The sequence below is a fragment of the Amycolatopsis orientalis genome, from assembly GCF_000943515.2.
In the GTDB taxonomy this organism is placed as follows: domain Bacteria; phylum Actinomycetota; class Actinomycetes; order Mycobacteriales; family Pseudonocardiaceae; genus Amycolatopsis; species Amycolatopsis orientalis.
In genome coordinates this window covers 7808198-7865868 of the sequence record NZ_CP016174.1, presented here as the reverse complement: position 1 = coordinate 7865868, position 57671 = coordinate 7808198, and the positions used below count along the sequence as shown (strand labels likewise).

General features: G+C 68.8%; 46 protein-coding genes and 3 pseudogenes (2 of these 49 running past the window's edge). 27 read left to right on the top strand and 22 right to left on the bottom strand.

Annotation, left to right across the window (positions count from 1 at the left end; translation table 11 throughout):
• The 8 genes from SD37_RS34060 to SD37_RS34025 form a co-directional block, all read left to right on the top strand.
• Nucleotides 1-431: the 3' end of a sugar phosphate isomerase/epimerase family protein gene (locus tag SD37_RS34060; protein ID WP_044851339.1), read on the top strand. It extends 574 nt beyond the left edge of the window; only the last 431 of its 1005 coding nucleotides appear in the window; its start codon lies off the left edge, out of view; it ends in the stop codon at nt 429-431.
• Between the two features lie 10 nt (nt 432-441).
• Nucleotides 442-1341 (top strand): sugar phosphate isomerase/epimerase family protein, encoded by a 900-nt coding sequence (locus SD37_RS34055; RefSeq protein WP_044851338.1) that lies wholly within the window; start codon nt 442-444, stop codon nt 1339-1341.
• Between the two features lie 14 nt (nt 1342-1355).
• On the top strand, nt 1356-2372 hold the full coding sequence (locus SD37_RS34050) for a multicopper oxidase domain-containing protein (RefSeq protein ID WP_037310885.1): 1017 nt from the start codon (nt 1356-1358) through the stop codon (nt 2370-2372).
• 20 nt (nt 2373-2392) lie between these two features.
• The gene (locus tag SD37_RS34045; RefSeq protein ID WP_044851337.1) at nt 2393-6358 is read left to right on the top strand and encodes a ThuA domain-containing protein; all 3966 of its coding nucleotides are present in this window, start codon (nt 2393-2395) and stop codon (nt 6356-6358) included.
• Between the two features lie 70 nt (nt 6359-6428).
• On the top strand, nt 6429-8312 hold the full coding sequence (locus SD37_RS34040; protein WP_044851336.1) for an OmpL47-type beta-barrel domain-containing protein: 1884 nt from the start codon (nt 6429-6431) through the stop codon (nt 8310-8312).
• 139 nt (nt 8313-8451) lie between these two features.
• Nucleotides 8452-9315, top strand: a complete 864-nt coding sequence (locus SD37_RS34035; RefSeq protein ID WP_044851335.1) for a sigma-70 family RNA polymerase sigma factor — start codon at nt 8452-8454, stop codon at nt 9313-9315.
• Between the two features lie 28 nt (nt 9316-9343).
• Complete coding sequence (locus SD37_RS34030) at nt 9344-9820, top strand: carboxymuconolactone decarboxylase family protein (RefSeq protein WP_044851334.1); 477 nt, start codon at nt 9344-9346, stop codon at nt 9818-9820.
• Complete coding sequence (locus tag SD37_RS34025; RefSeq protein WP_044851333.1) at nt 9820-10185, top strand: DoxX family protein; 366 nt, start codon at nt 9820-9822, stop codon at nt 10183-10185. The genes SD37_RS34030 and SD37_RS34025 overlap by 1 nt, the downstream gene beginning before the upstream one ends.
• A 63-nt stretch (nt 10186-10248) precedes the next feature.
• On the opposite strand, the gene SD37_RS34020 is transcribed toward SD37_RS34025, so the two are convergent.
• From SD37_RS34020 to SD37_RS43300, 3 genes are all read right to left on the bottom strand, one after another.
• Entirely contained in the window at nt 10249-11994 is a 1746-nt protein-coding gene (locus tag SD37_RS34020) for a BCCT family transporter (protein ID WP_174567876.1), read from the bottom strand.
• 200 nt (nt 11995-12194) lie between these two features.
• Nucleotides 12195-12419: a hypothetical protein gene (locus tag SD37_RS34015; protein ID WP_044851332.1), complete on the bottom strand. Its 225-nt coding sequence runs from the start codon at nt 12417-12419 to the stop codon at nt 12195-12197.
• 240 nt (nt 12420-12659) lie between these two features.
• On the bottom strand, nt 12660-12803 hold the full coding sequence (locus tag SD37_RS43300; RefSeq protein ID WP_167369680.1) for a hypothetical protein: 144 nt from the start codon (nt 12801-12803) through the stop codon (nt 12660-12662).
• Nucleotides 12804-12889: 86 nt separating this feature from the next.
• Between SD37_RS43300 and SD37_RS34010 the strand changes: the two genes are divergently transcribed.
• Nucleotides 12890-13846, top strand: coding sequence for a GlxA family transcriptional regulator (locus tag SD37_RS34010; protein WP_044851331.1), 957 nt, complete (start codon nt 12890-12892; stop codon nt 13844-13846).
• Between the two features lie 90 nt (nt 13847-13936).
• Here the strand turns inward: SD37_RS34010 and SD37_RS34005 are convergent, their stop codons facing one another.
• From SD37_RS34005 to SD37_RS33990, 4 genes are all read right to left on the bottom strand, one after another.
• On the bottom strand, nt 13937-14125 hold the full coding sequence (locus tag SD37_RS34005; RefSeq protein ID WP_044851330.1) for a hypothetical protein: 189 nt from the start codon (nt 14123-14125) through the stop codon (nt 13937-13939).
• A gap of 75 nt (nt 14126-14200) precedes the next feature.
• Nucleotides 14201-14569 (bottom strand): hypothetical protein, encoded by a 369-nt coding sequence (locus tag SD37_RS34000; RefSeq protein WP_044851329.1) that lies wholly within the window; start codon nt 14567-14569, stop codon nt 14201-14203.
• Between the two features lie 177 nt (nt 14570-14746).
• Nucleotides 14747-16213 carry a hypothetical protein gene (locus tag SD37_RS33995; protein WP_052674919.1) on the bottom strand — a complete coding sequence of 489 codons (1467 nt, stop codon included), beginning with the start codon at nt 16211-16213 and terminating at the stop codon, nt 14747-14749.
• 10 nt (nt 16214-16223) lie between these two features.
• Nucleotides 16224-17732: a hypothetical protein gene (locus SD37_RS33990; RefSeq protein WP_052674918.1), complete on the bottom strand. Its 1509-nt coding sequence runs from the start codon at nt 17730-17732 to the stop codon at nt 16224-16226.
• A 167-nt stretch (nt 17733-17899) separates the two neighbouring features.
• Here SD37_RS33990 and SD37_RS33985 point away from each other — a divergent pair, with 167 nt between their 5' ends.
• From SD37_RS33985 to SD37_RS33970, 4 genes are read left to right on the top strand one after another with little or no spacing between them, the layout of a single operon-like run.
• Entirely contained in the window at nt 17900-18532 is a 633-nt protein-coding gene (locus tag SD37_RS33985) for a class I SAM-dependent methyltransferase (RefSeq protein ID WP_145926800.1), read from the top strand.
• Between the two features lie 2 nt (nt 18533-18534).
• Complete coding sequence (locus SD37_RS33980) at nt 18535-19740, top strand: cytochrome P450 family protein (RefSeq protein ID WP_044851328.1); 1206 nt, start codon at nt 18535-18537, stop codon at nt 19738-19740.
• Entirely contained in the window at nt 19740-20390 is a 651-nt protein-coding gene (locus tag SD37_RS33975; RefSeq protein WP_052674916.1) for a DUF6875 domain-containing protein, read from the top strand. The genes SD37_RS33980 and SD37_RS33975 overlap by 1 nt, the downstream gene beginning before the upstream one ends.
• Nucleotides 20387-21391: a methyltransferase gene (locus SD37_RS33970; protein WP_044851327.1), complete on the top strand. Its 1005-nt coding sequence runs from the start codon at nt 20387-20389 to the stop codon at nt 21389-21391. Before SD37_RS33975 ends, SD37_RS33970 begins: the two co-directional genes overlap by 4 nt.
• 9 nt (nt 21392-21400) lie before the next feature.
• Here SD37_RS33970 and SD37_RS33965 read toward each other — a convergent pair whose 3' ends face one another.
• The 3 genes from SD37_RS33965 to SD37_RS33960 all read right to left on the bottom strand — a co-directional run bounded on the left by SD37_RS33965 (nt 21401) and on the right by SD37_RS33960 (nt 23946).
• On the bottom strand, nt 21401-22150 hold the full coding sequence (locus SD37_RS33965) for an SDR family NAD(P)-dependent oxidoreductase (protein ID WP_044851326.1): 750 nt from the start codon (nt 22148-22150) through the stop codon (nt 21401-21403).
• 190 nt (nt 22151-22340) lie between these two features.
• On the bottom strand, nt 22341-22502 hold the full coding sequence (locus SD37_RS42275) for an AraC family transcriptional regulator (RefSeq protein WP_083255165.1): 162 nt from the start codon (nt 22500-22502) through the stop codon (nt 22341-22343).
• Between the two features lie 262 nt (nt 22503-22764).
• Entirely contained in the window at nt 22765-23946 is a 1182-nt protein-coding gene (locus tag SD37_RS33960; RefSeq protein ID WP_044851325.1) for a glycosyltransferase 87 family protein, read from the bottom strand.
• Nucleotides 23947-24239: 293 nt separating this feature from the next.
• On the opposite strand from SD37_RS33960, the gene SD37_RS33955 reads away from it, so the two are divergent.
• The 4 genes from SD37_RS33955 to SD37_RS33940 all read left to right on the top strand — a co-directional run bounded on the left by SD37_RS33955 (nt 24240) and on the right by SD37_RS33940 (nt 28686).
• On the top strand, nt 24240-25145 hold the full coding sequence (locus SD37_RS33955) for a helix-turn-helix transcriptional regulator (protein WP_044851324.1): 906 nt from the start codon (nt 24240-24242) through the stop codon (nt 25143-25145).
• A 78-nt stretch (nt 25146-25223) separates the two neighbouring features.
• Complete coding sequence (locus tag SD37_RS33950) at nt 25224-26066, top strand: dioxygenase family protein (protein ID WP_065913037.1); 843 nt, start codon at nt 25224-25226, stop codon at nt 26064-26066.
• Between the two features lie 232 nt (nt 26067-26298).
• Nucleotides 26299-27606 carry an erythromycin esterase family protein gene (locus SD37_RS33945; protein ID WP_236725182.1) on the top strand — a complete coding sequence of 436 codons (1308 nt, stop codon included), beginning with the start codon at nt 26299-26301 and terminating at the stop codon, nt 27604-27606.
• A gap of 120 nt (nt 27607-27726) precedes the next feature.
• On the top strand, nt 27727-28686 hold the full coding sequence (locus SD37_RS33940; RefSeq protein ID WP_044851321.1) for a sporulation protein: 960 nt from the start codon (nt 27727-27729) through the stop codon (nt 28684-28686).
• Nucleotides 28687-28751: 65 nt separating this feature from the next.
• Here SD37_RS33940 and SD37_RS33935 read toward each other — a convergent pair whose 3' ends face one another.
• From SD37_RS33935 to SD37_RS33920, 4 genes are all read right to left on the bottom strand, one after another.
• The gene (locus tag SD37_RS33935) at nt 28752-29939 is read right to left on the bottom strand and encodes a GNAT family N-acetyltransferase (RefSeq protein WP_044851320.1); all 1188 of its coding nucleotides are present in this window, start codon (nt 29937-29939) and stop codon (nt 28752-28754) included.
• Nucleotides 29940-29970: 31 nt separating this feature from the next.
• Nucleotides 29971-31671: an ABC transporter ATP-binding protein gene (locus tag SD37_RS33930; RefSeq protein WP_044851319.1), complete on the bottom strand. Its 1701-nt coding sequence runs from the start codon at nt 31669-31671 to the stop codon at nt 29971-29973.
• The gene (locus SD37_RS33925; protein WP_236725181.1) at nt 31668-33104 is read right to left on the bottom strand and encodes an ABC transporter ATP-binding protein; all 1437 of its coding nucleotides are present in this window, start codon (nt 33102-33104) and stop codon (nt 31668-31670) included. Before SD37_RS33925 ends, SD37_RS33930 begins: the two co-directional genes overlap by 4 nt.
• Before the next feature lie 316 nt (nt 33105-33420).
• Nucleotides 33421-34320 carry an alpha/beta hydrolase gene (locus tag SD37_RS33920; protein ID WP_065913036.1) on the bottom strand — a complete coding sequence of 300 codons (900 nt, stop codon included), beginning with the start codon at nt 34318-34320 and terminating at the stop codon, nt 33421-33423.
• A 96-nt stretch (nt 34321-34416) separates the two neighbouring features.
• Between SD37_RS33920 and SD37_RS33915 the strand changes: the two genes are divergently transcribed.
• Both SD37_RS33915 and SD37_RS33910 read left to right on the top strand, forming a co-directional pair.
• Nucleotides 34417-35451, top strand: coding sequence for a PucR family transcriptional regulator (locus tag SD37_RS33915; RefSeq protein ID WP_044851317.1), 1035 nt, complete (start codon nt 34417-34419; stop codon nt 35449-35451).
• Between the two features lie 438 nt (nt 35452-35889).
• A complete protein-coding gene (locus tag SD37_RS33910) occupies nt 35890-36606 on the top strand; it encodes a S1 family peptidase (protein WP_044851316.1) in 717 nt (238 codons plus the stop codon).
• A gap of 387 nt (nt 36607-36993) precedes the next feature.
• Here the strand turns inward: SD37_RS33910 and SD37_RS44000 are convergent.
• The 3 genes and pseudogenes from SD37_RS44000 to SD37_RS42270 all read right to left on the bottom strand — a co-directional run.
• A pseudogene (locus tag SD37_RS44000) lies at nt 36994-37348 on the bottom strand (transposase); the annotation flags it as partial.
• A 153-nt stretch (nt 37349-37501) separates the two neighbouring features.
• On the bottom strand, nt 37502-38626 hold the full coding sequence (locus tag SD37_RS33900; protein ID WP_044851315.1) for a nucleotide disphospho-sugar-binding domain-containing protein: 1125 nt from the start codon (nt 38624-38626) through the stop codon (nt 37502-37504).
• 53 nt (nt 38627-38679) lie between these two features.
• Nucleotides 38680-39386, bottom strand: a pseudogene (locus tag SD37_RS42270) (FAD-dependent oxidoreductase); the annotation flags it as partial.
• Nucleotides 39387-40191: 805 nt separating this feature from the next.
• Here SD37_RS42270 and SD37_RS33890 point away from each other — a divergent pair.
• From SD37_RS33890 to fxsT, 3 genes are read left to right on the top strand one after another with little or no spacing between them, the layout of a single operon-like run.
• Nucleotides 40192-42003: a VMAP-C domain-containing protein gene (locus SD37_RS33890; RefSeq protein ID WP_044851314.1), complete on the top strand. Its 1812-nt coding sequence runs from the start codon at nt 40192-40194 to the stop codon at nt 42001-42003.
• A 13-nt stretch (nt 42004-42016) separates the two neighbouring features.
• Nucleotides 42017-43099, top strand: a complete 1083-nt coding sequence (locus SD37_RS33885) for an AAA family ATPase (RefSeq protein ID WP_044851367.1) — start codon at nt 42017-42019, stop codon at nt 43097-43099.
• Between the two features lies 1 nt (nt 43100).
• Nucleotides 43101-47513: an FxSxx-COOH system tetratricopeptide repeat protein gene (fxsT, locus tag SD37_RS33880; protein WP_083255164.1), complete on the top strand. Its 4413-nt coding sequence runs from the start codon at nt 43101-43103 to the stop codon at nt 47511-47513.
• A 4-nt stretch (nt 47514-47517) separates the two neighbouring features.
• Here fxsT and SD37_RS33875 read toward each other — a convergent pair whose 3' ends face one another.
• The 3 genes from SD37_RS33875 to SD37_RS33865 form a co-directional block, all read right to left on the bottom strand.
• Nucleotides 47518-49341 carry an HEXXH motif domain-containing protein gene (locus SD37_RS33875; protein WP_044851313.1) on the bottom strand — a complete coding sequence of 608 codons (1824 nt, stop codon included), beginning with the start codon at nt 49339-49341 and terminating at the stop codon, nt 47518-47520.
• Nucleotides 49341-49538, bottom strand: a complete 198-nt coding sequence (locus tag SD37_RS33870) for a hypothetical protein (protein ID WP_174567875.1) — start codon at nt 49536-49538, stop codon at nt 49341-49343. The genes SD37_RS33875 and SD37_RS33870 overlap by 1 nt, the downstream gene beginning before the upstream one ends.
• A 77-nt stretch (nt 49539-49615) precedes the next feature.
• On the bottom strand, nt 49616-50329 hold the full coding sequence (locus SD37_RS33865; protein ID WP_044851311.1) for a Crp/Fnr family transcriptional regulator: 714 nt from the start codon (nt 50327-50329) through the stop codon (nt 49616-49618).
• A gap of 186 nt (nt 50330-50515) precedes the next feature.
• Between SD37_RS33865 and SD37_RS33860 the strand changes: the two genes are divergently transcribed.
• The 3 genes and pseudogenes from SD37_RS33860 (at nt 50516) to SD37_RS33855 (ending at nt 54187) form a co-directional block, all read left to right on the top strand.
• Entirely contained in the window at nt 50516-50926 is a 411-nt protein-coding gene (locus SD37_RS33860) for a hypothetical protein (RefSeq protein ID WP_044851310.1), read from the top strand.
• Nucleotides 50927-51202: 276 nt separating this feature from the next.
• Nucleotides 51203-51310 (top strand): annotated as a pseudogene (locus tag SD37_RS44390) (SAM-dependent methyltransferase); the annotation flags it as partial.
• 342 nt (nt 51311-51652) lie between these two features.
• Entirely contained in the window at nt 51653-54187 is a 2535-nt protein-coding gene (locus SD37_RS33855; RefSeq protein WP_044851309.1) for a phosphocholine-specific phospholipase C, read from the top strand.
• Between the two features lie 59 nt (nt 54188-54246).
• Here SD37_RS33855 and SD37_RS33850 read toward each other — a convergent pair whose 3' ends face one another.
• A complete protein-coding gene (locus SD37_RS33850; RefSeq protein WP_044851308.1) occupies nt 54247-55461 on the bottom strand; it encodes a cytochrome P450 in 1215 nt (404 codons plus the stop codon).
• A 156-nt stretch (nt 55462-55617) separates the two neighbouring features.
• Here SD37_RS33850 and SD37_RS33845 point away from each other — a divergent pair, with 156 nt between their 5' ends.
• Together SD37_RS33845 and SD37_RS33840 are read left to right on the top strand one after the other, a co-directional pair.
• Nucleotides 55618-56553, top strand: coding sequence for a daunorubicin resistance protein DrrA family ABC transporter ATP-binding protein (locus SD37_RS33845; protein ID WP_044851307.1), 936 nt, complete (start codon nt 55618-55620; stop codon nt 56551-56553).
• Between the two features lie 68 nt (nt 56554-56621).
• A complete protein-coding gene (locus tag SD37_RS33840) occupies nt 56622-57344 on the top strand; it encodes an ABC transporter permease (RefSeq protein WP_201788930.1) in 723 nt (240 codons plus the stop codon).
• On the opposite strand, the gene SD37_RS33835 is transcribed toward SD37_RS33840, so the two are convergent.
• Nucleotides 57328-57671, bottom strand: the 3' portion of a protein-coding gene (locus SD37_RS33835) for an AfsR/SARP family transcriptional regulator (protein ID WP_044851306.1). It continues 2836 nt past the right edge of the window; only the last 344 of its 3180 coding nucleotides appear in the window; its start codon lies off the right edge, out of view; it ends in the stop codon at nt 57328-57330. The genes SD37_RS33840 and SD37_RS33835 overlap by 17 nt on opposite strands.

The window sequence follows — 57671 nt, the reverse complement described above, 5'->3', positions numbered from 1 at the left end:
CGAAACGTGCGCTCGAAGCTGTCGGCGACCGTCCGGCATTCGGGCTGAATTGGGATCCTTCGCATTTCATCTGGCAGGACCTCGACCCGGTCGGTTTCATCCTCGATTTCGCCGACCGGATCTACCACGTGGACTGCAAGGACACCAGGAAGCGGTTCGACGGGCGCAACGGCAGGCTCGGCTCGCATCTCCCCTGGGGAGACCCCCGACGCGGCTGGGACTTCGTTTCGACCGGGCACGGCGACGTGCCGTGGGAGGACTGTTTCCGGGCACTGAATTCGATCGGCTATTCCGGTCCGATCTCGGTGGAGTGGGAAGACGCCGGGATGGACCGGCTCCGGGGCGCGGCGGAGGCCGTGACCTTTCTGCGGGGGCTCCTGTTCGACAAGCCGTCGGCGGCCTTCGACGCGGCTTTCAGCAACCAGAAGTGAGGGCGGTTTCATGTGCGGTGAAGAAGCTGAGCAGTTCCACTCTCGACGGGCGCTCCTCCGCGGCGCGGCGACGGCGGCGGTCGCGGTGGGGGCGGCGGTAGCCCTGCCGGGCCTTGCCAATGCCACCACCTCCACCTCGGACGAGGCGGAGCCCCAGGGACACGGCCACCACGGTCGGGGCCGGGTCCCGGTGGACAAGATCAGCATCCAGCTCTACTCCCTGCGCACCGCGCTGCAGGCCGACCTGCCGGGAACCCTGTCCGCGCTGGCGGACATCGGCTACCGGAAGGTCGAACTCGCCGGGACCTACGGCCGCACGGCCGAGGAATTCCGTGCTCTGCTGGACAAGAACCACATCAAGGCGACGTCGACCCACGTCGGCATCGACGGCGATCTCGACAAGACCATCGCGGACGCGAAGGTCCTCGGGAACATCCGCGCCAACGTGCCGTGGGCGAACTTCGACACCATCGACGGCTGGAAGCAGTTCGCCGGACGACTCGACACGGCCGCGCGGAAATTCCGCCAGGCGGGTATTCCGCTCGGCTACCACAACCACGCGCACGAGTTCGCGCCCATCGGCGGCGTGCGCCCGTACGACGTGCTCACCAGGAACACGAACCCGCGTTACGTGCACCTGGAGATCGACCTGTTCTGGGCGGTGGAAGGCGGGATGGACCCGGTTTCGTTGTACCGGCAGCACTGCCCGCGCGTGGTGCAGTACCACGTCAAGGACCGGGCGGCGGACGGGAAGATGGTCGACCCCGGCAAGGGCGTCATCGACTTCCCGCGCATCTTCTCCCACACCCGTCCCCACCTCGCCGAGTACATCGTCGAGCACGACAACCCCACGGATCCCCTGAGCACCGCCCAGACCGGATTCACCTATCTCCGTAACGTCCGCTTCTAGCTGGGGAATCCACAATGGACAAGAACAACCGCGGGCTGTCCCGCAGATCGATGCTCGCGGGCACCGCGGCCGGGGTCCTCGCCCCGGTCGTGGTGTCGGCGAGCGCCGGTTCGGCGCCGGCCGCCGCGGCCGGGATGACCCGCAACATCACCATCTACGCCGACTACGTTCCCGGTTCGACCCGGGTCGGCTACGGGCTGGAGCCCGGTAAGCCGACGATCCCCGGTCCGCTCCTGGAGTGCTACGAGGGCGACACGCTGGTGATCGAACTGGTCAACAACACCGACCAGCGCCTCTCCATCCACCCCCACGGCGTCAACTACGACACCAAATCCGACGGCTCCCCGTTCAACGACTCCTTCAACAAGCCCTACGAGACCAAGACCTACACCTGGAAGACCAGGACCGCCTACCAGGCGGCCACCGGTTTCTGGATGCCGGGCAGCGCGGGGTACTGGCACTACCACGACCACGCGTTCGGCGGTGACCACGGCACGGTGGGCCTGATGAAAGGGCTCTACGGCGGCCTGATCGTGCGCAAACGCGGGGATCTGCTGCCCAGCAAGCAGTTCACCGTGGTGTTCACCGAAATGTGGATCAACCACCAGGTCGCCCCGAACACCCCGATCTTCGAGGCGAACCTCGGCGAACGCGTCGAGTTCATCTGCATCGGGCACGGCAACCTGATGCACACCTTCCATCTGCACGCCCACCGCTGGGCGGACACCCGCACCGGCATGCTCACCAGCGCGACCGACAACGCCCCGATCGTCGACAACAAGACCCTCGACCCCGGCAACTCCTTCGGGTTCCAGGTGATCGCCGGTGACGGCGTCGGGCCGGGCGCGTGGATGTACCACTGCCACGTCCAGCAGCACTCGGACGACGGCATGTCCGGGGTGTTCCTGGTCCGCAACGCCGACGGCGGGATGCCGGCCGGCGCCCAGGAGGCGATCGACCGCTTCAAGGGACACCAGCACAGCACCACGTCCACTCCGGACGCCACCGGCGCTTCGGCCCACCACCACTAGTCTTCGAAAGGAGCGAGAACTTGAGACGAATCTTTTCGCAACGTCGGCTCCGCAGACGGTCACTGGCCGCACTGGCGGTCGGCGCCGTCGTCACCTCCGGGCTTCCGCTGGCCATCGCACCGGTCGCCGCCGAAGCCGCGACGAACGTCCCGGTGAACGTCCTGGTCTTCCACGGCACCGCCGCGGACCAGAAGGACCCCGTCCTGCGCGCCACGGACGCGATCGCGAGCCTTGGCCAGGCGAACGGGATCTCCGTTTCGTCCTCTTCGGACCCGGCGGTGTTCACGCCGTCGAACCTCGCGAAGTACCGCGGTGTCGTTTTCCTGTCCGCGCAGGGCATCACGCTCAACCGTGACCAGGAAACCTCGCTGCAGAACTACATGAAGGCGGGCGGTGGTTTCCTCGGGCTTTCCGACGCCGCGCGGGCCCAGGACGGGTCGCAGTGGTTCTCCGGGCTGATCGGGGCGCGCCCGGTGGGTGCGCGCCCGACGCCGGAAGCGGTCGCCTCGGTCACCGCGAGCGCGGAGAACCCGCCCAACGAGACCAAGGAAAAGCTGGCCGACAACAACGAGAACACCAAGTGGCTGGCCTTCGCGTCGACAGGCTGGGTCGCCTACAAGCTGGCCGCCCCGGTGGCCGTGAGCAGCTACGCGCTCGTCTCGGCGAACGACTTCGCCGGGCGTGACCCCAAGAACTGGACCCTGCAGGGCTCCAACGACGGGACCACGTGGACCGATCTGGACACCCGGGCAGGCGAGACGTTCCCCGACCGGTTCGTGAGCCGGACCTTCACCTTCACCAACACCACGGCCTACTCGAACTACCGGCTGAACATCACCGCCAACGCCGGTGACTCGATCATCCAGCTGGCCGACTTCAAGCTGTTCAAGGACAACTCGACCACTCCGCCGCCGCCCGAGCCCGACCCGGCGCAGGCCACGGTCGACGTCCTCGACAAGGCGAACCCGGCCACCGCCGGCCTGCCGCAGAAGTGGGTCCGCACCGACCGGTGGCTCAACTGGGAGGTCAACCCGGTCGGCACCGTGCACACCGTCGCGCAGGTCGAGGAATCGACCTACAAGCCGGGTGTCGGCGCCAACGGCGCGTTCCACCCGATCTCGTGGTGCCGTGACTACGACGGCGGCCGCTCCTTCTACACCGGTATGGGCCGGACCGAGGCGAGCTACGGCGAAGCCCAGTTCCGCAGCCACATCCTCGGCGCGCTGAAGTGGACCACCGGCATGGTGCGCGGGGACTGCAAGGCGGGGATCGCGGCCAACTACAAGGTCGAACGCCTGACCGGGATCAACCAGACGGGCCAGCTGGACCAGATCGGCGAGCCGCACGGGCTCACCATCGCGCCGAACGGCCGGGTCTTCTACATCGGCCGCGCGGCCTGCGCCGGCAACGTCGTGCCCGCGCCGAACGACTGGACCAACCCCGAGATCGGCGCCGGCTGCGGCACGATCCACCAGTGGGACCCGGTCACCAAGAAGCCGAAGCTGCTCACCACGCTCAAGGTGATGGGCAACCGCGGTAGCGGCGACGAACTGGTCAAGAACGAGGAAGGCCTCCTCGGTCTCGTGCTGGACCCGAAGTTCAGCGAGAACGGCTTCATGTACGCCTACTGGATGCCGCACGCGTCGGTCGACATCGACAAGCGGATCGGCAAGCGCACGGTCTCGCGGTTCACCTACGACCTGAAGAACCAGACGCTGGACCAGGCCACCCGCAAGGATCTGCTGTCGTGGGACGTCCAGGTCCACAGCTGCTGCCACGCGGGCGGCGGGATGGACTTCGACAAGGACGGGAACCTCTACATCGGTTCCGGTGACAGCAACTCGTCGCAGGGCTCCAACGGGTACTCCGGCAACAACTGGACCCAGGACTACAAGGGCGTCTCGTTCCAGGACGCGCGCCGCACCGCCGGGAACACCAACGACCTCAACGGGAAGATCCTGCGGATCCACCCGGAGCCGGACGGTACCTACACCAACCCGGCCGGGAACCTGTTCCCCGAGGCGAACGACCCCGGTAACAAGACCAGGCCCGAGATCTACGTGATGGGCGTGCGGAACATCTCGCGTCTGCAAGTCGACAAGAAGACCAACTGGCTGACCGCCGCGTGGGTCGGCCCGGACGCGACCTCGCCGAGCCCGGAACTCGGCCCGGCCAAGTACGAGACCGCCACGGTCATCACCGAGGCCGGCAACCACGGCTGGCCGTACTGCATGGGCAACAAGCAGCCCTACCGTGACCGCAGCAGTACCGACGCCGCGGTGCTCACCGGCTGGTACGACTGCGACAACCCGGTCAACACCTCGCCGCGCAACACCGGCCTGGTGAACCTGCCGCCGATCAAGAAGAACATGATCTGGTACTCGCCGGACGGCGGCGGACCGGTGTTCCCCAACCGGCCCAACAGCTCCGTCCCGACGTACAACGCGGCCGAGGCCACCTACACTCAGCCCTACCTCAAGGGCGGCGGCCAGGCGGTCATGACCGGGCCGACGTACCACCGCGAACTGGTCAACACCAACAGCGGCGTCGCATGGCCCGCGTACTGGAACGACAAGTGGTTCATCGGTGACCAGAGCAACGGGCAGAACCGGATCGCGGTCACCCTCGACCCGAACGGCGTCGCGAAGCAGGATCCGCCGGTGTTCGCCGAGACGGTGCGGCAGATCATCCCGACCGGTGGTGGCGACACCAAGCTGAACCAGTGGATGGACGCGAAGTTCGGGCCGGACGGCGCGCTGTACGTGCTCGACTACGGCGGCGGCTTCTTCACCCTGACCAACAACCAGAAGCTGCTGAAGATCAGCTACGTCGGCGGCGAGGCGACCCCGTCGGCCGCGGCGGCGTCGACCATGGTGCAGAACAAACCGCTCACCGCGGCCTTCACCGGGTCGAAGTCCGGCGGCGTCTCCTACAAGTGGGAGTTCGGCGACGGCACGATCTCGACCCAGGCCGACCCGCTGCACACCTACCCGCGCACCGGGCTCTACACCGCCAAGCTAACCGTGACCTACGCGGACGGCGAGACGGTGACCACGCGGAACTCGGTGAGCGTCGGCTGTCTCGTGGCGGATCCCGGTGCCACGGTGACCATCGGCGACACCGACACCGGGGTGACCAACCGGAACGCGGGCGGTGGCTGCACGGTCGACGACCTGATCGACGACGAGAGCACGTGGACCTCCCACGCCGGCTTCGTCAACCACGTCACCCAGGCCGTGAACCGGCTGGGCGACCTCGGGGTGCTGAACGGGGCCGAGTCGGACAGGATCAACGCCGCGGCCGCCGCGTCGCCCATCGGCAACCCGGGCGTCACCGGCTACGACGCGATCTACGACGGCACGGCCGCGTCGTTCCGCAACTGGTCGCAGGCGCCGTCCGGGCAGTTCGCCATCCAGCCGGACGGGTCGCTGCGACCGTCGGGCGGGCTGGGGATGCTGTGGTACTCGGCGCGGCAGTTCGGCAACTTCTCGGTGAAGCTGCAGTTCAAGGACATCGCGCCGTCCGGCAGCGCCAACAGCGGGGTGTTCGTCCGGTTCCCGGACCCGCGCACGCCGCTGGAGCAGCGTCCGCCGGGCAGCTGCGGCACGGTCGGTTCGGCGAGGACGTCGCAGGCCTGGGTCGCGATCTACTGTGGACACGAGGTCCAGCTGTACGACGGGGCCACCGGTGAACCGCAGAAGACCGGGTCGATCTACAACTTCGACCCGCGGACACTGGACCAGGCGGGCGTGAAGCCGAAGGGGACCTGGAACGAGTACGAGATCAAGGTCGTCGGGCAGAAGTACACGATCATCCGCAACGGCGTGGTGATCAACGAGTTCGAGAACGCACCGGGGATTCAATCGTCGCGGGCGGGTGACCCGTCGACCGACTTCCGGCAGTTCGTCAGCGGGTTCATCGGTCTGCAGAACCACGGTGACAACGACCTGATGGAGTTCCGCAACATCCGGGTGCGGCAGCTGTAGCGCGAAAGCCGGCCGGGCGCGACCTCCCTCGCGCCCGGCCGGTCTCCCTTGTACGGAAGGTTTCCCTGCGATGTCCCCAAGAACCCTCGTCGTGGCCCTGGTGGCCGCGACGCTCGCACTGGCGGGCCTGGTGTTACCGGGCTCGTCCGCACCCGCCGTCGCCGCACCCGTCCAGACCCTGGAATGGACGGCGGGCGACAGCACCGACCACTACCTCAGCGCGCCGTCCACCGCGGTGGCGGGCGAGACCACGATCCTGTTCAAGAACACCGAAGCCCTCGGCTCGACGATGTCGCACACGCTGACGTTCGACACGTCGACGCCGGGCTACAACCACGACGTCAACCTCAACATCCTCGCGAACCCCTACGACGAGCAGAACGGCGAGCACCAGGCCACGGTGACGCTGACGCCGGGGAAGTACCGGTACTACTGCACGATCCAGGGCCACACCAAGATGACGGGCGAGTTCGTCGTCACCGACGGCGGCGGCGCTGACACCACCCCGCCGACCGTCACCGCGAACGTGACCGGCACCAAGGACACCGCCGGGAACTACGTCGGTTCCGCGACGGTGAACCTGGCCGCGTCGGACAGTCAGTCCGGGGTGGACAAGGTCGAGTACCAGCTCGACGGCGGCGCCTGGACCGCGTACACCGCGCCCGTGGTGGTCTCCGCCGTCGGCTCGCACATGGTGCACTACCGCGCTTCGGACAAGGCGGGAAACGTTTCCCCGGAAGGGATGGCGTCGTTCAGCGTCGTCACCGGACAGCCCGGCGACACGACACCGCCGACGGTGACGGCCGAGGTGACCGGGACCAAGGACGGTTCGGGTAACTACCTCGACACCGCCACCGTGAAGCTGACCGCCACCGACGCCGGCTCCGGTGTCGACAAGGTCGAGTACAAAGTGGACGAAGGCGCGTGGACCGCGTACACCGCCCCGGTCGCGGTCTCCGCGCCCGGAATGCACATGGTCTCCTATCGCGCGTCGGACAAGGCGGGCAACGTTTCGCCGGAGGGCATGGCGCATTTCAGGGTCGTCAGCAGTGACACCACCGCGCCGACGGTGACCTCGGAAGTGACCGGGACCAAGGACATCGCGGGCAACTACGTCGGCAAGGCGACCGTGACCCTCACGGCCACCGACGCCGGATCCGGAGTCGGCAAGGTCGAGTACAAACTGGACGGTGCCGCCTGGATGACGTACTCGGCGCCGCTCGCGCTGACCGTGGTCGGCGCGCATACGGTGATCTTCCGGGCGACGGACAAGGCGGGCAACGTCTCGCCCGAAGGCACGGCGACGTTCACCATCGTCGAAGGCGGCGACAGCACCGCACCGGTGGTTTCCGTGGTGGTGAGCGGTGATCTGGACGGAAGCTGGTCCTACATCGAGGACGCGACCATCAACCTGACCGCGACGGACACCGGTTCCGGCGTCGATAAGATCGAGTACAAACTCGACGGTGGGGCCTGGACGGTGTACACCGCGCCGGTGAAGGTGACCGCGCTCGGCACGCACACGCTGACCTACCGCGCGTCGGACAAGGCGGGCAACGTCTCGGCGGAACAGGGCGGCGCGTTCACCATCGTCGCCGCGCCGCCGGGCCCGGACGCCTGCCCGGACTCCGACGTCCGGGACACCGTGATCCTCGGCTCGGCGGACAGCCAGGTCGAGAACCGCGACACCGGCAACGGCTGCACGATCAACGACGTGCTCGACGACGAGTCGGACTACTCGTCGAACGACCAGTTCGTGGGCTACGTCCGGGCGGTGACGCAAGAACTGCTCGACCGCGAGGTCATCTCGCCCGACGAGCGGGACCTGATCGTGACGGCGGCGATCGAGTCCGGCATCGGCGGCTCGACCGCCGAGCCCGAGCCGCAGAAGCGGCCGGAGACGAAGAACCCCGGTATGAAGAAGGTCGTGAAGACCCCGATCCGGGACGTCTGAGCCTTGTCGCGAAAGCCACTTTCGGGACACCACATGTCCCGAAAGTGGCTTTCGCGACATGAGCCAAGCGCCGTCGGTTACCTTTTCCGCGCCGTGGTCGTCATGTCCATGACGGATCAGGCGCGAGAAAGGTAACGACATGACCGGCGAGGCCCTGGCCAGCGCGTTCGAGGAGCAGCGCGGCCGTCTGGTGGCGGTGGCCCAGCGGATGCTCGGCTCCCGCGCGGACGCCGAGGACGCCGTCCAGGAGGCCTGGCTGCGGCTGGCCCGTCAGGACGCCGAGACGATCGACAACCTCTCCGGCTGGCTGACCACCGTCGTCGGCCGCGTCTGCATCGACGTCCTCCGCTCCCGCAAGACCCGCCCCGAGGACTCGTACGACGAGCCGCCCGAGCTGCTGGTGCTCGAGGACACGCCCGAAGAGGACGCGATGCTCGCCGACTCGGTCGGAGTGGCGCTCGTCGTGGTGCTCGACGCCCTCGGCCCGGCCGAGCGGCTCGCGTTCGTGCTGCACGACCTGTTCGCGGTCCCGTTCGCCGAGGTCGGCGAGATCCTCGGCAAATCGGCGGACGCGGCCAAGATGCTCGCCAGCCGCGCCCGCCGGAAGGTGCAGGGACGGCGTCCGGCCGACGAGCCGCGGCAACGCGCCGTCGTCGACGCGTTCCTCGCGGCCGCGCGCGAAGGGGACTTCGAGGGGCTGCTGGAAATGCTCGACCCCGACGTGACCTGGCGTTCGCAGACCCGGCACGGGGAGGTCGTGCGCCTGGGCGCGGCCGAGGTCGCCACGCGGGTCCAGCGCGGGGCGCGCTCCGTCGTCAAGACCAGTGCCGCGCTGGTCAACGGAAAGCCCGGCGTCGTGTCGTGGAGCCGGACCGGCAAGGTGCTGGGCGTGATGAGCTGCACCATCGTCGACGGCCGCATCGTCGGCATCGACTCCGTGAGTGATCCACGTCGCCTCGCGGCCATGGGTGTTACCTCTCTGGAGGCCCCCTCGTCGAAGTAAGTGAACACCGACGAGAAGGAGAAATCCCATGCAGGCAAGGCTGGAAGTCTTCAAGACCGCTCTCGCGCCGAAGCTCGTGAAGCACCTCGTGGCGGCGGGAAGGGCCCTCGAAGGCAGCGAACTCCCCGCCACGACAAGGGAACTGGTGAACATCCGGGCCAGCCAGATCAACGGCTGCGCCGGCTGCCTGGACATGCACACCAAGGACGCCGCGGCGGCGGGGGAGACCACCGTCCGGTTGAACCTGGTCGCGTGCTGGCGGGAGGCGACGGTCTTCACCGAGGCCGAGCGCGCCGCGCTGGAACTCACCGAGGCGGGCTGCCGCATCGCCGACAGCGCCGGTGTCAGCGACGAGGTGTGGGAGGCCGCCGCCAAGCACTACGACGACGAACAGCTCCTGGCCCTGACGATGCAGATCGCGCTCATCAACGCCTTCAACCGGCTGAACGTCATCACCCGGCAGCCGGCGGGCGACTACACGCCGGGCCAGTTCGCGGGGCATTGATGGACACCGCACTGTGGATCGTCGCCGGGCTGCTGGCCGTCATGTATCTCGCGTCCGGCGTCGGGAAACTGTTCCTGACAAGGGAAACGGTCGCCGGAGTGGCCTCCGGTGCGAGTTGGGTGCTGGATTTCGGCCCCGGGACGGTGAAATTCATCGGGCTGGTCGAGACCCTGGGCGCGGTCGGCCTTGTCCTGCCCGCCCTGCTCGACATCGCGCCGGGACTGGTGCCGCTGGCGGCCCTCGGGCTGGCATTGGTCATGGCGGGGGCGCTCGTCCTGCGACTGCGTCGTCGCGAGCCGCTGCTGGCGCTTGTGGACCTCGGTTACCTCGCGTTGTGCGCTTTCGTCGCCATTGGCCGCGCCTGAAGCGCGTGAAGGCCCCCTTCCCTCGACTCAACCGAGGGAAGGGGGCCTTCACGCGCGATCAGCTCAGGAGCGCTGTTTCGCCCGTCCGAGGAGGCGACGGCGGCCGGCGCCGTTGGTGCGTTCCTCGTGGAGTTCCTTCAGCGACAGCATCATCGCGTCTTCCTGCTTCATCAGCGGGTCGTTGCGCAGGTCCTTCCAGACCGACACGCACAGTCCGACCATCACGAACACGAACGGCACCGCGATCAGGATGGTCAGATTCTGCAGGCCGGTCAGTGCCTTGTCCCCGCCGACCAGCAGCATCACCGCCGCGACGGCCCCCATCAGCACACCCCAGAAGATGACGACGTTCTTCTTGGGATGCACGCTTCCGCGCTGGGACAAGGTGCCCATCACCACCGACGCCGCGTCCGCACCGGAGACGAAGAAGATGGACACCAGGATCATCACCAGGATCGCGATCGGGATGAACCACGGCAGCGTTTCGAGCAGTTCGAACGTCGCCGACTGGGCACTGCCCGCGCCCGCGATGTCCGTACCGGCCCGCTGCCTGCTGATCGCCGCACCGCCGAAGATCGCGAACCAGATCAGGCTCACGATGCTCGGGATCGCGATGACACCGAAGATGAACTGGCGGATGGTGCGGCCGCGGGAGATCCGCGCGATGAACATGCCGACGAAGGGCGTCCACGAGATCCACCACGCCCAGTAGAAGACCGTCCAGCCGCCGAGCCAGGTCTGCATCTCGTTGCCACCGGTCATCCCGGTACGGCCGGACATCTCCGCCAGTTCACGGAAGTAGTCGCCGATCGCGCCCGGCACGATGTTGAGGATCAGCACGGTCGGCCCGACCACCAGCACGAACACCGCGAGTACCGCGGCGAGCACCATGTTGATGTTGGACAGCCACTGGATTCCCTTGGCCACCCCGGAAACCGCCGAGGCGATGAACGCGATGGTGAGGATCGCGATGATCGCGACCAGCAGGCCCTTGCCGGGGTCGTCGATCCAGCCGACGGCGCCCATCCCGCCACCGACCTGCAGCGCGCCGAGACCGAGGGAAGCGGCCGAACCGAACAGCGTGGCGAAGATCGCCATGATGTCGATCGCCTTGCCCAGGGGGCCTTCGGTACGCCGCTTGCCGATCAGCGGCGCGAACACCGAACTGATCAGCTGCGTGCGGCCCTTGCGGAAGGTGCTGTAAGCGATCGCGAGGCCGACGACGGCGTAGATCGCCCACGGGTGCACGGTCCAGTGGAACAGCGTCGTCGCCATCGCGGTGTGGACGGCTTCGTCGGAATTCGGCGCCGCGGTACCAGGGGGCGGGCTCGCGAGGTGGGAGACCGGTTCGTACACACCGAAGAACATCAGGCCGATGCCCATCCCGGCGCTGAACATCATCGCGATCCACGACGACGTCCGGAATTCGGGAAGTTCCTTGTCCCCGCCCAGCGGGATCCGGCCGTAGCGGCTTATGGCCAGACAGACCGCGAAGAGCACGAAACCGCTCGCGGTGAGGACGAAAGCCCAGCCGCCGTAAGGGATGACGGCGTCGTTGAGCAGGGTCGACGCGACACTCGCGAGGCTTTCCGGCGAGAGGACGCCCCAGACGATGATCGCGAGCGCGAGGGCCGCCGCCACCCCGAAAACGGTGCGGTCGGTTTCGGCGGGGCGTTCGGCTGCGAGGTCGAGGGGGACGTGCTCATCGGGCGGGTGCCCCGGACCTGTCGTATCCGGTGCGTGTGCGAGGTCCGTCGCGGTCTCCGCGACGGCCTCTTCTTCCGCTTGCTTACCGTCCTGCGAACTCATGTTCAGCCACGCGCCGATGACGGCGCGTTCTCCTTCCGCCCGAGTTAACCCGTTTGCACCACTGCACCCTAACCAGAAAACTGGTAACCGGCAGAAAATGCGGTCGGAGAGGTTTAAACCGGTGAAGGTGGGCGTGACCTCGGCGAATGCGGGTCTCGTCACCCATCCGGGCGGGGAACGTGTCGCTCGTGACACCGTTGTCAGGAGATCGGGCCGAGCTTCTCGCAGAGAGTCCTGGTGAACCGCGGTTCCTTGGCGAGGATTTCGTCGCAGCCCGCGGAATCGATGTTCGTCACCGGCTGCCGGGCCTCGGGTGCCCAGTGGTAGAGCACGCGGATCGAGGGGCTCCGATGGAAATTGACGCGGTCGACGGGTGGGTCGCAGCCCAGCGTGCCGCAGTGACCCCAGGTGCCGTCGATCGGCAATCGGCGCCGGTCAGCCCGCTGATGACGGTGCCTGCGCAGATGATGCCGTTCTCTTCGGTCAGGCCTTCGATCCGCGGGTCGCGGGCACAGTCCGGCGAGCCTTCCGGTATCCGCACCTGGATCAACAGGGTGCGGTCGTCGGCCCCTTCGCGGAGGCGACCAGAACGGCCGCACTCCACAGGACAGGACGAAGAAAACGCCGTCTACCGGCCATGCAAACCCCCAGGTTCCAACGGGAGCTTAAACCGTGGCACCTCCTCGCCAGAAGGGCTGACCGAGCGGGTCGCCGCCGGCGGCGTCCGGGCGTCCCTGCCGCACGTGGTTGTGGTGCAGGAGGTAGGTGACGAGGGCGATGAGGGCGAGGGTGACGATGATTGCGGTCATGGCAGTAAGTTTGCGCCGCTCGACATCCTGCCAAAAGTGGCAGTTCTGTCGTTGTGCGTCAAAATCCTGCCAGCTATGCTTCGGTCATGCTGAAGAGCGTCGCCGTGGTGCTGATCGATGACTTCGCCGCCTTCGAGTTCGGTGTCGTCTGCGAGGTGTTCGGCTACGACCGCACCGATGACGGAGTGCCACTGCTCGACTTCCGCGTGTGCGGGGAGCGGGCCGGAGTGCCGCTGAACCTCGGACACGGGGTCACCATGACCCCGCCACTCGGTCTCGAAGCCACCGAGGACGTGGACCTCGTCGTCGTCCCCGCCTGTGCCGTGCGTGACGAGTACCCGCCCGCGGTGCTCGAAGCGCTTCGTGCGGCTTCGGCGCGGGGAGCCACGCTGCTTTCGGTCTGTACCGGCGTGTTCGTGCTGGGCGCCGCGGGGCTGCTCGACGGCAGGCGGTGCACGAACCACTGGCGGCAGAGCGCCGCGTTCCGGGCGCGGTTCCCGCAGGCGCAGCTCGACCCGGACGTCCTCTTCGTCGACGACGGCGACATCATCACCAGTGCGGGAACGGCCGCGGGCATCGACGCCTGCCTGCACCTGATCCGGCGTGAACTGGGCACCGCTGCGGCCACCGCGATCGCCCGGCGCATGGTGGTTCCGCCGCAGCGCGAGGGCGGACAGCGCCAGTTCGTCGAGGTGCCGATCCCGGAATGCACCAGCGACAGCCTCCAGCCGGTGCTCACCTGGATGCTCGACACCATCGACCGGGAACATCCCGTCGCCGATCTGGCACGTCACGCCCGGATGTCCGAGCGCACCTTCGCCCGCAAGTTCGTCGCCGAGACGGGGACCACGCCGCACCGGTGGCTTTCGACGCAGCGGGTGCTGCACGCGAGGTCGCTGCTTGAGGCGACGACGATGGGCATCGACGAGATCGCGCGCCGCTGCGGCTTCGGCTCGGGTGCCTTGCTGCGCCACCATTTCCACAAGGTCGTCGGTGTTTCCCCGCAGGACTACCGTCGCACTTTCGCGCCGCAGCGCGTCTAGCCCACCGCCGCCGGTCCACAAAGGACCTCGTGAGTGGTAATGACGGTTCTAACCGTCATTACCACTCACGAGGCCCACCCGTGACTTGGGTCAGTCCTTCGGTGCCTTGTTGAAGAGGCCCAGGGACTGGGCCAGGGCCGCGCCGCCGACCATTGCGGCGATCGGCAGGGTCTTGATCCAGAAGGCTCCCGCGTCGAGCGAGACCAGCAGCGCGATCAACCCGCCTGCCAGCGCGAGTAACACCAGCATCCCCAGCGCGACGCGGGGCTTCGAAACCATGAGTCCTCCAAAAGGATCGGAGGGGCCAGCCTGGTCGCGATCTCGAGGCTCGACGAGGTCATTTTTGCCGGTCGCTCACCGGCAGCGTGAACTTCCGTCGACCGAAGTCCAGATCGGGTGCGGGGTGATCTTGGCGATGTTGAGTTTCACGCACTTCCCCTGGCTCTTGGCCACCTTGGCGGTCACGACGACGATCGCGAACCCTGCCGCGCACGCGCCGTTTCCGGGGGTGGGGATCGCGCTGCACAGGCCCGCCGCGGCGAGGCCGTCCTTGGCGATGGTGTTCGTCGCCGTCTTGCTGAAGACGTAGCTGCAGGTGGCGATCCCGCAGTCGAAATCCCCGGTCACCGCCGTTTCCGCGGCGTTCGCCGGTGCCGCCGAGGCCAGTACGGCGGCGCCCGCGACGAGGGCGGAAAGCAGTCCGAGCTTCCTGGTGGTGTTCATCTCGACCGTCCTTTGTAGTCACTTACTGGGACGGGAACGACGTTAGAGAGGGCCGCTGGGCAGCCACTAAGGATCTTGGACGCGGCGGTGTAGCGCGTCCCTCGATCAGGCGACCGGTGCGGCTCGTGAGTGGTAATGACGGTTAGAACCGTCATTACCACTCACGAGGCCGGGCACCTACGGAATCCGCAGCTCGTTCGACAGTGCCACGTCCAGGGAGAGGTCCAGCTGCCGGTCCAGGAAACCGAAGACCGTCTCGATCATCCCCGCGACGACGTCGTGCTGGTCCGGGGTGACCGGCTCCCCGAGGAAGTCCGGCGCGGCCACCGCGGAACGGCCGGACAGGTAGTCGAGCCGAAGCTCACCGGCGGCCTCGACCTCCGAGGCCAGGACCGCGGTCCCCGCGAGGAAGACGTCCGTCGCGGTCGAGAGGGCCTTGGTCAGCCACAGCCGCGACATCGGGTCGGGATGCCCCGTGGCCAGTTGCGTCAGCACGACCCGGTGGTGCCGGTGCACGTCCATCGTCCGGCTCAGGTAGTAGAACTCCAGGGTGTCGCCGGCGTCCCAGCCGAGGAGTTCGTCCAGGTCGAGCGCCTTCCAGTCACGGAGGAACCCGTCGGCGCGGGCGGTCAGCCCGGCGACCCAGTCGTTCACGGCGTGCTCCAGGCCGGTCGACGGCGCCGCGTAACGGAAGGCGTTGCGCCCGACGTCCGCGTAGCCCATGACGTCCATCGCCCACAGTGGCAGAAACCGTTGCAGCGCCTTGATCGCGGGCACCCGGTCGCCGCGGTGACGGATCCACGTGTAGAACGGATGCGTGGCGTGCCGGTCCCGGCGTTCCCGCAGCAGCTCCGCCAGGGGCTCTTGCGTGGGATGCACGGCACTCCGGCCGGCCGGGACGGAAACGGCGTGGGCGACGGGTTCGAGGGCGCGAGGGCGCGGCGGAATCCCGGTGACGACGTGTTTCAGCACGTAGCCGTGGATCGCGTCCAGGATCTCGCTGAACACCCCGATCATGACGTCGGCCAGTTCACGCGCCCGTTCGCGGTGCGCGTCGTCCAGCACGACGGACTCGAAGACGCCCTCGGCGCCCTCGCCCTCGGCCTCGATGTGGTGGGCGCCGAAGTACAGCATCGTCAGGCCGGTGCGCTCCGCGAGTTGCCCGGCGACCGCGGAGATGTGCTTGAAGAACAGCTCCCGCGCGCACAGTTCGCCGACCTCGGCGTGCGCGAACCGCAGGAGCGGGTCGCCCCCGTCGGCCGCGGCGATCGAGAGGAAGTACAGGCACTTGTCGCGGATGACCTCGTTGACCTCGGCCTGGAACAGCCACCACAGGGTGTCGGAGGCATCCCAGCCCAGACGGCGATCCAGTCCCAGCCGCCGCCAGTCCTCCAGGAACAGCCGCGAATGGGTCTGATCCTCGAAGGTGTGGATGTTGATGCCACGTTCGAGGTCGTTCGCCGCGTTCGGGTAGCGCAGCACCCATTTGTTGACGTCGCGGAACCCCATCGCGACGGTGGCGACCGTCGGCAGGATCATCAGCCGCTCCTTGAGCGGCGTCTCGTCCGAGGCCAGCCAGCCGAACAGCGGATGGTCGTCGAGCGCGGCGACCTTCTCCTCGACGTAGTTCAGGATGTCCTTCACGTCGCGCTCCTCACCGGATGCCGAACTTGTTCGAAAGGGCGACGTCGAGGGAGATCTCGAGCTGTTCGTCGGCCGCGTCGAACACGGTCTCGATCATCTCGGCGGCGATCTCGCGGCCCGCCGCGTCCATCGGACGATCCTTGAACTCGAGCGCCAGCGGCGAGACCGACGGCTGGTGCGCGATCTCGTGGCGGTCGCCGAGATAGTCGAGCCGGAGGTCCGTGTTCGCCTCGACCTCGTCCGCCAAGGCCTTGGTGTGCCGGAAGAACGGCTCACCACTGGTCTCCAGCGCGTGCATGAGCCACAGCCTCGACAGCGGGTCCTCGTTGCCCGCGGCCAGCTCGGTGAACCGGACGATGTTGCGCCGGTGCACGTCGGTCTGCGGGTCCAGGTAACAGAATTCGAGGGTGTCGCTGCTGTTCCAGCCGAGGATCTCGTCCAGCCCCAGCTGCTTCCAGTCGTCGAGGAAGAGCGTGTTGTGCGTGGAAAGGTCGTCGACCCAAGCGTTCACCGTGCGGTGCAGGTCGGACGACGGCGCCGGATACCGGATCGCGTACCGGTTGAGGTCGCGGTAGCCCATGACGTCCATCGCCCACATCGGGATGAACCGCCGCAGCGCCTGCAGGGCCGTGATCCGGTCGCCCCGGTTCTCGAGCCAGGAATAGAACGGGTGCGCCTCGCTGCGCTTCCGGCGTTCGGTCAGCAGTTTCTGCAGCGGCTCCTGGCTGGCGTGCACGACACCACCGGTGCCCGGCCGCAGCCCCGGCAGGCCCGCGGCGGCGCGATTGATCATCGGCCGGAGACCGGGACGCGGGGGATTTCCGGTCGAGATGTACTTTTCCGCGTAGATCATCCACATGTCGAGCTGGTCGGAGAAGATCTCGTAAATCGTGTCCGCCAGTTTCAGTGCTTGTGCGAGCCGTTCGCCGTCCAGTTTCTGCTCGACGAAGAGATCTTCACAGTCCATATGTCCGGATTCGAGGGCGAGGTGGAACGGCCCCATGTACGGGAGTTCGATTCCGGTGCGCTCGGTGAAGCCGATGGCGATCTTCGACGCGTGCTTGAAGAAGACCGATCCCAGTGCTTCCATCATTTCCGACTGGGCGAACCGCAGTAGCGGATCCTTGGTGTCGGCGATGGCCATCGACAAGAAGTACACGCCGTGCCCGCGGGCGACCTCGTTCGCCTCGGACAGGAAGAGCCACCACAGTGTGTCGCTGGCCTTCCAGTCGAGTTTTTCGTTCAATCCCAACAGTTTCCAGTCCTCAAGGAACAGCCGCGAGTGGGTCTGGTCCTCGAAGGAGTGGATGTTGATGCCGCGTTCCAGATCGTTCGCCGCCTTCGGATACCGGAACACCCACTTGTTCACGTCCCGGAATCCCATCGAAAACGTCGCCATGGCCGGCATGATCAGCAACGGATCCGGAACCGGTGTTTCGGCCGAGTTCATCCATTCGAACAATGGGTGCCGATCGAGATCTTCCTGACGTTTCGCCACCAGTTTCAGGACGTTCTCCACAAGACCACCTCATCTCCCCCCGCCAGATGCAGGGCTTGCCTGACTTGGTGACAATTCTCCGGGCGGCGAAGACGGGGCTGCATCTTCGCAGGTGCGCCGGTTTCGAGTGGGTCTCCAGCACGTGAGAGGATGACCGCCGGAACAGTGCCCGATTAATGTTCGGCACCATGCATCCACGTTACCGGCATGCCGCTGCCATCTATGACAAGGCATTTCCGTTCTTCTCATTCGGCGCCGGTCCGAAGATCCACGAAATCGTCGCGCGGACGGTCGTGGTCGGCGACGGCGGCACGGTGGTGGACGTCGGTTGCGGGACCGGCCTGATGCTCGCGATGCTGCGTGAGCGCGTCGGGCCGTCGGGACGGGTGGTCGGGATCGACCTGACCGAACCGATGCTGGACCGCGCGCGGCAGCGGGTTTCCCACGGTGGCTGGAAGAACGTCGAACTGCACTGCGCTGACATGACCGAGTTCGACCCGGGCACCGAGGCCGACGCCGCGGTTTTCGCGCTGAGTCTCAGCGCCGCCGAACCGGCCGCGACGTTCCATCACACGCTCGGCTATCTGCGACCGGGCGGCAGTGTCGTGATCGCCGACGGGATCCCGGCACGAGGCCGCTGGTATCACCCGGCCATCAACGCCTACGCGCGTTTCCGGGCGCCGCTGGTCGGCTCGGATCTCGGCCGGGCCAGGGAGATCGAGCGGCTGGCGCACGAACATCTCGAAGACGTCCGCACCCGGGTCATCTGGGCGGGCCTGTACACGATCATCAGCGGCCGCGTGCCGCGCAAAGGGGGGTAACCGTGTCCGTTCAACCGAAGGAACTGTTCGGTCCCGAGTTCATCCGTGATCCTTATCCGACCTACGCCTGGCTCCGCGAGCACGATCCGGTGCACCGGTTCCTGCTGCCGCAGGGGATGCCGGCGTGGCTGGTCTCGCGGCACGACGACGTCCGCGCGTGGCTCGCGGATCCGCGGCTGGCCAAGGATCTGGAGCGGTTCCTGCCGCCGGACGCCCTGCCGGGCGACCACGTGCGCGACGTGCTCACCAAGAACATGCTCGCCAGTGACCCGCCCCGGCACACCCGGCTGCGGCGGCTCGCGTCGAAGGCGTTCACCGCGCGCCGCGTCCAATCGCTGCGGCCGCACATCACGAGCCTGGCCGACGAACTGCTGGACGGGATGGGCGACGAGGGCACCACGGATCTGATCGACACACTCGGCCTGCTGCCGATCACGGTGATCTACGAACTGCTCGGCGTGCCACGGCGCGACTGGGAGGCGTTCCGCGCGTGGTCGGTCCTCGGCTCCGACGAGCAGTCGACCGGCAGCGAGGACTTCGAGACCTCGACCAAGTCGCTGAAGGAGTACACCCAGGCCCTGATCGCGGACAAACGCGTGACGCCGGGCGAGGATCTGCTCTCCGACCTCATCGTCGCCCGCGACGAAGGTGACGCGCTCTCCGACGACGAACTGGTCGCCATGGTGTTCCTGCTGCTGCTCGGCGGCCAGGAGACCAGCATCAGCCTCATCGGCGCGACCGTCTACCACCTGCTGGGCCACCCCGAACAGCTCGCGCTGCTGCGCGCCGAGCCGGAAAGGCTGCCGTCGGCGATCGAAGAGGTGCTGCGGTTCGACGGTCCGGCGATGAACGCGAGTATGCGGTTCGCCGTCGAGGACATCGAGATCGGCGGCGTGCCGATCCCCGCGGGCGGCATCGTCTTCCTCGGGCTCGGGTCGGCCGGGCACGATTCGGCGCACGTCCCGGACGGCGACAGCTTCGACATCCGCCGGTCCGCGTCCAAGCACCTCGCCTTCGGGCACGGTGTGCACACCTGCATCGGGTCGGCGCTGGCCCGCCTGGAAGGCGAGATCGCGATCGGCAGGCTGCTGGCCCGCTACGGCGAACTGAGCCTGGCCGTGCACCCCGACGACCTGAAATGGCGCCCTGGCATGCATTTCCGTGGTCCGGCCGAACTGCCGGTCAGCTACCGGGTGGAGCCGAGGTGATGCCGGAGATCGCGGTCGCCCCGGAGCGTCCCCGCGGCGATCGGCTCGATACCGACATGTCGACAGTGCTCGAATGGCTACGCGAGTACGTGAGCGCGCCTTCGGAGCACATCGGCAGACCCGGCCCGGTCTGCCCGTTCGTGCCCGGCGCGTTGAAGGCGGGCGCGATCCGGCTCAGCTTCCATTACGGCGTCGACGCGTGCGACGCCGACGAGCTGCGCGAACTCGTCACCGCGGAGCTGAGCGAGTTCAAACGGCTGACGGAGCCACCGAAGCAGTCGGGGATCTCGCTCGACAGCGTGCTGGTGGTGCTCCCCGACGCGGTCGAGGAGGGCTGGCGGCGGATCGACGAAAGCTATGGCGGGCTCAAGGATCTGGCCGTCGGGGAAGGGCTGATGATCGGCCAGTTCCATCCGGCGTGTGCGGAGGTCGCCGTCCGTAATCCGCGGTTCCCGGTGTCGCGTTCGCCGATCGCGCTCTACGCCATCCGGCATATGGCCCCGCACGACGCGTTGTTCCTGCACGTGGAGCGGGGCTGGTTCCGGAAGTACGCGGCGCGGTTCGCCTTGCACGCCAGGCGATCACGTACCGATCCGCTGATCGGCGAGCTGTACCACCAGGCCTGGAACCGTTATGGAGGCGGGAAATGACCGAGAGTGTCCAGCTCCGGCAGATGGTCTTCGGCCAGTTGCTCTCCCGTGCGGTGTGCACGGCGGCCGAACTCGGGCTTTCCGACCGGCTCGCCGCCGGGCCGCTGTCGGTCTCCGAACTGGCCGGGCAGGCGGGTGCCGATCCGAGGCGGCTCGCGCAGCTGATGCGGGCACTCGCCGCGTTCGGGCTCTACACCGCTCGCGACGACGGCGCGTACGAACTCGCTCCGCTCGGCTCCGCGCTGTGCACCGGCGCCCCCGGCTCCGCCCTGCCGACGGCCTTGCTCGCGGCGGGGGAGATCGGCGCCGCGTGGACGGGGATGGCGGAGACCGTGCGCACCGGCACGCCCGCGTTCGACCGGCGGCTGGGGGTGGACTTCTTCACCCATCTCGGCCGTGATCAGCGGCTGCGTGCCCTGTTCGACCGCTCGCAGACGCACGATCAGGAACTCGAGATCGAGCAGCTGACCGCGCAGGTCGACTTCTCGGGATTCCCCCGGATCGTGGACGTCGGCGGTGGCGACGGGGCACTGCTCGCCCGGTTGCTGAGCGAGAACCCCGACGCCGAAGGGGTCCTGCTGGACAGTCCGAAGGTCGCCGCGACGGCGAGTGCGCGGATGCGGAGCGCCGGGCTGGCGGCGCGGTGCACCACCCTTGGCGGCGACTTCTTCGCCGAGGTGCCCGGCGGTGGCGATCTCTATGTGCTGCGCCAGATCCTGCACGACTGGGACGACGAACGCGGGGTCGAGCTGCTGCGTGTCTGCCGCCGCGCGATGCCGAGGGCGGCGCGGCTGATGATCATCGAGCGGGTGGTCGAGGAGGGCGGGACCGGCGAGGACGCGCGGTTCGCGGCGCTCATGGACCTCTACATGATGACCGTGCTGGGCGGTGAGGAACGCTCCGGCCGCGAATTCGGTGACCTGCTCGGGAAAGCGGGCTTCACGGTACGGCGGATCCATCGGCTGCCCACCGCGGTCGCGGTCATCGAGGCGGAGCGCTGACCGGCGCGATCACCAGGTGGGGCGCGCGGACACACCGCCGTCCACGGTCAGGGCGTGCCCCGTGATCCACGCCGCGAGCGGTGAGGCGAGGAAGACGCAGGCGTTCGCGACGTCGGCGGGAGTGCCGAGCCTGCCCAGCGGCGCGGCCTGTTCCCAGCGGCGGACGCCGTCCGGCCAGTCGTCGCCAAGGCCCGGACGGTCGATGAGGCCGGGGGAGACGGCGTTGACGCGGATCCCCCGCGGCCCGTATTCGAGCGCGGCGGCGCGGGCGTGCATGACCAGGGCGGCCTTGGCGCTGCTGTAATGCGCGTGCCCGGGCGCGGGCTGGGCCGCCTCGATGGAGGCGATGTGCACGACGCTGCCGCCGGTCATCACCTCGGCCGCCGCCTGCGTGCAGGAGAACGCGCTGGTCAAGTTCGTGTCGAGGACAGCGCGCCAGTTTTCCGCCGACATCCCCGGCAGCGGCTCGACCGGTTGCACGCCGGCGTTGTTGACCAGCGTGTCCAGCCGTCCGGTCCAGGCCGCGGCGGCGGCCACGAGCCGTCGGCAGCCGTCGTCACCGGAAAGGTCGGCGGCGAACGCGGCGGCGGTGCCTCCCGCCGCCTCGATCCGTTCGACGAGCGCGCCCGCCGACGCCTCGTCGCGGTGGTAGTGCACGGCGACGGCGCTGCCCGCCTCGGCGAAGCGCAGGGCGATACCCCGGCCGATACCGCCGCTGGCCCCGGTGACGAGGGTGGTCGTGCCGGTGAGGTCGAGCATCGAGGTCCTTTCGCGCGCGTTTCGTTTCGCGGACGGCGGGGTTCGTCTGGAGTGCTGCGTCACCCGGTTTCCGGGCGCACCCTTGATCAGGCCGGAAGGCTCCCCGGGCAAGGTGCACCCGGACCCCGTTCCCTGGCCTTGGGAAGCGGGCTCCGAAGCGGTTTTCACTGCTCCGGAGCCCGCTCGCGGGTCATTCGCCGTCGTGCAGCGTCCCCAAGGGTGACCGGCCGCAGGCGGCTCGATAGTAGTGCGCGAACCGGCTCGGATGGAGGAATCCCCAGCGGGCGGCGATGTCGGCGACGGTGATGTCCCGGTGAGCGTCGGACTCGATGAAGGCGACCGCCCGGCGCACCGTCCGCGGCTGGGCGTCCCGGCGGTCCCCGTCCGCAGGGCTTCGGTGACGTAGTCGATGGCGAAGGAACGGCGGTCAGCCTGGTGTGGCGGAAGGAATAGCCCTTCTTGCGGCCGGTCATCCGCACACTGGGGCCGTACATCTTCACGAGGTAGTCGCCGGCGCTGTCGCAGTCGGTGGTCTGGAACGCCCAATGCCGTGGAACCGGCATCGCCCCTGCGTACACCGGTTCACCGGTGCCCGGGAGCCCGCATTTAGGTGACTAAACGCGTTTCCGTAGCGCGAGGACGCCCGAAGCGAGAAGGAAGACCAGGCCAGCCAGGACGTAGCAGTTTCCCAGCCACTGCTGGGCCGTCGTCCACGTCTGGCCGGGCCGGTCGAACGCGGGGAAGTACCGGAACGGCGCGGCGACGAAGACCGTGGCGACGACCCCGGTGACGGCGAGCCAGGCCAGTGCCCGGCGATGGTCGCGGTGGTGGAGGACCGCGCAGGCAGCGGTGGTGAACAGCGCCGGGGCGATCCACACCCAGTGATGCGACCACGACGTCGGCGAGATGAGCAGGGCGAAGGTCGCGTTGAGCAGCAGCGCCTGCACGACGGACGAGCGGTACATCGTCACCGCCACCAGCGCCAGCAGCACGACGGTCAGGACGAGCCACAACGGCTTCGCGGCGGCCGAGTCGACTCCGAACCGCGCCAGTACGGCCTGCAGGGTCTGGTTGGTGTGGAACGACGTGCCGCTGATCCCCGACGCCCCGGCGAACCCGCCGAACCAGTAGCGGGCGGAGGCTTCCGGGGCGATCGCGAACGCGACGGCCGATGCGGCCACGAAGGTGCCCACGGCGGTCAGCGCGCCGCGAAAGTCCTTGCGCACCAGGAAGAAGAGCAGGAACGCCATCGGCGTCAGCTTGACGGCCGCGGCGAGACCGACGCCGATACCCCGGTAACGGCCCCGCGCCAGCAGGCAGTCGGCCGCGACGAGCCCCATCAGCAGCAGGTTGATCTGGCCGAAGCCGAGGGTCTGGCGGACCGGTTCGAGGAAGAGCGACGGCGTGACCGCCAGCGCGGCGATGAGCAGCGTCTTCCGCCGGTCGCCGGACGGCCACAGGACGCGGGTGATCGCGTAGAAGGAGACCCCCAGCGCGGCCAGGCTGAGCGCGAACAGCAGGACGACCGCGCCGGTCCACGGGAGCAGCGCCAGCGGGGTGAGCAGCAGCGCGGCGAACGGCGGATAGATGAACAGCAGCGGGATCCCGGCGTCCGAAAGCGGCAGGGCGCCGTAGAGGTCGCCGCCCTTCCAGAGGGTGTCGACGCCGAAGCGGTAGATCTCGAGGTCGCTGTGGGAGTCGCCCGCCGTCGCCCAGGCCACGGCGCACGCCATCGCCAGTGCGGCGAACGCGCCGAGGGACCACGAGGTCCGCCCGCGCGACGTGGCGGGAAGCATCGCGTGGTGGCCCCTTCAACGGCGGTGAACGCTCCGAACTGTACCTGGACGGTGGACCGGCGCCCGCTGGGTCTGTTCGGGTGGGAGGTGTCGCGAGGGCCCCCTTTGCGACGTTGACCGTCTCAAAGGGGGCCTTTGCGACGTGGCCGTGAGTGAGGGGGTTCCGGTCTCGTGAGTGGTAATGAGGGTTAGAACCGTCATTACCACTCACGAGAAACGACTTCCGTCGGCAGCGGCGCCATCCCGTATTGGTCTAGACTTTTCCTTTCCCGGTGTGGTGAAAGGGACGGTCCATGCGTGGAACGACGGTGTTGCCGAGGACGCCTTGCCTGCAGCCGAAGGCGGGCGAATTGCCCTTGCACCGGCTGGAGGTCCGCGCGCCGGACGCCCTGCCGTTCACGGTCGGCACCTTCGACACGATCGGGCCGATGTCGCGGGCGGATTTCCCGCATCGGCACACCTTCTACGAAATCGTCCACGTCACCGGCGGTACCGGTGACCACGTCGTCGATTTCACCCGCTGGGAATTGGGGCCGCCGCAACTCGCGGTCATCACACCGGGGCAGGTGCATCATTGGGATGCCCGTGATCTCAGCGGGGACGTCGTGCTGTTCACCGACGATTTCCTCCTCGAACATCCGGCGGATCGCGAAACGCTGCGGAGACTGAGTCAGCAGCCGTGGCGGCTCGGTGAACGCGCGGCCGGGGAGACGGCGAGGCTGATCACCGAATTGGTCGAGGAGTTCCGCCATGGCGGTCAGGGCACCGAATCGGTGCTGCGGGCGCTGATGCACGTCCTGATCGTGCGGGCGGGTCGCCTTCCGGGACTGGCCGACGCGCGCCCGCCCGCGCGGGCACAGGCGGTGGGGACGGAATTCGCCCGCCTGCTCGGCCGTCCCGACCTCGGCCTGTGGTCGGTCGGCGCGCTCGCGGAACGGATCGGGGTCACCCCGGGATATCTGACGGACGCGGTGAAAACGGCGACCGGCCGGACGGCGGCGCAGTTGATGCGCGAGGCCAGGACGCGGGAGGCGAAACGATTCCTGCGCGGTACCGATCTCTCGGTACGGCAGGTGGCCAGCCGCGTCGGCTTCGCGGATCCCGCGTATTTCTGCCGGTTCTTCCGGCGGGAAACGGGGTTGAGCCCCGGCGATTATCGCCGGACCGGAGACGCGCCCCCGGAGATTCACCACGACTGACCAAGTCAGTCCATCGTCCGCAGCTGATCTTCTCCATACCGTCGAGGGTGATTCCCGAAGCCCCCACGAGGAGCAGGTATGGACGAAGAGAACAAGCTCAGCCGGAAGACCGTGCTGAAGGCCGCGCTCGCCGCGGGTGTGGCGGCTCCGGTCGCGCTGATCGGTGGCCCCGCCCTCGCACGCACCACCGTCGCGGACGGCAAGGCCCCCGAGCTGACCCCGGCCTGTGACGACGGTGACGACCCGCCCCCGCCGCAGACCGAAGGTCCTTATTTCAAGCCGAACTCCCCGCAGCGCACCTCGCTCGTCACGCCGGGCACGCAGGGGACGAGGCTCACCGTTTCCGGCTACGTCTTCGGTCTCGGCTGCCTGCCGATCGCGCGGGCACTGCTGGACTTCTGGCAGGCGGACGTCAACGGCGCCTACGACAACGTGGGGTACACCTTCCGCGGTCACCAGTTCACCAACGACCAGGGCGCGTTCACGCTGAGCACGATCGTGCCCGGTCTGTATCCCGGCCGGACGCGGCACATCCACGTCAAGGTGCAGGCTCCCGGCAGGCCGGTGCTGACCACGCAGCTCTACTTCCCCAACGAGCCGCGCAACAACACCGACTCGATCTTCGACCCGCGCCTGCTGATGACCGTGCGGGACGCGGGCACGGCCAAGGAGGCCGCGTTCGACTTCGTGCTCAACGTGCCGCAGACGCCGACGTCGACCTCCCGGCCGACCAGTACGACGCCGACGACGTCGACCTCGACCTCCAACCCGCCCGGCGGGACGACCTGGGCGGCGGGAACCGGCTATTCCGCGGGCGCCCGGGTCACTTACAGCGGTCGCGGTTACGTGTGCTTGCAGGGGCACACAGCCCAGCCTGGCTGGGAACCGCCGGTCACGCCCGCGTTGTGGCGCGCGGAGTGACGTACGGCCGCTGTGGAGGGAGATAGACGCGGGCGGACTCCGGCCGCCGGGACCCACACCCCGGCGGCGGGGTCCGCCCGCTTTTCCCGGCGAGGTGGGGTTTTCCCCACCCCCAAGTAGGAGCTTCGCTACAGCGCGCCGGCCCCGGTCCGCGGACGATGATCGGTTTCGACATCGGAGCGAAGGGGTGAACGGTATGACGGACAGCCGGAAGCGTTGGGGGAGAAGGGGAGTGATCGCCGCCGCGGTGGTGCTCACAGGAGCGGTGCTCGCGCCCGTGGCGAGCCCGGCTTTCGCGGCGGAGACGGCCACGGCCTGGCGGGACCCGGTGCGGTCGCTGGACCGGGCGGCGCATCCGCTGCGGTCGACCGAGCCCGGCCGGAACACCGCCGACCTGCGGGCGCTGGGCGGGATGATCGGTGACGCGAAGGTGGTCGGGCTCGGCGAGGCGACGCACGGCTCCCACGAGTTCTTCACCATGAAGGAGCGGGTGTTCCGCTATCTCGTCGAGGAGAAGGGGTTCCGGGCCTTCGCGCTGGAGCTGAGCTGGTCCGCGGGGCTGGAGATCGACGAGTACGTCCAGAGTGGCGATGGCGACGCCCGTGAACTCGCGAAGCGGACGTTGGCCGGTTCCCCCTGGGACCGTGAAGAGTTCGTGAGCCTGATCCGGTGGATGCGCGAATACAACCGCACCCACCCCGGCCGCACCGTGCACTTCGTCGGCGACGATCTCGGCGCGCCTTCGGTGAACGACGCGTTCTTCGCCAGGATCACCGACTACGTGCGGCAGCACCATCCGGAGGCGCTGCCCCGGCTTGAGCGGCTCTACACCGGCCTGCGCCCGATCGACGACGCGTTCGCCTACCTGCGCAAACCGCTCGACGAGCGACTGCGGCTCGCCACCCAGGCCGAGGAGGCCCAGAAACTGATCGAGGGCCTGTCCGGCGCGGACGCCCGGGACTGGGCCGGTCAGCACGCCCGGTTCGTCGCGCAGACCGCCCGCTTCCTCGCCGTCGACCTCGCGGACCCGAAGGGCCTGCCCGCCGCGCAGATCCTGCGCGACCGGGCGATGGCGCAGAACGTCGCCTGGTGGCAACGGCGGACCGGTCACAAGGTCCTGCTCTCCGCGCACAACGGCCACGTTTCCTACGTCACCGACAATCCGGGGCTGTACCCGAAGACCCAGGGCGCCTTCCTGCGCGAAACGCTGGGCCGGGACTACCTGCCGATCGGGTTCAGCTTCGACCGGGGTTCGTTCCTGTCCAAGGACAAGGCGCTCGAGGGCGAGTGGAAACGCTTCTCCGTCCCCGCCGCGCCGTCCGGCTCGAACGAGCACACGCTCGACCAGGTGCGGTTCGAGGACTTCTACCTCGACGTCCGCACCGCGCCGCCGTCCGCGCGCACCTGGCTGGACACCGCCCGGCCCACGCGCACCATCGGCACGCAGTTCCCCGTCGATCCCGCGGCCATCTCGCTCGGGCGCTCCTACGACGTCGTCATCCACCTGCACGACGTCCGCCAAGCCGATCTGAGAAGGTAGTGACACCGCGCCCGTTTAGGGGTTTTTAACCCGGTTTGCCTGGCGGGCCGCGGCGGATCTCGGTAGTAGTCGAAGTGTTCCGGTACCCCCTGTTCCAGTACCCAGCGGAGGAAATCCCTGATGTTCAAACGGATGCTCAGCGCCTTCGGGGTCGGCGGCCCGTCCGTCGACACCGTGCTCGACTCGCCGCACGCCGTTCCCGGCGAGGTGATCACCGGCGAGGTCCGCATCCAGGGCGGCTCGAAGGACGCCCAGATCGAGGAGATCCTGCTTTCGCTGGTCACCCGGGTCGAGGTGGAACGCGGCGACCACGAGCGTGCCGGGACCGCGGAGTTCCTGCGGGTCAGCGCGGGCAACCGGGTGCAGGTGACGGCGGGGCAGCTCACGACGGTCCCGTTCCGGATCGCCCTGCCGTGGGAGACGCCGATCAGCGCGGTGGGCGGGCGGGAGCTGCCGGGTGTGGTCGTCGGCGTGCGCACCGAACTCGTCATCGCGGGCGCGCCGGACAAGGGCGACCTCGACCCGCTGCTCGTCGGGCCGCTGGAATCGCAGGACCGGGTGCTGGAGGCGTTCGGGGAGCTGGGCTTCTCCTTCCGCAGCGCCGACGTCGAAGCCGGGCGGCTGCACGGGGTCCGGCAGGAACTCGGGTTCTTCCAGGAGATCGAGTTCTTCCCGCCGTCGCGCTACGCCGGCCGCGTCGGCCAGGTGGAGCTGACCTTCGTCGCGAGCCAGGACGACCTCGTGGTGGTGCTGGAGGCGGACAGGCGCGGTGGCATGTTCCGTTCCGGCGGCGACTCCTTCGGCCGCTTCCACGTCTCGCACGAGGAAGCGCTGCGCACCGACTGGGCCGCGGCCATCGACGGCTGGCTGGCCAAGGTCGCCGAATCCGGCGGCGGGCACGCCATGTTCGGCGGGCACCAGGAGCACTACGGCCACGACTACGACCACCACGGTCACCACGGCAGGCGCGGTCCCGGGATGGGCGGCATGGTCGCCGGGGCCGCGGCCGGGGTGGTCGGCGGCATGATCCTCGGCGAGGTCATGGAGGACGTCTTCGACGGCGAGGGCTTCGAGGAGTGACCCAGGCTGGTCGTGAGTGTCGAGTGTCGTTAGAACGACACTTGCCACTCACGACCAGCGCAGCATCAGAACCAGTGCAGGCAGTGCGGGGGACGCTCCGCACGAAAAAGCGCGTCGGCGAGCGAAGACGCCTCCGGGTGGTGGGCACGGATGCGGCCCGCTCGCACGAGCGTGCCCGGGGCGGTGCCGCCGAGATAGATCGAGCCAAGGTCGCTCACGTCCAGGGACAGGTCGGGTTCCCGGTCCGTCGGTACGCAGTCCGCCTCGCCGTTCCGGACGGTGAGCAGGTAGCGGCCGTGCTCACCGAGCGCCGGGTCGTCGACGTCGAGGACGAGCTCGCCGTCGGTGAACCAGCCGCGGGCGGTGAGCGCGCGGGGGATGTCGAGCAGCCGCACCCAGAGCCAGTCCGTGTCGCCACCGACCTCGACGGCGCGGAAATCCTCGAGCTGCCACCGCAGCGGATCGTCGGACGGGCAGCGCTGGAACACGACCTCGGTGATCAGGTCGTGGCCGAGCAGGAACCCGGCCAGTGCCGTGGACACCTCGTCGTCGACGGCGATGACCTCGTCGACGGTCAGGGTGCCCGGTTCGGTGAGCGAGTAGGAGGCGTACCCGTCGGGGACGCCGTCGGCGTCGCGGTGCACGGCGATGTGCCGCTGTGCGTGGGAGATCGGTGGCTGTCCGGCGCCAGAGGTCCACCAGTGATGCGGACGCGACAGCGCGCCGGGCCGGGTGCGGCGATACCGGTCGTAGAGCGTTTCCAGGATGTCGCCGCAGTCGGCCCGGCGCAGCAGTTCGATCGAACCGGTGACCGCCGGGGTGACGGCGAAGGCGGCCTGATGGCGTCGCACCGTCAGGTTCCGGGAGTAGGTCGCCGGGCCGTAGCCGAACCGGCGGTAGATCAGGGCCTCCGACGCCAGCAGGACGGAGAGGATCTCGCCGCGCTCGCGGAACTCGGCGAGCTGGTGCCGCATCATCGCGCTGAGCGCGCCTCGCCGCCGGTGCGTGGGGAGGACACCGACCGCGGTCACCCCGGCGGCCGGGACGACGACCTCACCGGGCAGGGTGAGCTCGAACGAGTACGCGGCGGCCGTGCCGACGGGCCGCCCGTCCCCGGTCACCGCGAGCAGGCCGCGGTCCATTTCGAGCGCGGACCAGGTCTGCGCCGCGGGGTCCGGGAAACGGGCGAACGCGGTGAACATGGTGTCGACGAAGACGTCGCGGTCCTCGGCGGTCGTGGAACGGATCTGCATCCGCACAGTGCAGGGCCGTTCCCGCGTGGCGTCAAGCGATTTGCAGGTCGAGGAACCCGGCGTACCGGCCGCCGAGCCGGACCAGCTCCTCGTGGGTGCCGTCCTCCACGATCCCGCCGTCGTCCAGGAAGACCACGCGGTCGGCCCGTCGCACGGTGCGCAGCCGGTGCGCCACCATCACCACGGTCCGGCCGGCCATCAGCCGCTCGATCCCTTCGTGGACGGCGGCTTCGTTCACCGGATCCAGCGCGGAGGTCACCTCGTCGAGCAGCACGATGGGCGCGTCCTTCAGCAGTGCCCGCGCGATCGAGACCCGCTGGCGTTCCCCGCCGGACAGCAGCGCGCCGCCCTCGCCGACGTTCGCCGACCAGCCCCCGGGCAGCCGTTCGATCACCTCGTCCAGCCTGGCCGCCGTCGCCGCGGCCCGTACTGCCGCGTCATCGGCGTCCGGACGGCCGAGCCGGATGTTCTCCTCGATCGTGCCGTCGAACAGGTAGACGTCCTGGAACACGATCGCGATCCGCGACATCAGGTCCTCGGTGCTGATCGCGCGGACGTCGATCCCGCCGACGCGCACCGCGCCCGCATCCACGTCGTGGAACCGCGCGAGCAGCCGCAGCAGCGTGCTCTTGCCCGCCCCCGACGGGCCGACGACGGCGAGCCGCTGTCCTTCGTGGACGGACAGCGTCAGCCCGTCGAGCACCCTGCGGTCGCCGTGGGCGAACACGGTCGCGTCGAACTCCAGATCGTGCCGCTCCGGGCGGACCGGTTCCAGCGGTTCCGGCAGCGGCTCGGTCCGCAGCACCGTGTCGAGCCTCGCCAGCACCGAACGCGCGCCGCGGAGTTTGCCGCCGATGTCCGTCAGCGAAAGCAGCGGATCCGCGCAGCGTGCGGCCAGCACGAGGATCGTCAGCACCTCCACCGTCCCGACCTGCCCGCCGAGCGCGAGGAAAGCGCCCAGTACCAGCAGAACGGTGAACATCGCCTGCACCGTGAAGGTCAGGCCGACGACGCCGGGCAGCGCCGACAACGTGGACCGGCGGTTCGCCCGCTGGAGCTCCCGCAACGAGTCGTCGAGCAGCCGGAACCGTTCCGTGGTCCGGCCGCCCGCCCGCAGCACCGGCTGGGCCTGCAGGTATTCGATGACCCGGCCGGTGGCCTCGTTGCCGCGTTCGGCGCCCTCCTCGTCGGCGGCGGCCGTCGACCGGCCCGTCCAGACCTGGATCGCCGCCACCACCGGGACGGCGATCAGCGCGGCCGACCCGAGTCGCCAGTCGAAGAAAAGGATGACGAACACGATGGTCAACGGGGTGGCGCAGGCGGAGATGAACGGCGCCAGCAGATGCGCGATCACGCTCATCGCCCGCAGCACCCCGGGACCGGCCAGCGCCGACACCTCGCCGACGCGGTTCGTGCTGTACCAGCCGATCGGCAGCCGGGCCAGATGGTCGCCGAGCCGGTGGTACATCCCGCGCAGCAACGTCGTCCCGACCCGGAAACCGGAGAGATCGCTGCGATAGCGCAGGATCGCGAACACCGCGACGGCCGCCCCGAACGCGATCAGCCAAGCCCACGCGTCGCCGGGAGTGCTCCCGAAGAGCGCCTGCAGCAAGGGAACCAGCAGGGCGTAGGACAGGCCCTCGACGATCGCGGTGGTCGTCATCAGGGCCACGGTGCGCCGCACCGGCGGGGCGTACTCGGGGCCCAGCACCCGCAGCAACATTCGGATCATCGGAGTTCCCCCAGGGTTTCGGCCGGGCGGTGGGCGTTCCAGAAGGCGGCGAACTTCCCGTTCCGTGCCAGCAGTTCCGCGGGCTTGCCGCGTTCGGCGATCGTGCCGTTCTCCAGCAGGACGACGGTGTCGGCGTCGACGACGGTTTCCAGGCGGTGGGCGATGACCAGCGTCGTCCGGTCGCCTCGGCCCGCCGTCAGTGCCCGGCGCACGGCGAGTTCGGTCTGCGGATCGGCGAAAGCGGTCGCTTCGTCGAGTACCAGGACAGGTGCGTCGGCGAGCAGCGCGCGGGCGAGGGAGATCCGCTGGGCCTCCCCGCCGGACAGCCCGGTTTCCTCCTGGAGCACCGTTTCGTAGCCGCGTGGCAGTTCGAGGATCCGGTCGTGGATGTTCGCCTGACGGGCGGCGCGGACGACGTCGTCGAGGCCGGCGTCCGGGACGGCCAGCGCGATGTTGTCCGCGACCGACGCGCGCAGCAGGCGGACGTCCTGGAAGACGAAAGAGACGGTGCGGTACAGCTCGCGGCTGCCGAGTTCGCGGAGGTCGACCCCGCCCAGCAGAACCGATCCCTTCGTGGGGTCGAAGAATCGAGGCAGCAAAGTGACCAAAGTGGACTTCCCGCTGCCCGACGGCCCGACGAGGGCGGTGACCGTCCCCGGTTCGAGCACCAGGTCGATCCCGTGCAGGACTTCGTTCCCGGTCTCGTAGCCGAAGTGGACGTCGCGCAGTTCGACGCGGTGACCTCGTGGCGCGACGGGGTTCGACGGCTCCGGCAGCGGCGGCACGCCGAGCACGTCCCGGATCCGGCCGACCGCGCGCCGGGCGGCCTGCAGTTCGTCGAAACCGTGCCCGAGCGCCGCCACCGGCGCGGTCAGCCCGAGCCCGAGTACCAGGAAGGGCAGGAGATCGACCGGGGCGAGGCCGCCGTTAGCGATCAGGACGGTGCCGCCGATCAGGACGACCAGCAGCACGAACGGCGGCGACAACGCCAGCTGCATCCCGGCCGCCGTTCCGGCCATACCGCGCACCCACTGGGTGAAGGTGGCGACGAAGTCGTCCGCGGCGGTGCGGAACCGGCGGTGTGCGCGCCCGGCGCCGCCGAACGCCTTGACCACCGCGATGCCCTGGACGAACTCGACGACCGAACTCGAGATCCCCGCCATCCCGCGGTCGAACTCCTCCTGCTCGCGCAGCCGTGTGGGCGTCATCATCAGCGGGACCAGCGCCACCGCCAGCACCACCGGGATCAGCGTGATCAGGGTGAGCCGCCAGTCGATGGTGAGCAGGTAGACCAGCGACACCAGCGGGACGACGAACGCGGAGACGAGTTCGCCGGGGGTGTGCGCGATGAACGGGTGCACCGCGCCGACGTCCTCGCCGACGACCTTGGCCAGTTCGCCGGTGCGGCGCCGCGAGAACCAGCCCAGCGGCACGCGCCCAGACGCATCCCCAGCAGACGGCGGAAGGCGAGCTGGATCCGGCCGTCGAGCAGATGCCCGATCCCGGACGACGCGGCGGTGAACAGCAACCGGACGAACAACCCGGCCGCGCCCACCAGCACCGCGGTCCAGACACGGCTCTCGTCGAGCGGACCGGGCGCGAGCAGCGTCCGGCCCAGTTCGACGACCGCCAGCAGCGGTGCCAACCCCGCGATGGCACCGATGACCTGAAAGACGACTACGGTGGCGAAACTCCCGGCGTAGGGGCGCAGGAGGCGGGCCAGGGTCGGCGCCTGCTCGGTGGTCGTCATCACGCGGCCAGTGCGCGGCGCAGCGCACCGCCCAGTTCGGCGAGTTGCAGACGCGACACCTCGGCGGACAGGATCGCCTGTGACCCGTGGAAGGTGCCGGGCCACTGGTGCAGTTCGACCGAAACCCCCGACCGCATCAGGCGGACCGCGTAGTCGATGTCCTCGTCGCGGTTGGGGCAGAACTCCGCGGTGGCCACGTAGGCGGGCGGCAGGCCGGACAGGTCGGTGGCCCTCGCCGGGGCGGCGTACGGTGACGGAGCCGGTCCTCCGCTCAGGTAGTGCCGCCACATCGCGGCCACCTTGTCGCGGTTCACCCAGGGCGTGTCGGTGAAGGTGCGCGCCGACCAGGTTTCCTGCCGGTCGTCGAGGCCGGGCTGGTTGAGCAGTTGGAAGTGGATCGGCGGGCCCTGCTCGTCGCGGGTCCGCAACGTCGCCGCCGCCGCGAGACCGCCGCCCGCGCTGTGCCCGCCGATCGCGATCCGGTCCGGGGTGACGCCGAGTTCCGCCGCGTTCCCGGCGGCCCAGTTCAGCACGGTGTAGACGTCGTCGAGCGCGGCCGGGAACGGATTCTCGGGGGCGAGACGGTAGTCCACCGAGATCACCACCGCCCCGGAACCCTCGGCGAGCCGGGCCGCCCACGGGTGCTCGGTGTCCAGATCGCCCATCACCCAGCCGCCGCCGTGCAGCCAGATGATGGCGCCCTGCGCCTCGTGCGGGCGATAGATCCGGATCGCGACGTCCGGGTCGCCGGGGACCGTCCGGTCCTCGACTGTCATCCCGGAGGTGTCCGGCTTCGGCACCGACGCGGCGAGTGCGGCGAGGTTCGCGCGCTCGACGACCGGGTCGTCGAGCCTCGCCGGGGGGAACAGCGCGATGAAGGCTTCCAATTCGGGGTCCATGACGATGATCCTTCCGGTTCCCCGTCCGGAGGTCGCCCGCCAACCGTCGCGCGTAAGCGTTCCTCCGTGCGACGATCGCCGCGTACGCTCGCGTCCATGGAGGCATTGGTCGCACGACTGTCGCATCTGGATCCCGACGTCGAAGGCGTGATCCGGGTCGTGATGTTCTACGACACCCTGATGCGGCGGCGGGTCGACCTCCCCGCGCTCGCCCGTGCCACGGCGGGCCTGGCGGAATGCGTGGCCGGCATCCGGCTCCACAGCACGGGCCGCACGATCCGCATGGCGCCCGACGGCCGGGAGCCCGCCGCCCCGCCCGCACCCGAGTCCACCACCGTGACGATCACCCTCGACGACGAGGAGATCGGCTCGGTGTGGCTGGAACGCGATGGGGCGCCCGGCGCCCTTGACGAAGCGGTCTTGGACCGCCTCGCGATCGCGGTGGCGACCGTCGTCGAACGCTACGGCCCGGCCCGCACCACCATGGCCGACCCGGCGCTCGTGGAACTCGTGATCAGCTCCACCAGCGACGACGCCGCCCGGAACCGGGCCCTGCGCCTGCTGGGGTTCCCCGCCGAGCTGCCGATCAGGGTGGTCGCCGTCCGGACCGGCATCCCGCTCGAGAAGATCGGCGGCCTGATCTGCCCTGGCCGCCTGGTCAAGGCCGCGCCGCTCACGGACGTCGGCATCATCCTGGCCGCCGCGGTGGACGCGGCCCGCTTCCCGGAAGGCGTGCGCGCGGGCATCGGGGCCGCCGGCTGTCCGCAGCGGTCCTGGCAGGACGCCCGGACCGCCCTTCGCTTCACGAACGCACGCCAGCCGGTGATCCACTACGACGACCTCGGCGCGCTGGCGCTGCTCGCCCGGATCCCCGAAGAGGACACGCGGGCCAACGCCGACGTCGTCGCGATCGCGAGCCTGGCGGCGGATCCGGCGGATCTGGAGACCCTGGACGCCTACTGCGCGACGGGTTCCGTGCGCCAGGCCGCCGATTCCCTGCATCTGCACCACAGCAGCGTCGCCCGGCGGCTCGCGCAGATCGGCAAGAACCTCGGCATCGACCTGAACGAGCCCGGCGGCCTGACCCGGGCCAGGCTCGCCCTCACCGCGTGGCGGCTTCTCGAGGACTGACGCGGTCAGCCCCTGCCGTCTCGTGAGTGGCGTCGGTGCTTGCCCGCTGCCTGCTTGCGGCAGAGTGAGGGTCCTGCGGGTTCCGGGGTCGACGATGTAGGAATTCGGACACTCAACGTCCCGATTCCCACATCGTCGCGAAGCGTGCCCTCTCGAACCCGGCGGCCAGCGCCTCAAGCGGGGAAGATTCCGGACGTCAGACGGCCGCGATCTTCCCCGCACACCGACGTCAGCCCCCCCGCGGACACCAAGACGAGACCCGAGGACTACGTAATGATCTTCCTCCGCTACTCACCATTCGCCGCCGTCCGTCACGGAAATAAATAGGTACTCACCGCGAACTTTCGTCGGTGTCCGGCTTCCCTTGGCAGCACACAGAATCAGCGCGTCGATCCCCACTGAAGCGGCCGGAACCCGGCCGCGGAAATGAGTCGGAACATGCGACTGCGCTCCCTTGTCCTGCTGGCGGGCACCGCCTTCATGGCGTTGCTCGGTACGACCGCCCCTGCCGCGACCGCCGCCGAACCCTCCGGCGCGCAACCGATGATCATCGGTGGCCAGTACGCGCAGAGCGCTCCCTGGGCGGCCCGGCTGTTCGTCAACGGCCAGCAGAACTGCACCGCGACGATCATCGCGCCGCAGTACATCCTCACCGCCAAACACTGTGTCGCGAGCAGCGGCAGCTACACCTTCCGGATCGGCAGCCTCGACCAGCAGAGCGGCGGCACGATGGCCACCGCCGCGAGCATCACCCGGCATTCGGGCGCGGATCTCGCGATCGTCCGGCTGACGAGTTCGGTCAACGCCACCTACGCGCCGCTCGGCACCACGAGCAACGTCGCGGTCGGCCAGAACGTCCAGGTCTACGGCTGGGGCGCGACGAGCCAGTGCGGTTCGGAGATCAACTGCCAGTCCCGCTACCTGAAGGTCGCCACCGTCCGGGTCAACTCGGTCAGCTGCAGTGACTACAACGGCGGCGTCGCGGTGTGCGCGAACTGGGTCGACGGCATCACCGCGGGCGGCGACTCGGGCGGCCCGATGTTCTCCGGTGGCCGTCAGGTCGGCGTCGCCTCGACCAGCGACCGCTCGAACAACACCGCGTACACCAACGTCACCCGCTACCGCAGCTGGATCCAGCAGGTCGCCGGCGTCTGACCCGCGGAGCCGAAGGGCGCTTTCCCCGCATGCGACGCGGGGAAAGCGCCCTTCGTCGCTCGGCCCTTGTTGGCACCAGCCCGGATCTTTCGCGCGGGTGAGGGCCTCGCCCCGCGCCGCGGCGTTGGCGGCTCGGTGACCTCTTTTTGTGTTCGGGGTAGGCGGGTTTGCCCTTTGTCGACTGGGGCGTCGCCGGGCTCCACGTGTCCGGTGGTGGTGCTTGTTGGTAGGGACGGTTTCGGGCTGGTCAGGTCGGTGCGGGCAGGGTGGTCAGGCGCTGGTGGGCGATGCGTCGCGGGGTGTGCGCTCGTCGTCGTAGGCCGGGGTCCACGCCTGGTCGGGGATCTGGGCGATGCGCCGCACCGCGTCATCGGGCAGGGTGAACCCTGCCCTCGCGCGCGCGGCGGCGATCGCGGCCAGCGCCTTGTCCGCGTCCAGTGCCAACGTGTCAATCAGCCGCGACACCGTCGGATCCGAGGCAACCAGGCCGAACACCGCCGGCTCCGCCCGCACGGTCGCGATGTCGGCCAGGCAATCGCCGCCCAGGGCCACCGCGACGATCTTTCCCGGGTCGTGGATCGCGGTCGGCCGACACCCACTGGCCCAGTGCCGCCGACAGCGCACGATCAAGCCCTACCCTGGCCATCGTCGCCACCAGCAGCGTCGCGCCCGCATTCGACACCACACCCGTGCCCGCAGTGTCGACCTTCAACAACGGGTACAACCCGGTAGGATTCCTCACCAGAAAGGTGTTCCAGAACTTGTACGGATACGGCCCTCAGTAACCCATATCCTAGCAGTTCAGAGCACCTACCTGCTTGATCGACACCCGTCACACCGAACCGTCATGAATGCGGCGGGTCAGTACACGCCACGGTGTGCACCCCTGGCAAAGTCAGGCGAGGCCGGCGATTTTCGGCACGAGGTCGGCGGGCCTCGGCAGCGTCGCGATCTCGTCGGCCACCTCGGAGGCGGCCCGGCCCAGCCCCGGGTCGGTGAGCAGGCGGTCGATCAGCTCCGCGTCCACCTGATCCGGCTCCGAACGCAGACCGAGCCCGCGCCGCGCCACGGCGTCCGCGTTCATGTACTGGTCGGCGCCGTGCGGCAGCACGAGCTGCGTGACTCCGGCGTCGATCGCGGTCAGCGTCGAGCCGGCCCCGCCGTGGTGCACCAGCGCCGCGCAGGTCGGCAGCAGCGCGGACAGCGGCACCCACCCGGCCGCCCGCACGTTGTCCGGCAGTTCTCCCAGTGGCGACGGGTCCGCGTCGCCGAGGGCGAGTACGAACTCGGCGTCCAGATGCCGTGCCACGTCGACGAGTTTGGTCAACGACGTGAGCGCGCCGACCTGGGTCAGCACCGTGCCGAGTGTCACCGCGACGCGCGGGCGCGCGGGCCGTTCGAGCACCCACTCGGGCAGCACGCCGCCTCCGTTGTACGGCACGTACCGCATCGGCCAGCCGCGCACCGGCCGGTCGACCATGCTCGGCGGCGCCACGTCGATCGACTCGTGCACCTCGGGAAACCCTTGCACGCCATGCCGTTCGCGTTCCTCGACCATCTTCTCGAAGATCGCCTCGGTCATCGGCGCCTCGTCGGCGAACCCGAAACCGTGCGACACGGCCGGCACGCCGAGCTTCGCGGCGACCAGCGGCCCGGTGCCCTCCATCGACGAGTACACGACCACGTCCGGCCGCCACGATTCGGCCGCCGACACGGTCAGGTCCACCGACACGCCGGACAACTTGGCGAAGATCGCGCCGACGAACTCCAACCCCTTCTCGGTGTCGACGTCCGTGCTGTAGTCGAATTCCTCGGATTGCTCGCTGGCCGCCTGCTGGAACACCGCGCCGATGTCGACACCCGGCGCGGTGTCCACGACGTGCAGGCCGGCGTTCGCGGCCTCCTTGCCGCCCGCGGTCGCCATCAGCACCTCGTGGCCGGCGGCACGCAGCGCGTGTGCTAGGGAGATCGTCGGGAACACATGGCCAAGACCGGGGGAGGTCGCGAAGAGTACGCGCACGATTCCCATTCAACACGCGATCGGCGATCTTGTCGAACGTGACGGAACGGTCTCTCGAGCGGCAGGTTCAGCAGCGCGTTCTCGATCAACTCCGGCATCGCCGGGTGAATCCAGCACTGGCCGCGCGCCATGCTTCGCGCGTCCAGACCGAAGCTCAGCGCCTGGATCACCGGCTGGATCAGCGTCGAGGCCTGCGGGCCGATGATGTGCGCGCCGGGCAACTGGCCGGTCGACGGGTCGGCGACCAGCTTGGCGAACCCGGTCGTGTCCTCCATCGCCCAGCCGTAGGCCATCCCGGCGTACCCCTGGCGGGACACCACGTGCCGCGCACCGCGCTCACGCGCCTGCTCCTCGGTCAGGCCGACCGACGCGACCTGCGGCGAGGAGAATACCGCGTGTGGCACGAACCGGTGGTCGGCGGCGACCAGGATCTCCTGCGCCGCAAGGGTTTCGCCGTTGTCGACGCCAGCTCGGTGAAGCGCTGAGCCACGTCGGCGTCCTCGTGTCGCAGCAGCGTGCCGGACCGGGCCACCACGGTCACGTCCACGCCGAACGACGAGAACACGTGCGCCGGTTCGGCGGCGACGAACCCGCCGCCCAGGATGATCATCGTGCGTGGCAGCGACTCCATGCGCAGCACCGTGTCGCTGGTGTGGAAGCCCGCCTCGACGAGCCCGGGGACATCGGGCGCGACCGGCCGGCTGCCGGCGGCGAGCACGAACCGGTCCGCGCGGCACGTCCTGCCGCCCGCGCCGCCCGGATGGCGGTCACCGCCTCACGCGGATCCTCGGCCGGCGCGGTGATCAGCCGCGACACGGTTGGATCCGAGGTCACCAGCCCAAACGCGCCCGGCTCGACCCGTGCCAGGCCGATGTCGGCCAGGCAATCACCGCCCAGCGCGACCGCGACCGCCAAATCCAACACGATCTTGCCCGGATCGTGCACTGCGAGGGGTTTCCGTGATCAGCCCGACCGATTCGACCGTTCTCAGCAGCAACGCCGCCCCGGCCTGCGACACGACACCCGAACCTGACCCGCCTACCACCAGCTGCGGATACGGCGAACTACCCTTGCTCACCTGAATGGTGCTCCTCAAACTACGAGCGATACGACCTTCGACAAGCCGTATCATCGCAGCTCAGAGCACCATTCTCCTTTCACGGCACGCCGTCAGACCCGCACCGCCGTGAAAGACCCGAGCTAGGGATCTTGCAGTTCAGGCGGCTAGGGGTCGCTGTCGAGCACATCTCGCCGACGCACCCGAGAAGCACGGCAACGGCAGCGTCCTGAAGGCCCCCTTTGAGACGCCTTCCGCCGACCGGACCCAGACCTCCCGAGCGACTCGGGCCGCCAGACCAGACCGCGCCTTCGCCCCCCCCCATATGCCCACTTGCTGTGGCTGGTGGCGCGCAAGTGTGACCCCTTCAAGTCTCTCGTCAGGTAGGGCCGAAGCACAGGACGGAAAGGACTCATTTGTCAATTGACACTCAATCCGGCGGCGATTGACGCGATAATGTGGCGGTCGGCGCCGGCGGGTCGGCGCCGTGGACCTTGGGAGGGGGCCAGTGGCGCGACCGACGCAGGCTCTCGACCGCACGATCGTCGTGGTGGACGTCGCGGGATTCACCGCCCCGGACAGGCACCTTCCCGATCGGCTGGCCGTCCGCCAAGGCATGTACGACGTGCTGAAGACCGCGTTCGCCGAAAGCGACGTCGACTTCGATTCCTGCGCGCGCGAGGATCGCGGCGACGGCGCGCTGATCCTGTTACCGCCTGGCACGACCAAAAGCCTTGTCGCCGACCGTTTACCGGATCGGATCACGGTCGCCCTCCGCCGGTACAACCACACCCGGACCCCGCAGGCGCAGATCCGGCTCCGCGTGAGCCTCAATTCCGGCGAGGTGCTGAACGACGGCAACGGCTGGGTCGGCGAGGCCGTCGACACCGCCTTCCGCATTCTGGACGCGCAGCTCGCGAAGGACGCTTTCGCGGAATCAGGCCGGATGGTCGCCTTCATCTCTTCGGACCGCTTCTTCGCCGACGTCATCGAGCGGGACCCCGGCCTCTTACCCGAGTCGTACACACCGATACCGGTTTCGGTGAAGACTTTCACCGGAACGGCTTATTTACGACTACTCGGCGAGCCCGTGGCGTTGATCTCGAAACCGTCCGCTCTCCTGCCGGAACCCCTGGACGACCTGTTTCTCGCCGACGTGAACAGCGTCGTTCTGGATTTGGTCCCGCGCAAGGATCTCGCGGGCCTCCATCACCATTTGACCCGGATGGAGGTCCCCCATTTGGCGGTGATGGTGAGCCGTGCGCTCGGTCCGGCGGTTCCGCTGCCGCGGCTGGACGGCATCACCGACGCGTGGAGCGCCTTCCACCTGCTCACCGACTTCAACGCCGGTCCGGACGGGATCCCGCCCGCCATAACGTTTCTGCGCCTGCTCGCCGAGAGCGCCGAAGGGGAGCCCGGCGCCATGATCGCCGGCTGGGTCGCCGACCAGGCCCGATCGCTGCGCCTCGGCCCCGCCCTCGGCTACCAGCGGCAGAACAGGCCGCCGATTCCGGACCGCCCGCATTTGCATTTGATGATCATGCTCGAACCCGTTTCCGCGGATCCGACGCGATGCACTCTCGCATTCTGGCGTCAGGATGACCCGGAAGTGTGGCCGCCGGCGCTCGGCGGGGTGCGCGAAATCGGAATAGACGAGGTCGAGTTCAGGGTCGATGACGTCATCCTGGAGACTGAGGGCGTCTGGGCAGCCCAGAGTGTGTCCGCTTCGGTGGAATTCCTGCTGCCGAGGACGTTGATCAATTTGCCCGTGCAGCGGTGGGCCAAGGAACATGAGACCGGCCAGCCCCAGCCCCTGCGCTACGGGTACCGGCTGGGAATACGGTCTCTGGAGAGGATGCGGGCGAGGCATTGGCATCGCGCATGGCATGTCCGCTGGGACTCGATGGTGAAGGATCCTTCCGCCGATCGCCTGCACTATTCCGGCGGTTCGGAGTTCGGGGAGCATCCGATCGACGCGATACTGAGCGACGATCACTGGGTCGGCCTGGTATTGGCGAAACCGCCGCCGTCCCAAGCGGAACCGGGCGCCGAACCGGACGAGCTGACCTGCGCCCTCCGCAGTGGACTGCCGGTGGTGCTGTGGCATCCGGACGCCGAGCCGGAGGATCTGCGCGAGTTGCTCGACTGGGTATTGGCCGCGGAGTCCGGATTTATCGAACTTCCGGACCGCCGGAAGTTGGCGAATTCCGGTGCGGCGGTACCGTTCAAGAATTCTCTGGCTCACGATCTGGTGGTAATGTGGGACGATCCGAAACGCGTAATCGTTCTAGACCAGCCGTTGATCCCGAGCCGACAGTGAGGGGATGCCGCGGATGAGCGTGAACGATCAGGACGCGACGGTGGACGGCCGGACGCCGCAACTCGATGCACCCGATTGGTGGATTTACCGGGGCACCGGCAGGCCGATCCACGACATCGATCTCGCCCAGTTGTTGCCCGCGCCGCCGCCGTGGCGTTCCTATCGCGGCGACCCACCGCCGGAACACGACGTGCCACCGCCGGACGACGGTGAGGCGGAGCGCCGTCTCGGCACCGCGTTCACGCTTTCCGAGCAGGACACCGACGCGGGCGAATTGAACATGGTCAACGCCGCCCTGTATTTGCGGCGTCCCTTGCTGGTCACCGGAAATCCGGGCACCGGGAAGTCCAGCCTCGCCTATCGGATCGCCAGGGAACTCGGCCTCGGCCGGGTGCTGCGCTGGGCGATCACCAGCCATACCGCGCTGAGTTCGGGGCTGTACGGCTACGACGCGATCGGCCGGGTCCAGGCCGCGGCGACCAGCCAGGCCCAGCGCGGCGGGGAGGCCGAAGAGCCGCCGATCGGCGATTTCGTCCGGCTCGGCCCGCTCGGCACCGCGTTCCTGCCCAGCAGGCTGCCCCGGGTGCTCCTGATCGACGAACTGGACAAATCCGAGGCGGATCTGCCCAACGACCTGTTGTCGATTTTCGAGGACGGCGAATTCTCCATCGAGGAATTGGCCAGGGTGCGCAACCGGAATCCCGAAGTCACCGTGCACACCGCCGATCCGCAGCGCACCGCCGTCGTCCGTGACGGCCGGATAGCCTGCCACGCCTTCCCGATCATCGTCATGACCAGCAACGGGGAGCGGGAGTTCCCGCCCGCCTTCCTCCGCCGGTGCCTGCAATTGCGGATCGAGAACCCGGATCACGACCAGCTCGCCGCGATCGTGGCCAGTCATCTGGTCAGCGAGAACGGCGAACACCGCGACAAGCTCATCCGCGATTTCGCCGAACGCAGCAAGGCGGAAGGCGGCCTGCCCACCGACAGGCTGCTCGACGCCGTCTATCTGGCCACTTCGGGTGCCTACCAGCCGGATCAGGAGGCATGGCCGCGGCTGGTGGACGCTCTCTGGCAACGACTGACGGTGCGGTGACATGGGCGGGCCGGGCGGTGCCTCCGACTCGCGCTCCGTCCCGGCGGCGGAGTGGCGGACGACCGACTTTCCCCAGCGCGGCAGGCGGTTCACCTTCGAGGACCTGAACTGGACCGACGTCGCGGACATCGTCTGGCTGGCCGCGGCCATCGCGCCCGCGTCTCCCGCGCGCGAGGCGGGACGGCCGGATCCCGTCCAGGAGCCGAATCCGGCGGACGAGGACGGGCGGATCCGCAACACCCCCTCGGAACGCCGGGAGCTCTCCCCGCCGCCCGAACCGCGACGGCCCCCGATCCCCGACGTCCCGTCACCGGGCGAGGCCGGTGGCGAGGAGACCGGGATCGGCGCCGTGCGCGGTGAGCTGCCCGAACCCGCGGTGGACGGCACCGGGCGCGGTGGCGCCGCGCTCCTGGAATCGCTGGAGTACTTCCGGGCGCTGAGAACGTTGAAACGGGAGACGCCTTCACGGCGACACAACAATGTGGTCCTGGACGAAGAGGCGACCGCCGTCCGGGTCGCGGAGACCGGCCGGTGGTGGCCGGTCACCCGATCGAGAAAAGAGCGCTGGCTGGACTTGACGCTCGTCCTCGACAATGGGCCGTCGATGGCGTTGTGGCGCCCCCGGGTGTCCGCTTTCGTCGAATTGCTCCGGCAGGTGGGTGCTTTCCGCACCATTCAGGTCCGCCTGTTGGAAACCGCTAAGGACAACGGCCAGGAGGATCTCGTCCTCCGTGGCGGCACGGCCGGTGCGGCCGCCCGCGACCCGAACGAGATCCTGGACGCGTCGGGACGGCGTGCGGTGTTGCTGCTGACCGACGGGGTCGGGGACGCTTGGCAGAAGAAGGACGCCCTGTACCCGATTCTGGCGCGTTGGGGTGCGGCGATGCCGGTGAGCATCGTGCATCTGCTCCCGCAATGGCTGTGGGGGCGCTGCGGGATGAATCCCCATAAGGCCCGGCTGCGGGTGCCGAACGCGTTGGCCCCCAACGGCCGGTGGGCGTTCGACCTCACCGACTCGTGGCTCGAACCCGGTCCGCCGGTACCCGCCGGTGCCGTGCCGGTACCGGTGCTCGAACTGCGCCCCCGCGCGCTGGCGTGGTGGGCCGGACTGATGACCGGCGAAAACGCCGCCGCCGTCGAAGGCACGATAGTGCTCACCACGGAACGGATTTCCCGGTCCGATTCCCCCGACTCGCCGGTAACTTTGTCACCCGCCGAACGAGTGCACCGATTCCGCAGTGTCGCGTCGCCGCCGGCGCTACGCTTGGCGCAGTTGCTCGCGGCGGTCCCGGTCCGTCTCGACGTGGCGAAGCTGGTGGGACAACGGTTCGTGCCGGAAGCGGGACTGGAGCACCTCCTCGAACTTTTGCTCTCGGGGATCATGTACGCTCCCGGACTCAGGGAAGGGAAGTCCACTTGGGACACAGGTGGGGTCTTCGCTTTTCCCGAGGCAGTCCGGGAATTGCTGCTCAGCGGCGCGCGACGGTCGGAAACGGCCAGTGTCGTCCGAGTGGCCGCCACCCATTTCGGTGGCCGGATTCCGCTGCTCGGTCACCTCCGAGACGCCATCGCCGACCCGAACAACACGCCGGATCCGGTGCTCACCCAGGAGTCCTCGTCCGACGTCGAACTGGAAAGCGTCGTCATGCGCGCGCTGTCCGGACCGTATCTGTCCCGCGCGGACCGGTTGCGGAATGTCGTGCAAAGCCAAAGTGCTGTCCTGTCCGAATCTGAATCAATCAAGACATCAATCAAGAGTGAGAGCCCAAAGATGCCTGAGACGGCCGAACGTCCACCTGCCTCGACACCTGCGACGCAGGGACGCTCGTCTTACCTCAGTGAACCCGATTTGAACGAGCCGACGACCAGGATCGTTCATCCCGCGGCTTCGGGCACTTCGCGGACCTTCCCGACGCGCCAGCCGGACGACCCGCCCTTGGTCTTCGGGAACGTCCCGCCGCGCAACCCCAATTTCACCGGTCGCGACGAGCTGCTCGACCAGCTCACCAAACGGTTGAGCAGCGGTACCACCGCGGTGCTCCCGTCGGCGCTGCACGGTCTCGGCGGTATCGGCAAAACGCAGATGGCCACCGAATACATCTATCGGCATCTCCAGGATTACGACCTGGTCTGGTGGATCGACGCCGCGCACACCACGCAGATCCGCGCGGGCCTCACCGAACTCGCCGGGATCCTCGGTCTCCAGGGCGCGTCCGAGGCGAACATCGCGGTCCCCGCGGTGATCGAGGCGCTCCGGACCGGACGGCCGTTCCGCCGCTGGCTCCTCGTCTTCGACGCCGCGGAAAGCCCGGAGACCGTGCTGCCGTTCTTCCCGCGCAACGGTCCCGGCGAAATCCTGATCACCTCCCGGAACTCCGACTGGGCCGGAATCGCGCGTCCGCTCGAGCTCGCGGTCTTCAAACGCGAGGAGAGCATCGAACTGCTCGGCCGCCGCGGTCCGGAGATCGACCCGCACGACGCCGACGAACTCGCCGAGAAACTCGGCGATCTGCCACTGGCCGTCGAGCAGGCGGCGGCCTGGCGCGCGGTGACCGGGATGCCGGTGCAGGAGTATCTGCGCCTGTTCGACGAATCGGTCGAGGAAATCCTCGACACCGCGTCGGCGCCGGATTACGAGGTCTCCGTCGCCGCGGCCTGGAACGTCTCGTTCGAGGAGCTGAAGACCCGCAACCCGGCGGCACATCAGATCCTGCACATCTGTGCCTTCTTCTCACCGGAACCGATTTCGCGTGATCTGCTGACCGGGGTCAGCCGGGTGTCCATCTCCCCGGAACTCGACGCCGCCCTGCGAGAGCCGATCAAGCTGGCCCGCGCCATCCGCGACATCAACCGGTACGGCCTCGCGAAGATCGACCACGGCAGCAACACCCTCCAGCTGCACCGGCTGGTCCAGCTGGTATTGCGCAACCGGGTCATGGCCCCCCAGGTGCACGCGCGGATGCAGCACGGCGCGCATCAGCTGCTCGCCGCGCTCGACCCGAACGACCCCGAATCCAGCAGGCACTGGTCGCGCTACCGCGAACTCCTGCCGCACGCGTACGCGGCGAACGTGCTGGCCTGCGACGACGACTGGCCGCGTCAGCTCCACATCAACCTGATGCGCTACCTGTTCGAATACGGCGATCACGAGGAAGCCGCTCGTCTCGGCCTTCAAGCGCGGAGTCATTTCACCGAAACCCTGGGCCCGACCCATCCGCAGACACTCGAAGTGTCCTCACGGCTGGGGCTCTACCTGTGGGCGATCGGCCGCTACACCGAGGCCGCCGAACTCAACCAGCGCACGCTCGCGCTGCGCCTGCAGGTATCCGGCGAGGAGAACGAGGAGACCTTCGCTCTTCAGCGGAACATCACGATCGACCTTCGCGCGCAGGGGGATTTCGCCGCGGCGAACAAACTGAGCGAAGAGGTCTACCTCAAGGCCAAGCGCATGTTCGGCGAGGACGACCCGGAGACGCTGAACGCGGCGTTCCAGCACGGGATCAGCCTCCGGCTTTCCGGCACTTACCAGGCCGCGCTGGAATTGGACCAGGAAACGCACCGGCGGCGCATCGAGGTCCTCGGCCGTGATCACGTCCGCACCTTCAGCGCGAACAGCGCGATGATCGTGGACCTGCGCGAGGCGGGCGAATACGGCCAGGCCCGGGTCCAGCAGGAACGGCTCACCGAAAACTTCCAAGCGCGCTACGGCGAGGATCAGCCGGACTCCGTCACCAACGCCTGTCTTCTCTCGGTGGCCCGCCGGAAGGACGGCGACCACCCCGGCGCGCTGGCCCTGTCGACGGACGCGCTCCGCCGGTTCCGGCTCGTCTACGGGGACGAGCACGCCACCACGATGGCCTGCGCCCTCGCCCACTCGATCGATCTCCGGCACGCGGGCGAACTGGCGGCGGCGAAGAAGCTCGGCGAGGAGACCTTCGACCGGTACCGCAACGGCCTCGGCGAGCACCACCCGCACACCCTGGCCGCCAGCGCCGACCTGGCGGTGACGTTGCGGCTTCAGGGCGACATCGCGGCCGCTCGCACCCTCGACGAACGCGCCCTCGAGTACTTCCGTGCCGGTATCGGCCCGGATCACCCGTATGCGGTCATCGTCACGATCAACCTGGCCAGCGAACTGTCCGCGTCGGGTGAACTCGACAAGGCGATCGAGCTGGGCAAGGACGCCGTCGAGCGGGGGAGCCAAGTGCTCGGGGAGGATCACCCCACCACGTTGGCCGCGAGTTTCAACCTCGGCTTGGACCTCGCCGCCGCGGGCCGCACCGAGGAGGCGGCTCCCTTCCAGGACCCGATTCTCGGCAAGTACCGCCGGGTCCTCGGCGAGGCCCACCCGGGAACCCAGGCGGCGGTGCGCGGTACTCGCGCCGACTGCGACATCGACCCCATGCTGATGTGACGTCTCAGCCCGAAACGAGCTTGCCGATCCACGCGGCGATCCGCTCCACCGACGGTGGCGGTGGAGCGAGCGTCCGCAACTGACGGTGCACCGCGCGGACGAGTTCCGGGCGGTGCAGCAGAGCGCGGGCGGCCGGGTCCGGACCTCGCGCGGAGAGCGCGAGGCCGAGCCCGACCAACGAGGCCGGCCGGTCGGGATCCGCGGCGAGTTCCGCGCGATAGCCCGCGATCGCCTCGGTGAATTCGCCTCGGGCGTAAGCAAAATCGGCGGCGGTGGCGCCGGGTACGGCGGGTCGCCCGGCCGGGTCGAGCGGTGGGGCGGCGTCGCTGACGGCGAGCCGGATCAGATCGGTCCGCGCCGGGGACCAGGCGCCGTCCGGCACCGGCGTGGGCGGCAGATCGGTGACGTGCAGGGTGGTGGGCGGTCGTGAACGGCCGCTCAGCCACGCTTCCGTCACCGCGGTGACCAGTGCCGGACTCGGGCGGAGATGACGGACGCGCCAGCCGGCGAGATGGTCGCGGGCGGCAGCGTCGGCCAGTTCGCTCGCCTCGGCCGGGACGCTCTCGTCCTGCCAGGGGCCGAGGCGTTCCGCGATACCGTCGAGGAAACGACGGCCCGCGTCGGTGAGGGTCGAATCCGTCCGCAGCACTTGCAGGGTGCGCCAGGTCTGCGCGCGCCAATAGGCGTACTCGAAGGCCGAACGCCGTGGCCGCAGACCGGCGTTGGCGAGTGCGCGCCAGAAGGCCGTCGCGCCGAAGAAGGCGTAGACCCCTTGCAGCGCACCGCTCAACGGCCGCGGATCGTCTCGCCAGGCGACGTAGATCCGTTCTCTCGGATCCGGTTCGTACAGCTCGACCAGGTGCAGCAGGCCACCGAGCACGATGTGCTGGAATTCGTGGATCAGGGTGTCGGCGAGCGCCGCGCCGTCGGTGGGCAGGGCGACCACCGCGCTGCCGAACGCCTCCCCGGTCGACGCGCTCGGATTCCGGAAGGGCACCCGTGGTTTGGGCACCAGCGTGGCCAGCCCCACCGGCATGATCCGGGCCAGTGACGGCAGCTGGTCGGCGATCAGGCGGCAGGACTCGTCGATCAGCCGCTGCCAAGCCGCGACGTCCTTGTCCGGCAGCCGATCCGGCGGAATCGGTTCGTAGAGCCCGCGGTACGGGTCGAGATCGTCGAGCCACAACGAAAACCGGTGCGCGCCGACCTGGCTCCGTACGCGGCGGATCCCCCACCAGCCCGGGGCGTCGGAACCGGGCGCGGCCGGGAGGCGGACCGTCGTTCCGGCGTTCGAGACGGAGTACCGGCCGCCCACGCCCCGCACGACGGCCGAAGAGAACGTGCCGATGCCAGGGAACCTGGCCATGCCGAGGGAGGGGAGCATCGCGTTGCCGTGCCACACCGGGATGGCGGTCTCGAAGTCCAGCCCCGCCCGGATCGCCGCGGCCGCCGCGATCGCGTGCGCGTGGCCCAGATGCATCCACAAAGGACCGACGCCGTCGATTCCGTTGCGCAGCAAGCGAGTCGTGTACCCCGCCCAGCTACCGGTGTACGGATTGGTGAGCATCCGGTTCACCGTGCGCGGTTCCCTCGCTTCCGCGCGGGCGAAGAGTTCCCAGGCGGAATCCAGGGGCGGCAAGGGCCCCGAGTGGCCCGGCGTCTTCGTGGCGTCTGTCAGCAGCGCGTGGATCAGCAGCTTTCGTCTGCTCCGCTCGGCCCGGCGCAGGCGGCGAGCCATGTCCTCGTCGCCCTCGAGACGGGCGAGTGCGTCGAAATCCCGCCAGGACAGGCGATGGAACGCGGGGCCGGTCTCGGCTGGAGGCGCCATCAGTCGATCCGCTCGCCACCCGCGGCGTTCTGGCTCCGGTAGCGCGCGTGCACATGTCTGGTGCGTTCGACGACGTGGTGCGCCGAATGGCGGAAGGCTTCACTGTCCAGATCCCGTAACGCGGTGAAGGAAACCGCGTCGAGATCGATCAACGCGGATTCGATGTCCGGTTCCGTACTAGCCGAGAAAGAACTCATCGTGCCGATTCCCTCCACCCCGTGAAACGGTTGCGAGAGTTGAACCTTGACAAGGATAGCCGAGATCTCGTGACCGATCAGTCCCCTTCCGGCGGGGGCGGGCGTCCGGCGGCCAGTTCGCGGAGCGCGCGGGGCCGGGTGATGGTGACGCGCTGACGGGAGGTGCGCACCACGCCCAGCCGGCGCAGTTCGTCGAGGCCACGGATCAGGGTGCTGCGCGAGACGCGCGCGAATCCGGCCAATTCCCCTTGGTTGAAGCGGAGTTCGACCTGTTTTTCGGCCGTCCAGTCGAGGTCGTGCTGGAGTGCCAGCTCCAGGAGTACCGCGGCGAGCCGCTGCGGGAAATCGGGTCCGCCGGATTCGAGCCGCAGGCGGTCGGACTGCTGCAGCCGGATCGCCGCGGTCCGGAAGATCTCCTCGGCGATCCGGGGCCGTTCGCGCAATACGCCGAGGAACTTCTCCCTCGGCACGATGAGCGTGTGCACCTCGTCGATCGCCGACATCGTGGCGGAGCGGGGGAGCCCGCTGATCGGGGCGAGTTCGCCGACGATCTCCGCGGGACCGCGGGCGGCCAGTGGCGCGTCCTCGCCGCGATAGTTCGTGGCGCTGATCTTCACCCAGCCGCGCAGGACGACGAACATACTGGTGGGCGCGCTGCCCTGGAGGGCGAGGATCTGGCCGGGACGCCAGACCTTCAGATGACCCGCGGCCCGGAGCGCGGCCTGCTCGCTCACCGTCAGCCGGCGCCAGGTCCCGAGTTCTCCCGGCTCGCCCTCGGAGGAACCGGTCATCCCGGTGCTGCCGCTAGCCGGGGAATCGGATCGGCGCTCTGTTCCATTTGACGCATCAGCAACTCCCCCGACTCGTCACCATGGTCAGTGGGCAGAACGACCCGGAAGTTTCGCACCGCAACCGGTAATTGTGCCAGGCACGGGGTGAGTTCACCAGGCCTCGGGCCGGCGACGGGGGAGGATGTCATGCGCAGTGCCGAAAGTGTCATGGGACCGCCGAAGGAGCACGGCCGGCCGCACGCCGGGTCGGATCCGCTGACCCCCAAGGCGTTCGGGCGAAGACCGGCCTTCTTCGCGCCGCATCCGCCGCTGATGTCCGGCGGGTGGTACCAGGGCGCCGATCACGAGGTCGTCGGCCCGGGGCGGTATCCGGTTCCCCGTCCGCCCGCCAAATCCGTCAAGGCCGCTTTGCTGTGGACACTTTTCTTGGGCCCCTTGGGGTTCTGCTACGTGTCACCCATCGGCGGGCTGGTCGCGACGGCCGTGTCGGTCACGGCGATCACCTTCGGGGGAGCCTCGGTGCTCGCCGTGATCTGGCCGGTCGTGATGGTGCTCTCGCTGGCGGCCCTGCCCCGGCGGTCCGAAGAGAGGGGATGAGCGTCCGGCCGGTTCCGGCCGGATGAGCCGGGTGGGGGCCGCTCAAGGGGGGCGGCCCCCACCGCGGGCTTCTTCCGCCCCGAGTTTGGGGACTTCAGCGTGTTATGAACGGGACTTTCATAACGAATTTTGTTATGAAAGTCCCGTTCATAACACTCAGGAGGCCCACTTCAGGGCGGACCAGCGGCAGCCAGTGGGTCCGGCTCCCGGAGGCGGCCCCACCGCGGGCTCCCGGATCCCGCCGGTCGCGCGACCATCCGAAAGTCGCGTCCTTTGCTCCACAGCCCGATGGGCTCGGGCACCTTCCGCACCAAGGCCGAGATCGAGGAGCTGTTCCACGACCTCGAGATGGTCGAGCCGGGCGTCACCCTGTGCGCCGACTGGTAGCCGGAAGGCATGAGACCGCCTCGTGGTCGTGCAATGAAAGGCCCCTTCATTGCGAAATTCGCAATGAAGGGGCCTTTCATTGCACGCGAGGACACCTCCAGAGCCGGATCAGCGGTAGCCAGTGGGTCCGGCTCCCGGAGGCGGCCCCACCGCGGGCTCCCGGATCCCGCCGGTCGCGCCACCATCCGAAAGTCGTGTCCTCTTGCTCCGTTCATGCAGCCCGCGGTCCGAACTCTTGAACCCGGGCAGCCCTCTATGCTTCCATCTGCTCGTTAGCCGCGCCAAAGGTGCAGTTTCGAACACATTCGAGCGGGTTCAACGCAGTTTCTGGAGGGCTCCGTGCGCCGTCGTACCCTGCTGAAGGCCGCTGGTGCGGCTTCCGCTTTCACCTTGCTCCCGGCGAGTGTCCGGCAGGCGCTCGCCGCCGACGCGCCGACGGGCGGACTCGACGTCATCGAGCACGTCGTCGTCTTCATGCAGGAGAACCGGTCGTTCGACCATTATCTGGGCACGCTGCGCGGGGTCCGGGGCTTCGGCGATCCGGCGGCGATCAAGCTGCCTTCCGGGGCTTCGGTCTTCCAGCAGCCCGACGGCACGGGCACCTTGCTTCCCTACGCGATCGACGACCAGTTCATGGCCGACGTCGACCACAGCTGGTCCGGCGGGCACCGGGCGTGGAACAAGGGCCGTCACGACGGGTGGCGCGCGGCCAAGGGTGTGCGTTCGCTGACCTATCACACGCGATCCGCGCTGCGGTTCTATCACGAGCTGGCCGACGCCTTCACCGTCTGCGACGCCTACCACTGCTCGGAAATGGGCCCCACCAACCCGAACCGGATGTACCTGTTCACCGGCAAACTCGGGTACGAGCCGGACGGGGTCACCCGGGCGATCGGCAACGCGGCCTGGCAGAACCCCGGGCACACCGGTTACACCTGGAAGACCTACGCCGAGCGTCTGCAGACCGCGGGCCGCAGCTGGCGGGTTTATCAGGAATGGGACAACTACGGCGACAATTCGCTGGACTATTTCAGCGGTTTCCTGGCCGTCGGCGCCAAGGCGTTGTCGAAGGTGAAGGATTCCGCGGGCAAGGCCTTCCCGAAACTGGAGTACTTCTACTACGCGTTGGATTCGGCTTCGGCCGCGGAACGGACCCGCCTGCTCGACGGGCTGGCGGCGGGGGTCGCGACCCTGTCCGCGGACGAGCGCGCCCTCTACGACCGCGGCCTGGCCAGGGTCGCGCCGAAACAACTGCTGAACACCTTCAAAAGCGACGTCGACGCGGGCAAGCTGCCGTCGGTGTCCTGGATCGTCGCCCCGGAGACGCAGACCGAACATCCCGCGTGGGGCCCCAACACCGGTGCCGATCTGGTCAAGGGAATCCTCGACACGATCGCTTCCCGGCCCGACGTGTGGAACAAGACGCTGTTCCTGCTGACCTACGACGAGGACGGCGGTTTCTTCGACCACATGCCGCCGCCCGCGCCACCCGCGTCCGACGCGGAGGGCAAGAGTTCCGTCGCCACGACCGACGAATTCGTCTCCGGCGAGCCGATCGGGCTGGGTGTGCGCGTGCCGATGTTCGTCATCTCGCCGTGGAGCCGGGGCGGGAAGGTGTGTTCGGAGGTCTTCGACCACACCTCCGTGCTGCGGTTCCTGGAGCGGTGGAGTGGCGTCGCCGAACCGAACATCTCGCCGTGGCGGCGCACCGTCTGCGGCGATCTGACGTCGGCGCTGGACACCACGGCGCCGAACGCCACCTACCCGGCGCTGACCAAGCCGGTGCCGACGAGCGGTCCGTGGAACACCCAGCCGCAACCACCGTCGGTGCAGAAGGCGCCCGTGCCGGAAAGCGGGGTCCGGACGGCGCGGCCGTTGCCGTATCAGCTGACGGTGTCGGGGCGCGTGACGGCCGAGCGGTTCTGGATCGACTTCGCCAACACCGGAACCGCCGGCGCGCATTTCTACGTCTACGCCACCGCGTACCGGACCGACGGGCCGTGGCGCTACACCGTCGGCGCCGGGGCGACCCTCTCGGATTACTGGCAGGCGGGCACCCCTGCGGGGGCGTACGACCTCACCGCGCACGGCCCCAACGGTTTCCTGCGGCGGTTCGCGGGCAACCGGATCACCGCGACCACCGCGGGCAAACCGAATCCGGAAGTCGTGCTGCGCCAGGGTTCCGGCGTCGTGTACCTGAAGATGACCAACACCGGCGGCGCCGCCTGCGAGCTGACCGTGCGCACCGGCAACCGGGGCGGCGGACCGTGGACGTACTCGGTCGCGCCGGGCGCGACCGTCGAGGACTGGTTCAGCACCGAAGGCGGCATGAGCGGCTGGTACGACCTGACCGCACAGGGGCCCGACGGTTTCCTGCGCCGCTTCGCGGGCCACGTCGAGACCGGCGCCGAGAGCGTCAGTGACCCGGTCATGGGCTCCGGACCGCTCCCGGCCACCGTCCGCTCGGCCGACAGCCAGGAGACCGTTGGCGAATCCGGTGCCGCCACGAACGCCGTCGACGGCGTCCCCGCCACCCATTGGCACACCAAGTGGTCCGGCGGGGCGGATCCGCTGCCCCACGAGCTCCAGCTCGATCTGGGCGCCACCCGCACCGTCACCGGCCTGACCTATCTCCCGCGCCAGGACGGCTCCGCGAACGGCCGCGTCGGCCGTTACGAGGTCTACCTGAGCGCCGACGGTGCGGCTTGGGGGAACCCGGTCGCCACCGGGACCTTCGCCGACGACGCCGTCCTGAAGACTCTGCGGTTCTGGCCGTCGAGGGCCCGCTACGTGCGTTTCCGCGCGCTCACCGAGGCGGGCGGACGTGGCCCGTGGACGGCCGCGGCGGAGGTCGTCCCCCTCGGCTGGTCCTGACCGAACCGGTCTCGTGAGTGGTAATGACGGTTCTAACCGTCATTACCACTCACGAGGGGTCAGGCCCAGGTCACGGGCAGAGCGTGGACGCCGTAGATGTTCATGTCGGTCTTGAGCCGCACGTCCTCGGCGGGCACGGCGAGTTCGAGGGTCGGGAAACGCCGGAGCAGCCCCTCGAAACCCGCGCGCATCTCGATCCGCGCCAGCTGCTGGCCGAGGCACTGGTGGATACCGTGGCCGAAGGACAGGAGACCACGCGCGTTGCGGCGGATGTCCAAGGTGTCGGGGTTCTCGAAGCGGCGCGGATCGTGGTTGGCGGCCAGCAGCGAGACGATGACGGTCGATCCCTCACGGATCGTTTCGCCGCCGAGTTCGAGGTCTTCCGTGGCGTAGCGGAAGAAGATGTCGGCGACGGACAGGTAGCGAAGGAGTTCCTCGACGGCGCCGGGCAGCAGTTCCGCGTCGGCGCGCAGATCGGCCAGCTGCTCGGGGTGTTCGAGGAGCGCGAAGGTGCCCAGCGCGAGCATGTTCGCGGTGGTCTCGTGGCCGGCGAACAGCAGGAGGAACGCGGCGCCCGCCAGCTCTTCGATGGTGAGATCGTCGTACTTGCCCAGGTCGGACAGGATGTCGTCCTCGGGTGTCTCGCGTTTGCGCGTGACCAGTTCGGTGAGGAAGGTGTTCATCCCGATGAACGCGGCCATCTTCTCTTCCAGCGTCTGGTCCCTGACCATGAGCTGCGCGGAATTGGCCTGGAACTTCTCCCGGTCCTCGTAGGGGACACCGAGCAGTTCGCAGATCACCAGCGACGGCACCGGCAGTGCGAACTCCTTGACCAGGTCGACCGGCGGGACGAGGCGGGCCATCGCGTCCAGCTGCCGCTCGGTGATCTCGACGATGTGCTCTTCCAGCTGTTTCATCCGCTTCACGGTGAAAGCGCCGGTGAGCCGCTTCCGCAGCCGTCCGTGGTCCGGCGGGTCCATCGCGACGAACATGCCCGGCATCGGCGGGGAAGGTTCGGTCGGCGCGGGCATCCCCGGCGTCTCGTAGGGCAGGTGGAGGATGCCGATGTCCTGGCGGGAGCTGAACCGGGTGTCGGCCATCATCTGCCGGACCTCGTCGTAGCCGGTGACGAGCCAGCCCTCGTGACCGTCGGGGAAGACCATCGGACTCACCGGGCGGGCGTCGCGCAGCCGGGAGATCTCGCGCGGCGGGTCGAAGGGACCCGCGTCACGCAGCATCGGGAGGCCCTGCGGGACGGGAACCGTCTGAGTCATCGGGTTTCCTTTCGTGGTGGTTGTGCCGACCACCCTCGCTTCCGGACCTGACATCCGGCTGACACGGCACTGACACCGGCGCCGCGGAAGCCGTGTCAGCGGCCGTGTCAGTGGCGTGGCGGGAGCGTGTCAGCCCGGCCGCCCACAGTGGCTCCCATGACAGAAACAGCGATCGCGGTCTCCGGGCTGCGGAAGACCTTCGGCGACAAGGTCGTGCTCGACGGCATCGATCTCGACGTCCCGGCGGGCACCATCTTCTCCCTGCTCGGCCCGAACGGGGCGGGCAAGACGACGACGGTGAACCTGCTGACCACCCTGACGCGGGCCGACGGCGGAACGGCGAGGGTCGCCGGGCACGACCTGGTGACCGAGGCCAAGGCGGTGCGGGCGGCGATCGGGGTCACCGGCCAGTTCGCGGCGGTGGACGAACTCCTGACCGGCCAGGAGAACCTGCGGCTGATGGTGGACCTGAGCCGGGGCTCCGCCGGTGGCGACCGGGTCGTCGACGAGCTGCTGGAACGCTTCGACCTGGTGGAGTCCGCGCGGAAACCGGCGTCGACCTACTCCGGGGGCATGCGCCGGAAACTGGATCTGGCGATGACGCTCGTCGGCGGTCCGCGGATCATCTTCCTCGACGAGCCGACCACCGGACTGGACCCGCGCAGCCGTCGCACGATGTGGTCGATCATCCGCGAGCTGGTGGCCGACGGCGTCACCATCTTCCTCACCACCCAGTACCTCGAGGAAGCCGATCAGCTCGCCGACCGGATCGCGGTCCTCGACCAAGGCCACCTGGTCGCCGAGGGCACTCCCGGCGAACTCAAGCGCCGGATGCCGGGCACCCACGTCCGGCTCCGGTTCACCACCGTCGCCGAACTCGACGCGGCGGCGCGGGTCTTCCCCGGCGCCGACCGGGACGACGAGACGCTGACCCTGCGGGTGCCCAGCGACGCCGGGACGAAATCCCTGCGCGCGCTGCTGGACCGGCTCGACGAGTACTCGATCGCCGCCGACGAGTTCTCCGTCCAAACCCCTGATCTCGATGACGTTTTCCTCGCCCTGACGGGCCACGACACGGAGGCCGCACTGTGAGCACCACGATCATGAACACCAGCGCCACGCGCACTCCGACCGCGCGGGCGAAGTCCCCTTCGATGGTGATGTTGCGCCGCAACTTCAAGCACCTCACCCGCAATCCGACCTCGGTGTTCAACGCCGTCCTCATGCCGGTCGTGATGATGCTGATGTTCGTCTACGTGTTCGGAGACGCGTTCAGCGTCGGCGTCGACTACATCGACTACGCGACACCGGGCTTGATGCTGATGGCCGTCTGCTACGGACTCGGCGCCACCGCGACGGCGGTCAACTCCGACATGACGAAGGGCATCATCAACCGCTTCAAGGTCATGGACGTCTCCCGCGGCGCGGTGCTGACCGGGCATGTGGTGGCCAGTGTGCTGACCAACCTCGTCGCCATCGTGGCGCTCGTCGGGGTGGCCTTCCTGCTGGGTTTCGCGCCGGCGGCGGGTTTCCTCGACTGGCTCGGCGTGGCCGGGATCGTCGTGCTGCTCGGTTTCGCCGCCGGCTGGCTCACGGTCGCGCTGGGATTGGCCGCCAAGTCCCCGGAAACCGCGGGGATGGCCTCCGTGCCGCTGGTCATGCTGCCGTTCTTCAGCAGCGCGATCGTGCCGGCGGAGAAGATGGGCCCCGGCCTCCGGGAGTTCGCGGAGTACCAGCCCTTCACACCGATCATCGAGACCCTGCGCGGGCTGCTCAACGGCGCACCCGCCGCCGGCGACGTGATCCCCGCTCTGGGGTGGATCACCGGGATCGCGCTCGCCGGGTACCTGTGGGCGTCCTCGACGTTCAAGAAGCGAGCGTGACCTCGACCAGCCGCTTCCAGTCCGCCTGGGTGCCTTCCCGCGCCGCCTCCGCGAACTTCGCTTCGCCGAGGCGGCGCAGCACTGTCCGCTCGATCCTGGCCACGTCCGGACGGGAACGATCCGGCAGCCCGCGCAGTTCGTCCGCCGCCGCGAGCAGGCGCGCGGCCTGCTCGGGCTCGTCGCGGCGCAGCGCCTGGTCCGCGACCCCGACGATCATGTGGGCGATCAGGGGCACGTGCTGCGACTCGACCGCCGCCTGGCAGGCCGCTTCGCGGTGCTTGCGCGCCTCCTCGAGATCGTCCGCGAGGTAGGCCAGCAGGTCGTGGG

Bases quoted from the DNA above. Each gene is read 5' to 3' on its own strand.
- SD37_RS33985 (WP_145926800.1), top strand. From the start codon at position 17,900: ATGCATCCACGTTACCGGCATGCCGCTGCCATCTATGACAAGGCATTT.
- SD37_RS33875 (WP_044851313.1), bottom strand. From the start codon at position 49,341: ATGGCGCCTCCAGCCGAGACCGGCCCCGCGTTCCATCGCCTGTCCTGG.
- SD37_RS33950 (WP_065913037.1), top strand. From the start codon at position 25,224: ATGGACGAAGAGAACAAGCTCAGCCGGAAGACCGTGCTGAAGGCCGCG.
- SD37_RS34055 (WP_044851338.1), top strand. From the start codon at position 442: ATGTGCGGTGAAGAAGCTGAGCAGTTCCACTCTCGACGGGCGCTCCTC.
- SD37_RS34020 (WP_174567876.1), bottom strand. From the start codon at position 11,994: ATGAGTTCGCAGGACGGTAAGCAAGCGGAAGAAGAGGCCGTCGCGGAG.
- SD37_RS33960 (WP_044851325.1), bottom strand. From the start codon at position 23,946: ATGCTTCCCGCCACGTCGCGCGGGCGGACCTCGTGGTCCCTCGGCGCG.
- SD37_RS33865 (WP_044851311.1), bottom strand. From the start codon at position 50,329: ATGACCGGTTCCTCCGAGGGCGAGCCGGGAGAACTCGGGACCTGGCGC.
- SD37_RS33965 (WP_044851326.1), bottom strand. From the start codon at position 22,150: ATGCTCGACCTCACCGGCACGACCACCCTCGTCACCGGGGCCAGCGGC.
- SD37_RS33845 (WP_044851307.1), top strand. From the start codon at position 55,618: ATGACAGAAACAGCGATCGCGGTCTCCGGGCTGCGGAAGACCTTCGGC.
- SD37_RS33970 (WP_044851327.1), top strand. From the start codon at position 20,387: ATGACCGAGAGTGTCCAGCTCCGGCAGATGGTCTTCGGCCAGTTGCTC.
- SD37_RS33930 (WP_044851319.1), bottom strand. From the start codon at position 31,671: ATGATCCGAATGTTGCTGCGGGTGCTGGGCCCCGAGTACGCCCCGCCG.
- SD37_RS33840 (WP_201788930.1), top strand. From the start codon at position 56,622: ATGTTGCGCCGCAACTTCAAGCACCTCACCCGCAATCCGACCTCGGTG.
- SD37_RS33870 (WP_174567875.1), bottom strand. From the start codon at position 49,538: ATGAGTTCTTTCTCGGCTAGTACGGAACCGGACATCGAATCCGCGTTG.
- SD37_RS34040 (WP_044851336.1), top strand. From the start codon at position 6,429: ATGTCCCCAAGAACCCTCGTCGTGGCCCTGGTGGCCGCGACGCTCGCA.
- SD37_RS34035 (WP_044851335.1), top strand. From the start codon at position 8,452: ATGACCGGCGAGGCCCTGGCCAGCGCGTTCGAGGAGCAGCGCGGCCGT.
- SD37_RS33885 (WP_044851367.1), top strand. From the start codon at position 42,017: ATGAGCGTGAACGATCAGGACGCGACGGTGGACGGCCGGACGCCGCAA.
- SD37_RS33860 (WP_044851310.1), top strand. From the start codon at position 50,516: ATGCGCAGTGCCGAAAGTGTCATGGGACCGCCGAAGGAGCACGGCCGG.
- SD37_RS34000 (WP_044851329.1), bottom strand. From the start codon at position 14,569: ATGAACACCACCAGGAAGCTCGGACTGCTTTCCGCCCTCGTCGCGGGC.
- SD37_RS34010 (WP_044851331.1), top strand. From the start codon at position 12,890: ATGCTGAAGAGCGTCGCCGTGGTGCTGATCGATGACTTCGCCGCCTTC.
- SD37_RS43300 (WP_167369680.1), bottom strand. From the start codon at position 12,803: ATGACCGCAATCATCGTCACCCTCGCCCTCATCGCCCTCGTCACCTAC.
- SD37_RS33850 (WP_044851308.1), bottom strand. From the start codon at position 55,461: ATGACTCAGACGGTTCCCGTCCCGCAGGGCCTCCCGATGCTGCGTGAC.
- SD37_RS33940 (WP_044851321.1), top strand. From the start codon at position 27,727: ATGTTCAAACGGATGCTCAGCGCCTTCGGGGTCGGCGGCCCGTCCGTC.
- SD37_RS34050 (WP_037310885.1), top strand. From the start codon at position 1,356: ATGGACAAGAACAACCGCGGGCTGTCCCGCAGATCGATGCTCGCGGGC.
- SD37_RS33910 (WP_044851316.1), top strand. From the start codon at position 35,890: ATGCGACTGCGCTCCCTTGTCCTGCTGGCGGGCACCGCCTTCATGGCG.
- fxsT (WP_083255164.1), top strand. From the start codon at position 43,101: ATGGGCGGGCCGGGCGGTGCCTCCGACTCGCGCTCCGTCCCGGCGGCG.
- SD37_RS34005 (WP_044851330.1), bottom strand. From the start codon at position 14,125: ATGGTTTCGAAGCCCCGCGTCGCGCTGGGGATGCTGGTGTTACTCGCG.
- SD37_RS34030 (WP_044851334.1), top strand. From the start codon at position 9,344: ATGCAGGCAAGGCTGGAAGTCTTCAAGACCGCTCTCGCGCCGAAGCTC.
- SD37_RS33975 (WP_052674916.1), top strand. From the start codon at position 19,740: ATGCCGGAGATCGCGGTCGCCCCGGAGCGTCCCCGCGGCGATCGGCTC.
- SD37_RS34025 (WP_044851333.1), top strand. From the start codon at position 9,820: ATGGACACCGCACTGTGGATCGTCGCCGGGCTGCTGGCCGTCATGTAT.
- SD37_RS33955 (WP_044851324.1), top strand. From the start codon at position 24,240: ATGCGTGGAACGACGGTGTTGCCGAGGACGCCTTGCCTGCAGCCGAAG.
- SD37_RS33935 (WP_044851320.1), bottom strand. From the start codon at position 29,939: ATGCAGATCCGTTCCACGACCGCCGAGGACCGCGACGTCTTCGTCGAC.
- SD37_RS33920 (WP_065913036.1), bottom strand. From the start codon at position 34,320: ATGGACCCCGAATTGGAAGCCTTCATCGCGCTGTTCCCCCCGGCGAGG.
- SD37_RS33915 (WP_044851317.1), top strand. From the start codon at position 34,417: ATGGAGGCATTGGTCGCACGACTGTCGCATCTGGATCCCGACGTCGAA.